The 57,170-nt window shown below is 56.0% G+C and carries 52 protein-coding genes and 1 pseudogene (2 of these 53 only partly in view); 28 read left to right on the top strand and 25 right to left on the bottom strand.

Features of this window, described 5'->3' with window-relative positions:
• The 5 genes in view from ABLV66_RS08370 to mhbT are tightly spaced (at most 17 nt apart) and all read right to left on the bottom strand, a layout consistent with a single transcriptional unit that may run on beyond the window.
• Nucleotides 1-1,151, bottom strand: the 5' portion of a protein-coding gene (locus ABLV66_RS08370; protein WP_348876017.1) for a 3-hydroxybenzoate 6-monooxygenase. It extends 43 nt beyond the left edge of the window; only the first 1,151 of its 1,194 coding nucleotides appear in the window; the start codon lies at nt 1,149-1,151; the stop codon falls past the left edge of the window.
• Between the two features lie 12 nt (nt 1,152-1,163).
• Entirely contained in the window at nt 1,164-1,808 is a 645-nt protein-coding gene (gene maiA / locus ABLV66_RS08365; protein ID WP_015706104.1) for a maleylacetoacetate isomerase, read from the bottom strand.
• An 8-nt stretch (nt 1,809-1,816) separates the two neighbouring features.
• Nucleotides 1,817-2,518, bottom strand: a complete 702-nt coding sequence (locus ABLV66_RS08360; RefSeq protein ID WP_047044903.1) for a fumarylacetoacetate hydrolase family protein — start codon at nt 2,516-2,518, stop codon at nt 1,817-1,819.
• A gap of 17 nt (nt 2,519-2,535) precedes the next feature.
• Nucleotides 2,536-3,573 carry a gentisate 1,2-dioxygenase gene (gene gtdA / locus ABLV66_RS08355; RefSeq protein ID WP_348876019.1) on the bottom strand — a complete coding sequence of 346 codons (1,038 nt, stop codon included), beginning with the start codon at nt 3,571-3,573 and terminating at the stop codon, nt 2,536-2,538.
• 11 nt (nt 3,574-3,584) lie between these two features.
• Nucleotides 3,585-4,943: a 3-hydroxybenzoate transporter MhbT gene (gene mhbT / locus ABLV66_RS08350; RefSeq protein WP_348876020.1), complete on the bottom strand. Its 1,359-nt coding sequence runs from the start codon at nt 4,941-4,943 to the stop codon at nt 3,585-3,587.
• A gap of 127 nt (nt 4,944-5,070) precedes the next feature.
• On the opposite strand from mhbT, the gene ABLV66_RS08345 reads away from it, so the two are divergent.
• The 5 genes from ABLV66_RS08345 (at nt 5,071) to sanA (ending at nt 9,077) form a co-directional block, all read left to right on the top strand.
• Nucleotides 5,071-5,976 (top strand): LysR substrate-binding domain-containing protein, encoded by a 906-nt coding sequence (locus ABLV66_RS08345; RefSeq protein WP_213797427.1) that lies wholly within the window; start codon nt 5,071-5,073, stop codon nt 5,974-5,976.
• A gap of 112 nt (nt 5,977-6,088) precedes the next feature.
• A complete protein-coding gene (locus ABLV66_RS08340) occupies nt 6,089-6,487 on the top strand; it encodes a CidA/LrgA family protein (RefSeq protein ID WP_045376759.1) in 399 nt (132 codons plus the stop codon).
• A complete protein-coding gene (locus tag ABLV66_RS08335) occupies nt 6,484-7,179 on the top strand; it encodes a CidB/LrgB family autolysis modulator (protein ID WP_015365717.1) in 696 nt (231 codons plus the stop codon). The genes ABLV66_RS08340 and ABLV66_RS08335 overlap by 4 nt, the downstream gene beginning before the upstream one ends.
• Nucleotides 7,180-7,306: 127 nt before the next feature.
• Entirely contained in the window at nt 7,307-8,191 is an 885-nt protein-coding gene (gene cdd, locus ABLV66_RS08330) for a cytidine deaminase (RefSeq protein WP_063415375.1), read from the top strand.
• Between the two features lie 169 nt (nt 8,192-8,360).
• Nucleotides 8,361-9,077: an outer membrane permeability protein SanA gene (sanA, locus tag ABLV66_RS08325; RefSeq protein ID WP_015365714.1), complete on the top strand. Its 717-nt coding sequence runs from the start codon at nt 8,361-8,363 to the stop codon at nt 9,075-9,077.
• 70 nt (nt 9,078-9,147) lie between these two features.
• Here sanA and mglC read toward each other — a convergent pair whose 3' ends face one another.
• The 6 genes from mglC to folE all read right to left on the bottom strand — a co-directional run bounded on the left by mglC (nt 9,148) and on the right by folE (nt 16,127).
• Nucleotides 9,148-10,158 (bottom strand): galactose/methyl galactoside ABC transporter permease MglC, encoded by a 1,011-nt coding sequence (mglC, locus tag ABLV66_RS08320; protein WP_015365713.1) that lies wholly within the window; start codon nt 10,156-10,158, stop codon nt 9,148-9,150.
• A gap of 15 nt (nt 10,159-10,173) precedes the next feature.
• Nucleotides 10,174-11,694, bottom strand: coding sequence for a galactose/methyl galactoside ABC transporter ATP-binding protein MglA (gene mglA, locus ABLV66_RS08315; RefSeq protein WP_015365712.1), 1,521 nt, complete (start codon nt 11,692-11,694; stop codon nt 10,174-10,176).
• Between the two features lie 116 nt (nt 11,695-11,810).
• A complete protein-coding gene (gene mglB / locus ABLV66_RS08310) occupies nt 11,811-12,809 on the bottom strand; it encodes a galactose/glucose ABC transporter substrate-binding protein MglB (protein ID WP_045391288.1) in 999 nt (332 codons plus the stop codon).
• Between the two features lie 298 nt (nt 12,810-13,107).
• The gene (gene galS, locus ABLV66_RS08305; RefSeq protein ID WP_047044918.1) at nt 13,108-14,130 is read right to left on the bottom strand and encodes an HTH-type transcriptional regulator GalS; all 1,023 of its coding nucleotides are present in this window, start codon (nt 14,128-14,130) and stop codon (nt 13,108-13,110) included.
• 155 nt (nt 14,131-14,285) lie between these two features.
• Nucleotides 14,286-15,443: a DUF418 domain-containing protein YeiB gene (yeiB, locus tag ABLV66_RS08300; RefSeq protein WP_047044922.1), complete on the bottom strand. Its 1,158-nt coding sequence runs from the start codon at nt 15,441-15,443 to the stop codon at nt 14,286-14,288.
• Nucleotides 15,444-15,458: 15 nt separating this feature from the next.
• The gene (gene folE, locus ABLV66_RS08295) at nt 15,459-16,127 is read right to left on the bottom strand and encodes a GTP cyclohydrolase I FolE (protein ID WP_015365708.1); all 669 of its coding nucleotides are present in this window, start codon (nt 16,125-16,127) and stop codon (nt 15,459-15,461) included.
• A gap of 343 nt (nt 16,128-16,470) precedes the next feature.
• On the opposite strand from folE, the gene fghA reads away from it, so the two are divergent.
• The 4 genes and pseudogenes from fghA to arsC all read left to right on the top strand — a co-directional run bounded on the left by fghA (nt 16,471) and on the right by arsC (nt 19,549).
• On the top strand, nt 16,471-17,307 hold the full coding sequence (fghA, locus tag ABLV66_RS08290) for an S-formylglutathione hydrolase (RefSeq protein WP_045391298.1): 837 nt from the start codon (nt 16,471-16,473) through the stop codon (nt 17,305-17,307).
• Between the two features lie 151 nt (nt 17,308-17,458).
• Entirely contained in the window at nt 17,459-17,779 is a 321-nt protein-coding gene (locus ABLV66_RS08285; RefSeq protein WP_047044926.1) for a metalloregulator ArsR/SmtB family transcription factor, read from the top strand.
• A gap of 34 nt (nt 17,780-17,813) precedes the next feature.
• Nucleotides 17,814-19,102 (top strand): annotated as a pseudogene (locus ABLV66_RS08280) (arsenic transporter).
• 12 nt (nt 19,103-19,114) lie between these two features.
• A complete protein-coding gene (arsC, locus tag ABLV66_RS08275; protein WP_020078288.1) occupies nt 19,115-19,549 on the top strand; it encodes a glutaredoxin-dependent arsenate reductase in 435 nt (144 codons plus the stop codon).
• A 69-nt stretch (nt 19,550-19,618) separates the two neighbouring features.
• On the opposite strand, the gene cirA is transcribed toward arsC, so the two are convergent.
• From cirA to yieE, 3 genes are all read right to left on the bottom strand, one after another.
• A complete protein-coding gene (cirA, locus tag ABLV66_RS08270; RefSeq protein ID WP_045391307.1) occupies nt 19,619-21,592 on the bottom strand; it encodes a catecholate siderophore receptor CirA in 1,974 nt (657 codons plus the stop codon).
• Nucleotides 21,593-21,894: 302 nt separating this feature from the next.
• A complete protein-coding gene (locus ABLV66_RS08265) occupies nt 21,895-23,364 on the bottom strand; it encodes an amino acid permease (protein WP_045376788.1) in 1,470 nt (489 codons plus the stop codon).
• Between the two features lie 177 nt (nt 23,365-23,541).
• Nucleotides 23,542-24,408 (bottom strand): DNA-binding transcriptional regulator YeiE, encoded by an 867-nt coding sequence (gene yieE, locus ABLV66_RS08260; protein ID WP_015365699.1) that lies wholly within the window; start codon nt 24,406-24,408, stop codon nt 23,542-23,544.
• Between the two features lie 179 nt (nt 24,409-24,587).
• Here yieE and ABLV66_RS08255 point away from each other — a divergent pair, with 179 nt between their 5' ends.
• Nucleotides 24,588-25,637 (top strand): YeiH family protein, encoded by a 1,050-nt coding sequence (locus tag ABLV66_RS08255; RefSeq protein WP_045391310.1) that lies wholly within the window; start codon nt 24,588-24,590, stop codon nt 25,635-25,637.
• Between the two features lie 96 nt (nt 25,638-25,733).
• Complete coding sequence (gene nfo, locus ABLV66_RS08250; protein WP_315711228.1) at nt 25,734-26,588, top strand: deoxyribonuclease IV; 855 nt, start codon at nt 25,734-25,736, stop codon at nt 26,586-26,588.
• Between the two features lie 53 nt (nt 26,589-26,641).
• Here the strand turns inward: nfo and fruA are convergent, their stop codons facing one another.
• From fruA to fruB, 3 genes are read right to left on the bottom strand one after another with little or no spacing between them, the layout of a single operon-like run.
• Nucleotides 26,642-28,336 carry a PTS fructose transporter subunit IIBC gene (fruA, locus tag ABLV66_RS08245; protein ID WP_045391316.1) on the bottom strand — a complete coding sequence of 565 codons (1,695 nt, stop codon included), beginning with the start codon at nt 28,334-28,336 and terminating at the stop codon, nt 26,642-26,644.
• Nucleotides 28,337-28,352: 16 nt separating this feature from the next.
• A complete protein-coding gene (gene fruK, locus ABLV66_RS08240; protein ID WP_063447980.1) occupies nt 28,353-29,291 on the bottom strand; it encodes a 1-phosphofructokinase in 939 nt (312 codons plus the stop codon).
• On the bottom strand, nt 29,292-30,422 hold the full coding sequence (gene fruB, locus ABLV66_RS08235) for a fused PTS fructose transporter subunit IIA/HPr protein (RefSeq protein WP_047044942.1): 1,131 nt from the start codon (nt 30,420-30,422) through the stop codon (nt 29,292-29,294). It lies immediately after the preceding gene.
• Nucleotides 30,423-30,752: 330 nt separating this feature from the next.
• Here fruB and setB point away from each other — a divergent pair, with 330 nt between their 5' ends.
• A complete protein-coding gene (gene setB / locus ABLV66_RS08230) occupies nt 30,753-31,934 on the top strand; it encodes a sugar efflux transporter SetB (RefSeq protein ID WP_348876022.1) in 1,182 nt (393 codons plus the stop codon).
• Here setB and ABLV66_RS08225 read toward each other — a convergent pair.
• Nucleotides 31,931-32,185 carry a YkgJ family cysteine cluster protein gene (locus ABLV66_RS08225; protein WP_348876023.1) on the bottom strand — a complete coding sequence of 85 codons (255 nt, stop codon included), beginning with the start codon at nt 32,183-32,185 and terminating at the stop codon, nt 31,931-31,933. The two genes, setB and ABLV66_RS08225, sit on opposite strands and share 4 nt — an antisense overlap.
• Before the next feature lie 205 nt (nt 32,186-32,390).
• Here ABLV66_RS08225 and yeiP point away from each other — a divergent pair, with 205 nt between their 5' ends.
• Nucleotides 32,391-32,963 (top strand): elongation factor P-like protein YeiP, encoded by a 573-nt coding sequence (gene yeiP, locus ABLV66_RS08220; RefSeq protein WP_015365690.1) that lies wholly within the window; start codon nt 32,391-32,393, stop codon nt 32,961-32,963.
• Between the two features lie 341 nt (nt 32,964-33,304).
• Here yeiP and uxuA read toward each other — a convergent pair whose 3' ends face one another.
• Entirely contained in the window at nt 33,305-34,495 is a 1,191-nt protein-coding gene (uxuA, locus tag ABLV66_RS08215; RefSeq protein ID WP_348876025.1) for a mannonate dehydratase, read from the bottom strand.
• A 206-nt stretch (nt 34,496-34,701) separates the two neighbouring features.
• On the opposite strand from uxuA, the gene ABLV66_RS08210 reads away from it, so the two are divergent.
• The 9 genes from ABLV66_RS08210 to yejF all read left to right on the top strand — a co-directional run bounded on the left by ABLV66_RS08210 (nt 34,702) and on the right by yejF (nt 46,362).
• Entirely contained in the window at nt 34,702-36,168 is a 1,467-nt protein-coding gene (locus tag ABLV66_RS08210; RefSeq protein ID WP_348876026.1) for a mannitol dehydrogenase family protein, read from the top strand.
• Nucleotides 36,169-36,289: 121 nt separating this feature from the next.
• Entirely contained in the window at nt 36,290-37,267 is a 978-nt protein-coding gene (locus tag ABLV66_RS08205; protein ID WP_047078280.1) for a CobW family GTP-binding protein, read from the top strand.
• Between the two features lie 42 nt (nt 37,268-37,309).
• Nucleotides 37,310-38,017, top strand: a complete 708-nt coding sequence (locus tag ABLV66_RS08200) for a phosphatase PAP2 family protein (RefSeq protein ID WP_047078281.1) — start codon at nt 37,310-37,312, stop codon at nt 38,015-38,017.
• Between the two features lie 426 nt (nt 38,018-38,443).
• Nucleotides 38,444-39,013 carry a bifunctional murein DD-endopeptidase/murein LD-carboxypeptidase gene (gene mepS, locus ABLV66_RS08195; protein WP_047043201.1) on the top strand — a complete coding sequence of 190 codons (570 nt, stop codon included), beginning with the start codon at nt 38,444-38,446 and terminating at the stop codon, nt 39,011-39,013.
• Nucleotides 39,014-39,216: 203 nt separating this feature from the next.
• Nucleotides 39,217-40,779, top strand: coding sequence for a cyclic di-3',5'-guanosine monophosphate phosphodiesterase PdeN (pdeN, locus tag ABLV66_RS08190; protein WP_047043203.1), 1,563 nt, complete (start codon nt 39,217-39,219; stop codon nt 40,777-40,779).
• Nucleotides 40,780-40,836: 57 nt separating this feature from the next.
• Nucleotides 40,837-42,642, top strand: a complete 1,806-nt coding sequence (locus tag ABLV66_RS08185) for an extracellular solute-binding protein (RefSeq protein ID WP_348876027.1) — start codon at nt 40,837-40,839, stop codon at nt 42,640-42,642.
• Between the two features lie 9 nt (nt 42,643-42,651).
• Nucleotides 42,652-43,746 carry a microcin C ABC transporter permease YejB gene (locus tag ABLV66_RS08180; protein ID WP_020078276.1) on the top strand — a complete coding sequence of 365 codons (1,095 nt, stop codon included), beginning with the start codon at nt 42,652-42,654 and terminating at the stop codon, nt 43,744-43,746.
• Nucleotides 43,746-44,771, top strand: coding sequence for a microcin C ABC transporter permease (locus tag ABLV66_RS08175; RefSeq protein ID WP_047078283.1), 1,026 nt, complete (start codon nt 43,746-43,748; stop codon nt 44,769-44,771). Before ABLV66_RS08180 ends, ABLV66_RS08175 begins: the two co-directional genes overlap by 1 nt.
• Before the next feature lies 1 nt (nt 44,772).
• A complete protein-coding gene (yejF, locus tag ABLV66_RS08170) occupies nt 44,773-46,362 on the top strand; it encodes a microcin C ABC transporter ATP-binding protein YejF (protein WP_348876028.1) in 1,590 nt (529 codons plus the stop codon).
• Nucleotides 46,363-46,365: 3 nt separating this feature from the next.
• Here the strand turns inward: yejF and ABLV66_RS08165 are convergent, their stop codons facing one another.
• The 3 genes from ABLV66_RS08165 to rsuA form a co-directional block, all read right to left on the bottom strand.
• On the bottom strand, nt 46,366-46,710 hold the full coding sequence (locus ABLV66_RS08165; protein WP_045391356.1) for a YejG family protein: 345 nt from the start codon (nt 46,708-46,710) through the stop codon (nt 46,366-46,368).
• A 331-nt stretch (nt 46,711-47,041) separates the two neighbouring features.
• On the bottom strand, nt 47,042-48,238 hold the full coding sequence (locus tag ABLV66_RS08160) for a Bcr/CflA family multidrug efflux MFS transporter (RefSeq protein ID WP_045391357.1): 1,197 nt from the start codon (nt 48,236-48,238) through the stop codon (nt 47,042-47,044).
• On the bottom strand, nt 48,235-48,954 hold the full coding sequence (gene rsuA, locus ABLV66_RS08155; RefSeq protein WP_047043216.1) for a 16S rRNA pseudouridine(516) synthase RsuA: 720 nt from the start codon (nt 48,952-48,954) through the stop codon (nt 48,235-48,237). Before rsuA ends, ABLV66_RS08160 begins: the two co-directional genes overlap by 4 nt.
• Nucleotides 48,955-49,101: 147 nt before the next feature.
• On the opposite strand from rsuA, the gene radD reads away from it, so the two are divergent.
• Complete coding sequence (gene radD, locus ABLV66_RS08150; RefSeq protein ID WP_348876030.1) at nt 49,102-50,859, top strand: DNA repair helicase RadD; 1,758 nt, start codon at nt 49,102-49,104, stop codon at nt 50,857-50,859.
• Between the two features lie 136 nt (nt 50,860-50,995).
• Nucleotides 50,996-51,280: a 50S ribosomal protein L25 gene (rplY, locus tag ABLV66_RS08145; protein ID WP_015365674.1), complete on the top strand. Its 285-nt coding sequence runs from the start codon at nt 50,996-50,998 to the stop codon at nt 51,278-51,280.
• Nucleotides 51,281-51,338: 58 nt separating this feature from the next.
• Here the strand turns inward: rplY and ABLV66_RS08140 are convergent, their stop codons facing one another.
• A complete protein-coding gene (locus ABLV66_RS08140; RefSeq protein ID WP_045391365.1) occupies nt 51,339-52,226 on the bottom strand; it encodes a LysR family transcriptional regulator in 888 nt (295 codons plus the stop codon).
• 103 nt (nt 52,227-52,329) lie between these two features.
• Between ABLV66_RS08140 and ABLV66_RS08135 the strand changes: the two genes are divergently transcribed.
• Nucleotides 52,330-53,616, top strand: a complete 1,287-nt coding sequence (locus ABLV66_RS08135; RefSeq protein ID WP_045391367.1) for a serine hydrolase domain-containing protein — start codon at nt 52,330-52,332, stop codon at nt 53,614-53,616.
• A gap of 20 nt (nt 53,617-53,636) precedes the next feature.
• Here the strand turns inward: ABLV66_RS08135 and ABLV66_RS08130 are convergent, their stop codons facing one another.
• Nucleotides 53,637-54,233, bottom strand: a complete 597-nt coding sequence (locus ABLV66_RS08130) for an NUDIX domain-containing protein (RefSeq protein WP_348876032.1) — start codon at nt 54,231-54,233, stop codon at nt 53,637-53,639.
• 81 nt (nt 54,234-54,314) lie between these two features.
• On the opposite strand from ABLV66_RS08130, the gene ABLV66_RS08125 reads away from it, so the two are divergent.
• Nucleotides 54,315-55,076: a DeoR/GlpR family DNA-binding transcription regulator gene (locus ABLV66_RS08125; RefSeq protein WP_348876116.1), complete on the top strand. Its 762-nt coding sequence runs from the start codon at nt 54,315-54,317 to the stop codon at nt 55,074-55,076.
• A gap of 39 nt (nt 55,077-55,115) precedes the next feature.
• Here the strand turns inward: ABLV66_RS08125 and yejK are convergent, their stop codons facing one another.
• Nucleotides 55,116-56,123 carry a nucleoid-associated protein YejK gene (gene yejK, locus ABLV66_RS08120; protein ID WP_015365669.1) on the bottom strand — a complete coding sequence of 336 codons (1,008 nt, stop codon included), beginning with the start codon at nt 56,121-56,123 and terminating at the stop codon, nt 55,116-55,118.
• A gap of 188 nt (nt 56,124-56,311) precedes the next feature.
• Between yejK and ABLV66_RS08115 the strand changes: the two genes are divergently transcribed.
• Both ABLV66_RS08115 and yejM read left to right on the top strand, forming a co-directional pair.
• The gene (locus ABLV66_RS08115) at nt 56,312-56,539 is read left to right on the top strand and encodes a YejL family protein (RefSeq protein WP_045377048.1); all 228 of its coding nucleotides are present in this window, start codon (nt 56,312-56,314) and stop codon (nt 56,537-56,539) included.
• Nucleotides 56,540-56,558: 19 nt separating this feature from the next.
• Nucleotides 56,559-57,170, top strand: partial view of an LPS biosynthesis-modulating metalloenzyme YejM gene (gene yejM, locus ABLV66_RS08110; protein ID WP_045391375.1) — the beginning only. Its footprint extends 1,149 nt past the window's final position; only the first 612 of its 1,761 coding nucleotides appear in the window; the start codon lies at nt 56,559-56,561; the stop codon falls past the right edge of the window.

The raw sequence follows: 57,170 nt of genomic DNA, 5'->3' as shown, positions 1-57,170 counted from the left end.
CACTCGATACCGCGGTAAAATTCATCCTGCGTTTTGCCCTTCCATAAAAGATTACGTACCTGCCGTTCGACCCCCGCCGCGTGATAAATCCGCCCCATTTCACGTGTTGACCAGACAATTCGCGCGGTACGCGGAATACGCACCGACTCGTACAGCGCGAAGGCGCGAGCGGCGTCGCCGTCGCACTGCTGCAGCGCTTTACCTATCGTTACCGCATCCTCCAGCGCCATGCAGGCGCCCTGCGCCATATACTGCGCCACCGGGTGGGCGGCATCGCCGACCAGGGTAATGCGATCGTTGCCCCACTTTGCAACCGGCTCGCGGTCGGCGGTAGACCAGCGGCGCCAGGACGTTGGTTTGTCGAGCATTTGCCGCGGGCGGGGATGAATCCCTTTAAAGTAAGAAAGCACCTCTTCTTTGCTTCCGTCGCGCACGCCCCACTCTTCGCTTTCGCGGCTATGGAAGGTGACCACCAGGTTGTACTGTTTGCCGCCGCGCAGCGGATAATGCACCAGATGACAATGCGGCCCGGCCCACAGCACCGGCGCGTTAATCCGCAGGTCTTCCGGCATGTCGGCCGCCTCGATCACCGCGCGGTACACCACGTGGCCGGTGACCCGCGGCGCATCGCCGAGCAGACTCTGGCGCACCACTGACTTCACGCCGTCGCAGCCCAGCAGAATATCGGCGGTCCAGCTATTGCCTTTGTCATCAAAGACCGTCACGTCATCGGCGGTCTGGCGGATATCCACCACCTGAGTTGAAGTCCGGTATTCCACGCCGGGATGGGTCAGCGCGGCTTCCCAGACGGTGGCGTGAATGTCCACCCGATGGATCACCGCATACGGGCCGTCGAAATGGTCACGGAAGGCCTGGTCGGTCTCGATACGCACCACCTCTTCCCCATTCACCGCATCCATCATCGTGATATGGTCGGTAAACACCGCGCGCTGGCGCGCCACTTCGCCGACGCCGAGGCTATCCAGCGCTGAAAACGCATTCGGCCCCAGTTGAATACCGGCGCCGATTTCACCGATTTCATGCGCCTTTTCCAGCAGCATTACTTTGATTCCCTGGCGCGCCAGAGAGAGCGCCGTCGCCGCGCCGCCAATGCCGCCGCCGACGATAATTGCTCGCGTCACTTTCGCCATGTTCCTTCCTCCCTAGGCCGGAATTTTGTCTTGTTGATTTTCCGGCGCGGCGGCAATAAACGCCGGTAGCCGGGTACAGGCGTCGTAAACCGCCTGGCAGCGCGGATAATGGCTCAGATCGCACCCCATTCGCTGCGCGTTGGCCCACTGCGGCACCAGGCAACAGTCGGCGAGCGTTGGTCTATCGCCGACGCAGAAAGCGCCGGATTTCGATTGTCGCAGCAGTTGCTCCAGCGCACTCAGCCCTTGCTGGATCCAGTGGGCATACCAGCGTTTTTTGTCCGCTTCGCTGACCTTCAGCTCGTCGCTAAGGTAGCGTAAAACCCGCATGTTATTAATCGGATGAATATCGCAGGCGATGGCGTAGACCATCTCCAGCACCCGCATCCGCGCCGGATCCTCCTGCGGCAGCAGCGGCATTTGTGGGTAGTGGCGGTCAAGCCAGTCAACTATCGCCAGCGACTGGCCCAGCGATTCACCGTCATCGGTGATAAGCGTCGGCACCAGCCCCACCGGATTGAGCCGCCGGTACTCCAACGCATTCTGCGCCCCGATGCGGATATTCACCCCCACGCTCTGATAGTCGATGCCCTTGAGGGCCAGCGCGATGCGCACCCGGTATGAGGCAGAGCTATTAAAAAAACTGTACAGCTTCATTGTTCACCTCACACCACGCGAACGGCGATAGGCGTCAGTCCGTCTACGTTGCCGGTAATCACATCGCCCTTCACCACCGCGCCGACACCTTCCGGCGTGCCGGTGAAAATCAGATCGCCGGGCTGCAGTTCAAAAAAGCCCGACAGATAGCTGATGGTTTCATTTACTGACCAGATGAGGTGGCGTATATCGCTACGCTGATGATCTTCACCATTCACCTGCAGCCAGATCCCGGCTTGATTCACCTCGCGCGCCTCGGCGGCTTTATGCAGCGGCGCGACAGGAGCGGAAAGATCGAATGCTTTACCTATTTCCCACGGGCGCCCCATCTGGCGCATCTCCATCTGGCGGTCGCGGCGGGTCATATCGAGTCCGGTGGCATAGCCCCAGATATATTCCTGCGCCTGCTCCAGCGGGATGTCGCGTCCCGCCTTGCCGATAGCGACCACCAGCTCAATCTCGTAGTGATAGTTGTCGGTCTGCGCCGGATACGGCAGATCCAGCGTTTCGCCAGCCGCCACCGGCACAACCGCATCCGCCGGTTTGCAAAAGAAGAACGGCGGTTCGCGATCCGGATCGAAGCCCATTTCACGGGCGTGGGCGGCATAGTTACGGCCTACACAGTACACGCGGCGCACCGGGAACTGCTCATCGCTGCCAACAACGGGGAGACTAATCGGCGCCTGGGGAGCAAAAACGTATTGAGTCATGATGGTTTTCCTTCTTATTAATAACGCGCTTCGCGGAACAGGCCTAAGGCCTCCTGTATCGGACGGTCCGAGAAGCTAAATAACACGCACTCTTCGCAGGCGTTGAACGATACGCCGTGCCAGGTTGGCGCCACGAAGATGTCTTTCGGCTGGAATGCGAAGGTTTGTTCGCCAATCGTCACCTGGCCGCTACCTTCCACTACGTGGTAGATGGTACTGTCGGTGGTTTTCGCCACCCGCGACCGGAACCCTTTCGGCAACAGTTGCAGGAAAGCGCCCATCGAGGGCATCGGATAGCCGCCGGTGACCGGGTTGACGTAGCGCATCTTGTAGCCATCCCATTCGTCGGCCTCGCCAAGATGGGTCAGGTCATGCAGCGCCTCGCGGCTACGGTCGTAGCGGTAGTTAAAAATCGGCGAGGAATTTCCCACCTGATGGCGCAGCGGCAGCATGTTGGCAGCGTAGCGCGGCAGGTAGTCGCCCTCTTTACGCGTCACCGGCTGCTGCTCCTGCGGATAATCTTCAGCAAAACCGCAGCCGAGATAGTTGACCAGCGGTAAATCGAGACCATCGAGCCAGACCACCGGTTCATCGCCAGGATTGCCGTGATCGTGCCAGCGCCACTGCGGAGTCAGAATAAAATCGCCGGGGCGCATTGGCGTGCGCTCGCCGTCGACGGCGGTAAACGCGCCGTGGCCTTCCACGATAAAGCGCAGCGCCGACTGATTGTGACGGTGGCTCGGCGCCACCTCGCCCGGCATGATGAGCTGCAGGCCGGCATACAGCGACGCGGTAATGGACGACTGGCCGCGCAGCTGCGGGTTCTCCAGCACCAGTACCCGACGCACCGCCTCTTTAGCGCCGATTAACTGCCCGCTTTCCAGCAGCAGCGGGCGAATTTCCTGATAGTTCCAGTACGCCGGGGCGCAGTTGGCATTCGGCGTTTGCGGCACCAGATGGTGCAACGATTCCCACAGCGGCGTCAGATTCTGTCCAGCGATATGCTGATAGAATTGCTGACGATTGCGGTTCGATTGCGGAGTAGATGGCGTCATTATTATTCTCCTCATTTATTCGCGATACCGGCAGAGGGCAGCGCGTCGGGTACAGTTCCAGGGCGGTGAACCGCCAGCATCAGCAGGATGAGCATCACCGCGCCGATCGCCGCCGGTACCGCTATAACGTAAAACAGCGTGTCGAAAGAGAGATTCATCGCCATCATCATGCCGCCGGAGAGCGAACCAACGATGGCGCCGCAGCGGCCGACGGCGTTGGACCAGCTGACACCGGTCGCGCGGCTCTGAGTAGGATAAAGCGTGGCAGTCAGCGCATTCAGGCCTACCTGCGAACCACTCACGCCGATTCCGGTGCCGAAAATCGCCAGCGCCATCAGCCACAAACCGTTTTCGCTTAAACCGATCATCACGATGCACAACGCGCCCAGGCAGTAACTCAGCGCCAGCACAAGGAAGGGATTGAAACGGTCCATCAGGATACCGAGCAACAGTGCGCCGAGCGTGCCGCCCACCTGAAACGCGGCGGTCACCCACGAAGCGTGCTGCAAATCGATACCACGATGGTTAAGCAGCGTCGGCATCCAGCTGGAGAGCAAATAGATAATCAGCAGGCTCATAAAGAACACCACCCAGAGCATCAAGGTGATTGTCAACTGGCGGCCGACAAACAGCTGGCTAATGCTGCCTTTCGGCCCGGCCGCCGGTTCATCCAGCCAGAAATGGGTTTCGGAATAGCGCTCGCCGGTGATGGCGCTAACGGTTTTGGCGATGGTCGCCTGCGGCAGTCCGCGGCGAACCTGCCAGCGCGGCGATTCCGGCAGCGCCCACAGCAGCGCGACGGCCAGCAGCAGCGGCAGGATGCCGCCTAAGGCCAGAATGCCGTGCCAGCCGATATGCGCCACCAGTTGGGCGCTCACCACGCCGCCCAGCGCCGAACCCAGCGTGAAGCCGCAGAACATCAAGGTTACTAACGCCCCGCGGCGGCGAGCCGGCAGATATTCCGAAGTCATGGTAATGGTGTTGGGCATCGCCCCGCCCAATCCCAGACCGGTGAGAAAACGCAGGATCACCAGCATTTCAAGATTCGTCGAGAACGCGGAGAGCAGGCTAAATAAGCCAAACAACGCGACACAGAACTCAATCACCCGTTTTCGGCCAAAGCGGTCAGAAAGCGGGCCGCAGAGCAGCGCCCCGGCGGTCAATCCCAATAGTCCGGCGCCAAACAGCGGCGCGAGGTCGCTGGCGCTCAGTTGCCAGTGAATGCGGATATCGGGGGCGATAAAACCAATGGCGGCGGTGTCAAAACCATCAAGCATCACCACCAGAAAACAGCAAATAATCACACGCCACTGCAGGGCGCCAACCGGCGCTGCGTTGAGTAACGTCTGTAGTTCACGTCGTTGAGCCATAATGATGCCTCAGTGCAGGTCAGGGTAGATGTTGTATTTATTTCTTTTATGTTGCGATTTTGTAACTATGGCGATGAAATGTACAATGGCTTTTCGGGCATAGACATAACCTGGAGGTTATCGGCTGATGGCGAACTGGACGCAAAAGTTGAAGCTGCAGCATTTGAAAATGCTGGTGGCGCTGGGTGAGCAAGGCAATCTCACGCAGGTCGCGAAAATGATGAATATTACCCAGCCCGCACTCTCTAAGTGGCTGACGCAATTTGAAGAAGAAGTCGGCATGCCGCTCTTTGAGCGCCACAGTAAGGGCCTGCGCCCTTCGGAAGGTGGCAAACTGCTGCTTCAGCACGCCCAGCGGCTAATCAACGACATGTCGCGCTCGCAGTACGAGATCGAGCGCTTTAAACAAGGCGGGCTGGTCGGCAGCCTGATAATCGGCTGCTCGCCGGTGGCGACAGACTGCGTGGCGCAGGCGATCCTCGCCCTGCTTAAAGAGATGCCGACCCTGCATCTGAATATCGAAGAAAAAGTGATGACGCCACTGCTGCACGACCTGCTCTCCGGCGTGGTCGATGTGGTCGTCGGACGTGTTGGGGGGCGCGCGCTGGAACTGCCGCTCAACTACCGTGTGCTCTATACCGAACCGGTATGCTTCGTCGCCCGTCCCGATCATCCGCTGGCCAGCAGGTCCCATCTGAGCTGGGCGGATCTTGCCGCCTGGCGCTGGATCGTCTGGCCTACCGGCACGCCCATTCGTCAGAGTATTGATAACGCGCTGGTCGATAACGGCGTCATGCTGCCGGAGAATACTATCGAGTCGGCCTCGATGAATGTCACCAGCAATTTGCTGCAAAGCAGCGATATGATCTCTATTCTTTCTTTGCGGCTGGCGCAGCATTACGCCGAACATGGGCAACTGGCGATTCTGAATTTGCCGCGTATTGAACAAAAAGGTAGCGTTGGGGTGTTCTGGCGCAAAAGCGAAGTGCCATCGCTGGCGCTCACTCGTTTTCTGCACTACCTCGCAGAATAAGGCCGCTGTTCCCATTTTCTATGCTGACGATGCGTAGAATTCATGATGTGATCGGTAGCACATTTCAGGGTTTAATTGTATGATGAATGGCAGTTCATCAAGGGTTATTACCATGAGTAAGTCGCTGAATATTATCTGGCAGTACGCGCGAGCTTTCGTCCTGATTTACGCCTGCTTGTATGCGGGCATTTTTATCGCCGGGCTACTGCCCATCACAATTCCCGGCAGCATTATCGGCATGCTGATTTTGTTCGTGCTGCTGGCGCTGCAAATTATGCCGCCGCAGTGGGTCAACCCCGGCTGTAACATCCTGATTCGCTACATGGCGCTGCTGTTCGTGCCTATCGGCGTCGGCGTAATGCAGTACTGGGATTTGCTGCGCGCGCAGCTGGGGCCGGTGGCGGTCTCCTGCGCCGTCAGTACCTTATTAGTCTTTTTGGTAGTGAGCTGGAGCTCGCATCTGGTCCACGGTGAACGCAAAATCATCGGGCAAAAAGGAAGTAAAAAATGATCCATGAAATGTGGTGGTCGCTCCCGTTAACGCTGATTGTCTTTTTCCTTGCCCGCAAGCTGGCGGCGCGGTTTAAATTTCCGCTGCTCAACCCGCTGCTGGTCGCCATGGTGGTCATTATTCCTTTCCTGCTGGTCACCGGCATTTCTTATGAACGCTATTTTGCCGGCAGCAAAATCCTTAACGATCTACTGCAGCCGGCGGTGGTCGCGCTGGCCTTTCCGCTGTATGAACAACTGCACCAGATCCGCGCGCGTTGGAAATCCATCATCACCATCTGCTTTATCGGTAGCTGCGTGGCAATGATCACCGGTACCACCGTCGCGCTGCTGATGGGCGCCACCCCGCAAATCGCCGCTTCCATCATGCCAAAATCCGTCACCACGCCGATTGCCATGGCGGTCAGCGGCAGTATTGGCGGTATTCCAGCGATTAGCGCCGTGTGCGTCATTTTCGTTGGCATCCTCGGCGCGGTGTTCGGCCATACGCTGCTTAACGCCATGCGTATTCATACTAAAGCATCCCGCGGCCTGTCGATGGGTACCGCCTCGCACGCCCTCGGCACCGCCCGTTGCGCCGAACTGGACTACCAGGAAGGGGCATTTAGCTCGCTGGCGCTGGTACTGTGCGGAATTATTACCTCGCTGGTCGCGCCTTTTCTGTTCCCGGTGATCGTCGCTGTTGTTGGATAAATGTGATGTACATCACACTTATAAATGCAACAAATTAGCGTTGCACAAACAATGAGACTTATGTCACATATAGGGCCCGTACGGGCCCGTACACTAGCTTCCCATTACATTGTTATGAGGCAACGCTATGCACTCTCGTTTTCAAGCTGCTTTGACTAATCTGGCGGCAGACCTGCAGGCGGCCATCGCCCCGATGCTCGCAGACCCGCACTTCCCGGCGCTGCTCGAAGCCGATCAGGTGGCGACGCTACAACAAGCAACAGGTTTGGATGAAGACGCGCTGGCCTTTGCGCTACTGCCGCTTGCCGCCGCCTGCGCCCGTGCCGATCTTTCTCACTTTAACGTTGGCGCTATCGCCCGCGGCGTGAGCGGTCGCTGGTATTTCGGCGGCAACATGGAATTCCTCGGCGCCACCATGCAGCAGACCGTCCACGCGGAACAGAGCGCCATCAGCCACGCCTGGCTGCGCGGCGAAAAATCCCTGCGCGCCATTACCGTCAACTACACGCCTTGCGGCCACTGTCGCCAGTTTATGAACGAACTGAACAGCGGTCTGGCGCTGCGCATTCATCTGCCGGGTCGCGAAGCGCACTCCTTGCAGCACTATCTGCCAGACGCCTTTGGTCCGAAAGATCTGGAGATTAAAACTCTGCTGATGGATGAGCAGGATCACGGCTTCCCCCTCAGCGGCGATGCGCTCACGCAGGCGGCTATTCAGGCGGCGAACCGCTGCCATACGCCGTACAGCAACTCCCCTTCCGGCGTGGCGCTGGAGCTGAAAGACGGCACCATTTTCTGCGGCAGCTACGCGGAAAACGCGGCGTTCAATCCGACGCTACCGCCGCTGCAGGGCGCGCTGAACCTGCTGAGCCTTAACGGTTACGACTATCCGGATATCCAGCGCGCGCTGTTAGCCGAGAAAGCCGACGCCGCGCTTATCCAGTGGGATGCGACCGTTGCAACCCTGAAAGCGTTGGGCTGTCAGAATATCGACCGCGTGCTGTTAGGTTAACTAGCCAGATAGCCTGAGCAGATTGCCGGATGCGCCTTTGGCTTATCCGGCCTGGATTCGGTAATCTGCCATATTGCTGAAAATCCCCGCAATTAAACGATGGTTTCTTGCGCTTACCCGGCGGGTAAAGTAGCCTGAAGCTTCCCTCGTCCACCATTGAGTCAAGTTCATGTTAAAGCGTGTGTTATACAGCCTGTTAGTCCTGCTCGGCCTGCTGCTGTTGACCGTGCTGGGTCTTGACCGCTGGATGAGCTGGAAAACCGCGCCCTATATTTACGATGAGCTGCAGGATCTCCCCTACCGCCAGGTTGGCGTGGTGTTGGGTACTGCCAAATATTATCGCACCGGCGTGATCAATCAGTATTATCGTTACCGAATCCAGGGCGCGCTCAACGCTTACAATAGCGGTAAGGTTAATTATCTGCTGTTAAGCGGTGACAACGCCCTGCAAAGCTATAACGAACCGATGACCATGCGCCGGGATCTGATCAAAGCCGGCGTCGATCCGGCGGATATCGTGCTGGACTACGCTGGTTTCCGCACCCTCGATTCGATCGTGCGCACCCGCAAAGTGTTCGATACCAACGATTTTATTATTATCACCCAGCGCTTCCACTGCGAGCGCGCGCTGTTTATCGCCTTGCATATGGGGATTCAGGCGCAGTGCTATGCGGTGCCTTCGCCGAAGGATATGTGGACCGTGCGTCTGCGCGAGTTTGGCGCCCGGTTTGGCGCACTGGCGGATCTCTATATCTTCAAACGCGAACCGCGTTTCCTCGGGCCGCTGATCCCCATCCCGGCGCAGCAGCATGAAGTTCCGGAGGATGCGCAATCCTACCCGGCGGTCACGCCTGAGCAGTTACTGGAACTACAGAAAGAAAAATAGCCGCCGTCGTTTCGTCGATTTGAGATATAAAAAAACCCGCGCCAGGCGCGGGTTTTGTATGGGTTCAATCTTATTTCTTACGCGCGTATTTCAGTGAATCCAGCGCCACGGCGAAGATGATAATCGCCCCTTTAATAATATACTGCCAGTATGGATTGACGCCGATGTAGGTCAGACCGTAGTTGATGACGGTAAAGATAATAACCCCGGTCACCACGCCGAAAACCGTACCCACGCCGCCGCTGAAGGAAACGCCCCCCACCACGCAGGCAGCAATCGCATCCAGTTCGTACATAAAGCCGAGGTTGTTGGTCGCCGAACCGATACGTCCGGCTTCCAGCAGCCCGCCGAAGGCGTAAAACACCCCGGATAGGGCATAAATCATCAGCAGGTTCAGCGCCACGTTAACGCCGGAGACACGCGCCGCTTCCGGGTTGCCGCCGATAGCGAAGATGTTTTTACCGAAACGGGTTTTATTCCACAGGATCCACACGAAGAAGATAGCGATCAGCGCGTAGAAAGTAATGTACGACAGGCGGAATGAACCTAAAGCGACAAAGCCCTGGGCAAACTGCGAGAAGTGGCTGTCGAAACCGGAAATCGGCGACGCGCCGACGAAGTCGTAGTACAGGGAGTTGATACCGTAAACGATAATCATCGTCCCCAGGGTAGTGATAAACGGCGTCACGTTGAGATAGGCAATGACGATACCGTTAATCAAGCCAATCACCGCGCCAATTGCGCAAACCAGCAGAATAACCAACGGGATCGGCATGGTCGCCATCTCCGGGAACACCTTGTTGGCGTTATCCACCGCCTGCAGCATGGTAGCCGCCACCACCGCCGCCAGCCCCACCTGACGTCCGGCGGAAAGGTCGGTCCCCTGAGTAACAATCAGCCCGGCGACGCCGAGCGCGATGATAATACGTACCGAGGATTGCGTCAGAATGTTACTTAAGTTCAGCAGACTTAAGAAGGTCGGGTCCTGGAAAATAATAATGGCCAGCAAGACCAAAAGTACAACGTAAATCCCACCCTCTTTCAGGTAAGTGAGGAAACTCTTTTTATTTAACGCACTCATGGAAAGCCCCTGATCTCAAAGGTGCAATGATGCAAGACGCAGAATTTCATTTTGCGTCGTGGTTTTGGTCTCAACAATTCCGGCAACCAGCCCGTTGCTCATAACCAGAATACGGTCGGTAATTCCCAGCAGCTCCGGCATTTCAGAAGAGATAATAATGATGCCCTTATCTTTTTTAGCCAGTTCGGCAATCAGCTGGTAAATTTCAAATTTCGCGCCGACGTCAATTCCGCGGGTCGGTTCATCAAGCATTAATATTTCCGGTTGGGTTAATAACCAACGGCCGATAATAACCTTCTGCTGATTCCCGCCGGAAAGCGAACCGATTTGCGTTTGATGACCTGGCGTTTTTACACGCATGGAATCGATAACCCATTGGGTATCGCTTTTCATCCGTGAATTGTCCAACAGGCCGACCTTGTTTTTATACTTCTTGATATTTGATATCAGCGAGTTAAAACCAATATCGAGATAAGCATAAATCCCCGTCGAACGACGCTCTTCGGTTACCAGCGCAAAGCCGTGGTTAATCGCTTCGTTAGCGCTATGGTTATTAATTTTTTTACCATGCAGGGTAATAGTGCCGCTGGCCTTTTCGCGGATGCCAAACAGCGTTTCAACGATATCGGTACGCTTCGCGCCTACCAGCCCGGCAATACCGAGAATTTCGCCCTTATGCAGATCGAACGAGACATCGCGAATCGACGGCTGGCGCAGCGAGGTCAGGTTACGAACTTCAAGGATTACTTCGCCCGGTTTGTTTTGTTTATCCGGAAAACGCTGGTTCAGCGAACGGCCAACCATCATCGCAATGATCTTATCCATATCCAGCCCTTCCAGCGGCTGGGTGGCAATCCACTGACCATCGCGCAGGATAGTAATCTCATCGCAGAGCTGGAATATCTCCTCCATTTTATGGGAGATATAAACAATGCCGCAGCCACGCTCTTTCAGCTTGCGGATTATTTTAAACAGGTGATTGACCTCTTTTTCGGTCAGCGATGAGGTAGGCTCATCCATAATGACTATTTTGGCGTCATAGGAGAACGCCTTCGCAATTTCAATCATCTGCATCTGCGATACCGATAACGTCCCCACGCGAGCGCGCGGGTCAATATCAATATCCAGTTCATCAAATATCGCTTTGGTATCGCGATACATTTTATCCTGATCGACAAACATACCTTTGGTGGGGTAACGCCCCAGCCACATGTTGTCCATGACCGAACGTTGTAGAACCAGGTTTAACTCCTGGTGCACCATTGAAATACCGTTCTCCAGGGCTTCTTTCGCCGAATGGAAATCGATCTCTTTTCCCTGAAAAAGAATACTGCCGGAATCTTTTTGATAGATCCCAAATAAGCATTTTAATAATGTCGATTTACCCGCGCCATTCTCCCCCATTAATGCATGGATTGAGTGCGGACGAACCTTCAGGTTGACATTATCAAGAGCTTTCACGCCGGGGAAAGATTTGTTGATGTCGCTCATTTCCAACAAATATTCGCCCGACTGTACGCTATTATTGCTGACCATAGTTATACCTGGCTGCGTTCGTGCCGATCCGCGACGATAAGTTATATCGCAGCAAAATCGGCTTCGGTATCAGGAATAATCGGGCGCGCTGAACGCGCCCGCAATGCATGTAAAAATTATTTACCGATAAACTGGCTGAGGTTGTCTTTATCGACGCCTACGTATGGTACGCGGACAATCTTATTCTCAATTTTCCAGTTGGTGCCAGCAGCAGGCTCTTTGCCGTCAGCCAGGTTCTTCGCCAGATCGAAAGTCGCTTTCGCCTGGTTGTTGGCGTCGTTCAGCACGGTACCGGCCATCGCGCCGGATTTCACCAGCGCCAGCGCTTCAGGCAGAGCATCGACGCCGAACACCGGAATGCTGCTCTTGTTATGCGCTTTCAGCGCTTCTACCGCGCCCATCGCCATCGCATCGTTGTTAGCGATCACCACTTCGATTTTGTTGGCGTTCGGGCCGGAGAGCCAGGCGTCCATTTTATCTTTCGCTTGCGCGGTATCCCACATGGCGGTATCTAACGCCAGCTGCTGAGTTTTAAGACCTTTTTCATTCAGCTCTTTGATAACGTAGGAAGTACGCGCTTCGGCATCCGGGTGGCCCGGCTCGCCTTTCAACAGAACAAACTGAATCTGACCATCTTTATTCAGATCCCAGTTAGGGTTCGCTTTCCAGTGTTTGGCGATAAGATCGCCCTGGATAATCCCGGATTCTTTAGAGTCGGTACCTACATAGTAGGCTTTATCGTAGCTATCCAGCGCCTTGCGCGATGGCTCTTTGTTAAAGAACACCACCGGCACATTTTGCCCGCGCGCTTTGTCGATAACCGTACCCGCCGCCGCCGGGTCAACCAGGTTGATCGCCAGCGCCTTCACCCCTTTCGCCAGCAGCACGTCGATCTGATCGTTCTGTTTGGACTGATCGTTCTGCGAGTCATTCATCAGCAGTTTCACGTCCGGCGCAGATTTGCCGTCTTTTTCGATAGCTTTACGCACGACGGACATAAAGTTGTCGTCATACTTGTAGATCGTAACGCCGATACGGGTATCCGCGGCATGCGCTGCGGCGCCGAAAAGCATACCAGCCATGACGGCGGACAGAGCTAAGACCTTCTTATTCATGGAATCTCCGGTTTTATTATTTTGCATCGTTTTTTTTGGCGTGAAGATAGCTGGCGGGAGTTGTTACATTAGGGTTACCGCACAACGATATTCACAACGTTAATTCTGTCTTCCGTGTAGGGTAACGCTCCAGAAAAACGGCTTCATCAAGTGCCTAACCTATTGTTTAAGATGATGTTTAAACGCATCATTAGCACAGCCTGGTTCGGACTGGTCAACGCTGCCATCATAAACAGCGTAATGTTAATATACTGTGAATTTACTCACAGATTGAAAGCGGTTACATCGATGGATAGATTCAGTTAGTGATCGGCCCCACACTTTGCTTCTGCGTCACAGAATGGCGGCGCACCAGCGTGGGCATAAAACAGTGGCTGGCCTCACTATCGAGTTTTCCTGCCGCCCCTTGTAGCGCCAGTTCGGTAGCCAATTTGGCCATCGACATAATGGGATAGCGCACCGTGGTCAGCTGCGGATCGGTGTAACGGGAAATGGGAATGTCATCAAAGCCAATCAGCGAAAGATGCTGCGGCACAGCAATGCCGTTATCCTTGAGGGTGGTGAGCGCGCCGGCGGCCATACTGTCGTTATAGGCAAACACCGCCGTCAGGCCTAAATTACGCCCAAGCAGTTCCACCATCGCCGCTTCGCCGCCCTGCATATCCGGCGATCCCGAGCCAATCCAACTTTCCGGGGCGATAATACCCTGCTCCTGCAGCGCCTTACCCCACCCTTCGCGGCGCAGTTCATCATCCTCAATGCCGTGGTTGGAAGAGAGATAGCCAATCCGCTGATGGCCGTGATTGAGCAGCATCCGCGTAGCCATGAGCGCGCCGCTGACGTTATCGAGACCCACACAGCGGTGCGCGAAGCCGGGTACAATGCGGTTAATCAGCACCATGCCCGGAATATGCTGCATAAAATCGCCGAGTTCGGCATCGCTTAACGCTTTCGAATGCACAATAAGCGCCGAACAGCGCTGGCGAATCAGCACCTCAATGGCGTTACGCTCTTTTTCAGCTTCATGATAACTGTTGCCGATCAGGACATATTTCTGGTGCTGCTGCGCGACGGTATCCACCGCTTTCACCAGCGCGCCGAAAAAGGCGTCCGACACATCCATCACCACCACGCCGATGGTATCGCTAACCTGGGTCGCCAGCGCCTGGGCATTGGCATTGGGTCGATAGCCCAGCTGCGCGACCGCCTTCATCACCGCTTCCCGCGTATCCGGGCTCACCAGCGCGCTGTTGTTCAGCACCCGTGAGACCGTCGCTACGGAGACCCCCGCCTGACGGGCGACATCACGAATGGTGATCATGGAGACCCACCTTAATAGCATTACAATACGTCACACCCACCTCCTGTGTTCAGCAAGGTGGCTATTCTGGCAGTGACGCGCGCCGCGCTACGTGAGTGAGGTCACACCGCTGGAAACGGTTACATCCATTTTGTTAATGATTGTGATCGAGATCGTTATACGGATGTATCTCTTGTTGTTGTCCCTGAGGCTCTCAGGGTTAACTGACGCCATAGCCACTCAACGGGCCCCTGGCGGAAATGACGCAGCCAAAACTGCGAGAAGAGGAGATTAACGGCCCACACCGCCGGCACAAAGGCCAACAGCTGAAAACGGTCAAATTTCATAAACAGGCCGAGATGATAGAACAGCGTGGTGCAGATCAGGGTTTGCAGTAAATAGTTACTGAGCGCCATCCGCCCAACGCAGGCAATCGCGCCGACCAGACGGAAGCGGCATAATTGCGGCCAGAATCCCCACGCCAGCGCGGCATAGCCGATGGTTTGAAGCGGCGCGCCAAGTTCACGCGGCGCCTGCAGCAGAAAACCGCACCAGCGGTAGTCCCATTGCAAGTACCACTGCGCGGCGATGGCCGGCACATTCACCGCCATCCCGGCAATAATCAGCACCAACCCGACGCGGCGGTAGTGACTAAGGCTAAACTGCCCTTTCAACCAGCCGCAGCGCATTAGCGCCGCGCCCATTAGCATCATCCCCGCCAGCTGCCAGCCGTACTGCACGCCCAGCGCCACCAGGTTATCGGACAGCATATCCGCGCGATTGCTCACCGCCTCCATACCGCCTTTAAGCTTCCAGAACTGTTCATACTGCACATTCGCGGCATCGGGCACCCATGACCGGCTGGCGCCGTTGGCGGAAATCAATCCCAGCAATACCAGCACCGCAATACCGATGAGATATAGCACTACGCCGGTATTAAATAGCGATTTAACGTGTTGGGCATCGCGTACCATGCGCCAGGCAATCAGCCCCACCAGCGCATAGGCCAGCAGAATATCGCCATCCCAGAAAAAGAGGCCGTGAATAAAACCAAGTAGGGCAAGCAGCGTTAGCCGTGACTGGATCCAGCGTTTACCGCGTACCAGCAGCATTTGTAATCCGGCGCCGAACAGCAGAGCAAACAGGGTGAGGAATTTCACCTGCGCAAACAGGTCGAGGATTGCCCAGCTCCATGCGTCGCTCAGCGAAATACTCCCGGCCCAGGCCGGATTAAGATAGGCCGCCTTCGGCAAGCCGAAGGCGGTGATATTCAGTAGCAGAATGCCGAGGATGGCGACGCCGCGAACGAAGTCCAGCGTGACGTTTCTCTCCATGCACCCTGCTCCGAATTAATTGTGGTGACGTACGGCGCGCAGGAACTCCTGGCGGGTATTCTGGCTGGATTTAAACAGACCGCCAAGCGAAGTGGTGGTCGTGGCGCTGGTCGCATCGCGGATGCCGCGCGCTTTCACACAGTAATGCACCGCGTCAATGGATACCGCGACGTTACTGGTACCGAGCAGGGTCTGCAACGCAGTGAGGATCTGCTGCGTCAGGCGCTCCTGCACCTGCGGACGCTGGGCAAAGAACTGCACGATGCGGTTAATTTTCGACAGGCCGATTACCGAATCTTTCGGGATATAAGCTACGGTCGCTTTGCCGTCAATCGTCACAAAGTGATGTTCACAGGTACTGGTCAGCGTGATATCGCGAACCGTCACCATCTCGTCAACTTTCATTTTGTTTTCAATAACGGTGATTTTCGGGAATCTGGCATAATCCAGACCGGAGAAAATCTCATCAACGTACATTTTTGCGATGCGATGCGGAGTCTCCATCAGGCTGTCGTCACTGAGATCAAGATTCAGCAGCTGCATAATCTCAGTCATGTGCCCGGCGATCAGACGCTTGCGCGTTTCATTATCAATTTCTTGTACTGGCGGACGCAGCGGCGTCTCCAGCCCACGAGCGACCAGCGCTTCATGAACGAGTATGGCTTCTTTACTCAATGATGACATTTAGGTTCTCCTGCAGGTGTGGCGCTCTTTGCTCTTCTGAGGGCAAAGTTTGCACTCATTGTGCGTGAGGTGGCGCACATAATCCAGTAGCCGTCACGATAATTATTGAAATTGGCGCAACCTTTCATTTTTACCGCTGCGGTTGGACGTTGTCGATGCGCCACGCCAGCGAGCCCCGCCGCTACCGCGCGCAATCATAAGTACTGTAGATGTTCTGAGATGTTCTTTATAACTCGTATTAATGATGCAATAGCTTTGCGCGACGGGAAAGTGAAAGTTGCTCACCGGTTAATGAAATATCTGTATTATTAAGCATTACACATAGATACCCGAGGAGCCCTGCATGGAACTGCTTGAAGAGCATCGCTGTTACGAGGGTCGACAGCAACGCTGGCGTCATCACTCCAGTACCCTGAACTGCGCCATGACGTTTAGCATCTTTTTACCGCCGGCGACGGAAACCGCCCCGCCGCCGGTGCTGTACTGGCTATCCGGTTTGACCTGCAATGACGAAAACTTTACCACTAAGGCCGGCGCTCAGCGGATAGCCGCCGAACTTGGCATTGCGCTGGTGATGCCCGACACCAGCCCGCGCGGCGATGACGTCGCCGATGATGCCGGTTACGATCTCGGTAAAGGCGCAGGTTTTTACCTCAACGCCACTCAGGCGCCGTGGGCGGCGCATTTTCGCATGTACGACTACCTGCGCGATGAGCTGCCGCAGTTAATTAACAACCAGTTTCAGGTCGCCGACCGTTGCGCCATCAGCGGCCACTCGATGGGCGGCCACGGCGCGCTCATCGTGGCGCTGAAAAACCCAGGGCGCTTTACCAGCGTCTCGGCCTTCGCGCCGATCGTCAACCCATGCAAAGTTCCGTGGGGACAAAAAGCGTTCAGCGCCTATCTCGGCGATGATGAGGCGACCTGGCAGGAGTGGGACAGCTGCGCGCTGATGCAGGCAAGCCAGGCCGGGGATGCCATTCCGACTTTAATTGATCAGGGTGACGCCGACCAGTTTCTCGGTACCCAGCTGCAGCCCGCGGTCCTTGCAGAGGTGGCGCGACAGAAACAGTGGCCGCTGAGCCTGCGTATCCAGCCCGGCTACGACCACAGCTACTATTTCATTGCCACCTTTATAGAAGATCATCTGCGCTTCCACGCGAAGCATCTGTTTAAATAGTCCCCCTTCCCCGCCTCGCCGGGCATCCTCCGCTTGCCCGGTTTTTTATCATCGTCAGGAACTACCTTGTCGCTACGGGCGATAATTTGTTATTTAAAACACAATACATATGATTTAGCATATATGTACTCCGATGATAATCTGGTCAACTATGATAAAACCTATCCAGCTGTTTAAAATTCTGGCGGATGAAACCCGTCTAGCCATCATCATGTTGCTACGTGAGTCCGGCGAACTGTGCGTCTGCGATCTGTGTGCCGCCACCGGGCAATCCCAGCCGAAAATATCGCGTCATATGGCGATATTACGTGAGTCCGGACTGGTGCTCGACCGTCGGCAAGGGAAATGGGTCCACTATCGCCTCTCGCCCCATATGCCGGCTTGGGCGGCGGAGATCATTGCCGCATCCTGGCAGAGCATGAGAGAAGATATTGACGAATGGCGCACGAAATCAGCGTGTAGCACCTGTTGATACATATATATAAACGCATATATTGGAGTAGTGAATGTTGTTGGCAGGTAGTCTCTTTTTATTCACGCTGGTGTTGGTAATCTGGCAGCCCCGGGGCCTCAGCATCGGCTGGAGCGCGAGTATTGGCGCAGTGCTGGCGCTGGTCAGCGGCGTTATTCATCCCAGTGATATTCCTGTGGTCTGGAATATCGTCTGGAACGCAACTGCGACTTTTATCGCGGTAATTATCATCAGCCTGCTGCTCGATGAATCGGGCTTTTTTGAATGGGCCGCGCTGCATGTCTCCCGCTGGGGCAACGGGCGCGGTCGTCTGCTGTTTAGCTGGATTATCCTGTTAGGCGCGACCGTTGCGGCGCTGTTTGCTAACGATGGCGCAGCGCTCATTCTGACTCCCATCGTCATTGCCATGCTGCTCGCTCTGGGGTTCAGCAAAAGGACAACATTGGCCTTTGTCATGGCAGCCGGGTTTATTGCCGATACCGCCAGCCTGCCGCTTATCGTTTCTAATCTGGTAAACATTGTCTCTGCTGACTTCTTCCGGCTTGGTTTTACGCAATACGCCTCTGTAATGGTTCCTGTTGATATTGCTGCCATCGCGGCCACGCTGGGCATGCTGCATCTGTTTTTCCGCCGGGATATTCCGGCAACCTACAACGTCACTTTGCTGAAAACGCCTGCCAGCGCGATTAAAGATCCCGCAACCTTCAAAGCTGGCTGGGTTGTTCTGCTTTTGTTGCTGGTTGGTTTCTTTGTTCTTGAACCGCTGGGACTGCCCGTTAGCGCCATCGCCGCTGTCGGAGCCGCTGTTCTGTTTGCCGTTGCGAAAAAAGTCACGCCATCAATACCGGTAAAGTATTGCGCGGCGCGCCCTGGCAGATCGTTATTTTCTCGCTGGGTATGTACCTGGTGGTCTACGGTCTGCGCAATGCGGGCTTAACGGAATATCTGTCGGGTGTTCTGAATATGCTGGCGGATAAGGGACTGCTGGCGGCAACGTTTGGCACGGGCTTCCTGACCGCTTTCCTGTCGTCGGTAATGAACAATATGCCAACGGTCCTGGTGGGCGCGCTGTCGATTGAAGGAAGCACCGCTTCTGGCGTTATCAAAGAAGCGATGATCTACGCCAACGTGATTGGGTGCGATTTAGGCCCCAAAATCACGCCAATAGGCAGTCTGGCGACCCTGCTGTGGCTGCACGTACTGTCGCAGAAAAGCATGACCATCAGTTGGGGATATTACTTCCGCACCGGCATCATCATGACGCTACCCGTGCTGTTTGTCACTCTGGCCGCGCTGGCGCTGCGGCTCTCTCTCACTCTATAACGAGACACTTATATGAGTAATATCACCATCTATCACAACCCGGCCTGCGGCACGTCACGTAATACGCTGGAGATGATCCGTAACAGCGGTAATGAACCCACCGTTATTCACTACCTTGAAACCCCGCCAACTCACGATGAGCTGGTTAAACTTATCGCAGAGATGGGGATCGCGGTGCGTACTCTGCTACGCGAGAATGTTGAACCTTATGCCCAGTTGGGACTCGCGGAGGACAAGTTCACCGACGAACAGTTAATAGAATTTATGCTCGCTCATCCCATCCTGATTAATCGCCCTATTGTGGTCACTGAACGGGGAACCCGCTTATGTCGGCCTTCTGAAGTGGTACTGGATATCCTGCCCGATCCGCAGCAAGGCGCTTTTAGCAAAGAGGATGGAGAAAAGGTGGTGGATGAAAGAGGCAAGCGGCTGATACCTGGCGGATAGCGGCGTACACGTTTTATCGGGGCTGCCGCCACTGAAGTTACTTCAGCGGCGGCAGACAGTTTATCGCTATCAGAAGCGGTAATCGACGGCCATAAAGTAGCGACGGCCATCTTCGGTGTAGCTGTAATCGTCGCGGTTCAGATCTTTGTCGCCAACGTTAAGCACGCCGGAGCGCAGTTTCACGTTTTTACTGACCTGCCACGCGGCGCCGATATCGAACATGGTATAACCGCCTGGGGTTTTACCCGTCGCGCTTACCGCACGCTGCTCGCCGGTATAGTTGGCCGTGACGTAGAAAGACCAATCCTCCAGCGGTTTCCAGTCGAGGGTACCGTTAGCGGTATGGAACGGCAGCGTCTGCAGCGGTTTATTGCCGCCGTTGCTCAGATCGCGACCATCGTTATAGGTATAGTTGACCGTCAGTTTCCACTCTTCGCCGAACGGAACCTTCACTTCGGTCTCCACGCCTTTAATCCGCGCTTTGTTGACGTTGAAGTAGCGGAATACCGGCACGCGCTTACCGTTCACGGTCTTCCAGCCGACGAAGTTCGGGTAACCCGGCGCCTCGCTGGCGCTGGAGGTGCGCAGGATGTCGATCATATCGTCAACGTTGTTCTGGAAGGCGGTCACGCTGCCTTCAACACCTTCCAGCCAGCCCTCTTCACCGCTGTAATACAGACCAAGCTCAAAGCTTTCGCTGGTTTCCGGCTTCAGATTCGGGTTACCGATAATGCTGCAGCTACCGCGACAGGAGTTGGTGGTCCAGTCCGGGTTCAATTGCAGCAGCGACGGCGCTTTAAAGGCCGTAGCCCAACCGCCTTTCACGGTCACGGTATCGGTGGCGTTATAGACCAGGTACGCACGCGGGCTCCAGTGATCGCCGTAGGTTTGGTGATCGTCCATACGAATGCCGGTGGTCAGCGCCAGCGGTTCAAAGATCCGCCACTCATCTTCGAGGAACAGCGCGTACTGGCTGGCGGAAGTCGATTTGCCGCCGCTGCTCAGGTTTACCGGATCTTTGAGTTTATCGTGGCGCCATTCACCGCCGAGGGTCACGATCTGGTTGATCATACCCAGCGGCATCACATATTTACCATCGACCGCATTACTCTCAGAAGTAATAGTGCCCGCCTGCCCTGGATTTTTGTTATCCACTTTCTCGCCGTAGAATTTCACTTCGCTATTGCCGACATCCCAGCGCCCGTTATGGGTCAAAGAGTAGTTCTGACGTTCGAGGCGGTTTTTGTCGAGCGAGTCTGAATCGCGATCCTGGCGATCGAAACCGTAGCCGGCGGTAATGTCCTGGTTCTCCGTTGGCGTCCAGGCGAACTCAACGTTGCCGTCGCGGCTGGTAAAACCTTCAATGCGCGGCGTTTCGCCCGCGGCGTTGCTGGAAGATTGCTGATCGTCTTTACTGCGTTTCGCCAGGCTACCGTAGGCTTTCATCCCCAGCACGCCGTCAATCAGCGGGCCGCTGGTGAAGAACTGACCGTTATAAGTGTCACCGCGATCGCGGTGTTCCTGAATGGTGGCATCGCTGCTGAGAGTACCGGTCCATTTCTGGCCGATTTTTTTGGTAATGATGTTGACCACGCCGCCGAGCGCGTCGGAACCGTACAGGGAAGACATCGGGCCGCGCACTACTTCAATCCGCTCGATGGAGTCCACCGGGATCCAGTTAAGATCGAAATCGTTATGGCGGAAGACAGCATTACGCGAGTTCACCCGTTTGCCATCGATCAGGATCAGCGTATAGCTGCTACTCAGGCCGCGAATACTCACGCCCTTACGGTTATCCCCTTCGTTGGTGAGCTGAACGCCAGGCACATCGCGCAGCACGTCCTTCAGGTTCTGCACCGGCTTACGCTGCAAGTCCTGTTGGGTGATCACGCTGATACTGGCGGGGGCATCTTTGACGCTCTGTTCAGTCGCCGCGGCGGTGACAACCAGCGTTTCGTCATCATTTGCGGCCAGCGCCGGAAATGCCAATGCTACGACGGACGCGCACAGTCCCGCCCGGGCAAAAGGGTTTAACCTGAACATACCAAATCTCCATGAGGTCAACTACAAATCAAACAAAGGGTGCTGCTTGCACATCCTGTCGACACGCGGCTCTGGCGGCTGCGCGCAAATTTTTACAGTCGATGTGGCTGGTCGCCCCTTGCCTTTCATGGTTGAGCGGCAAGATATGGAGATTGGCTTCATCCTGAATTTGCCGAAATGATAAGGATAATGATTACAATTATCAATACAATTATGAAGAAGTGTGTCCGTTTGTAAGTCTTGCAGGCATAAAAAAAGCCCTCTTTAAAAGAGGGCTTTATCGAAAGCGGCAGTGTATGAAGTTAGCCTTTAAAGCGTTCCGGGAACTTCATCTCGCTGTAGCGCACGAAGCGGGTACCTTTCACCAGCTTGTAACCAAACCAGATAACCAGGAACAGCGGAATGCCGATGTAGGTCGCCGCCACGCCGCCCCAATCAATGGTGTCCTTGAGGAAGGCTTCGTAGTTCTGGCCCAGCGTGATGATAAGGCACAGTACGAAAGCGAAGATCGGCCCCAGCGGGAAGAACCCGGAACGGTACGGCAGGTTATTAATATCGTTACCCTGCAACACGTAGCCACGACGGAAACGGTAGTGGCTGATCGCAATCCCCAACCAGGCGATAAAGCCGGTCATCCCGGAGGTGTTCAGCAGCCACAGGTAGACCGTCTGGTTGCCGAACATCGAGGTCAGGAAGCACAGCGCCGCAATCACGGTCGTCGCATACAGCGCATTGCGCGGTACGCCGCCTCTCGACAGCTTCGAGAAAATGCGCGGCGCTTTGCCGTCGCACGCCAGGGTATACAACATACGCGTAGAGGCGTACATCCCGGAGTTACCCGCCGACAGCACCGCCGTCAGGATAACCGCGTTCATGATAGCCGCCGCAGAGAGCAGACCGGCGTGCTCGAACACCAGGGTGAACGGGCTAACGGAAATATCTTTAACGTCGTTACGCAGCAGGCTCGGATCGGTATACGGGATGATCAGGCTGATAATCAAAATCGCGAAGACATAGAACAGCAGGATACGCCAGAACACCTGACGCACCGCGCGCGGAATGTTCTTCTCCGGATTTTCCGATTCGCCCGCGGCAATACCGATGAGCTCGGTGCCCTGGAAGGAGAAACCGACAATCATCGCCACGCCGATCATCGCCGCAAAGCCGCCGGCAAACGGCGCGTCATCAATGCCCCAGTTGCTCCAGCCCGCCGGCGTCGTGCCTTCGAAAATGCCAAAAATCATCATGATGCCGACGATGATAAAGATAATCACGGTGGCAACTTTAATCAGCGAGAACCAGTACTCCGCTTCGCCGAAGCCGCGTACCGAGATCCAGTTCAACAGGAACATGATACCAAGGAACAGCGCGCTCCAGATCCAGCCGGGGGTATCCGGGAACCAGTAGCTCATCACCAGCTGCGAGGCAACGAGGTCAACGGCGATAGTCACCGCCCAGTTGTACCAGTAGTTCCAGCCCAGCGCGAAACCAAAGCCTTCTTCTACGTAGTTCTGACCGTAGGTCGCAAAGGAGCCTGAAACCGGCATAAACGCCGCCAGCTCGCCGAGACTGGTCATCAGGAAATACACCATCAGACCGATCAGAATGTAGGAAAGCAGCGCGCCACCGGGGCCTGCCTGTGAAATTGTTGCGCCAGAGGCAACGAAAAGACCTGTACCGATGGAACCGCCAATAGCGATCATGGTCAAGTGGCGCGCTTTTAGCTCGCGGCGGAGCGTGGGCGCTTCTGTGGTTTTAGTTTCCGAAACCATGTGAAAATGCTATCCATCCAAAAAATGAGGCGCGATTGTAGCAGACGATCGTCCGTCCATCCGGTACAAATGCAAAGTTATAAGAGAGCTTCATGATCTGACACAAATTATTAGTAAAGCAGTAATCCTGCATTGGCGCATAAAAAAACAGACAAAAAATCGTGGCTTACGCCAGCGCTATACCTCGCAGTAACGGATAAAGCGCTGCAGCGCCTTGGAAACGTGCTTTTGCCGGTGACGAATACGCCACAACGTGCGCGTCAGGCGCGGTAACGGCAGCTTGAGCTCCACCAGCGTTCCGGCTTCCAGCTGTTCGGCAATCACCCGCCGTGACAGGCAGCTGATGCCTAACCCATGACGGACCGCATGTTTAATCGCCTCCGAGTTGCCAAGCTCCATGCCCAGTTGAAATGCGGGCAGATGCGACAACAGCACGTAGTCGACGATTTCCCGCGTGCCGGAGCCATGCTCGCGCAGGATCCACTGCGCTTCCGCCAGCCGTTGCAGCGTCAATTCGCCCTCTAAGAACGGCGAGTCAGGGGCGGCGAACACCACCAGTTCATCTTCAATCCACGGCTCGGCGATAATATCCGCCGCGTGGCACGGCCCTTCTATCAGACCAATATCGACGCGCAGATCGCTGACCGCATTAATCACGTCCTGGCTGTTGCCGACGCTCAGCTCCAGCGGTAGTTCGGGGAAATCGCGGCGGTAGCGGGCGATGATTTCCGGCAGAATATAGTTGCCAATGGTGCTACTGGCATAAACGCGGATAGCGCCATTATCGCCGCGAAACAGCTGTTCTATCTCTCCGGCGCGCTCCAGCAGGGCCAGCGCGCGCGGATAGAGCAAGCGGCCGTGCTCGTTGACCACCAGCCGTTTGCCAACGCGGTCAAAAAGCTGAACGCCGAGTTGCCCCTCCAGGTCGGTCAGCGCCGCGCTCACCGCCGACTGCGACAGCGCCAGCATCTGTGACGCCTGAGTCGTCGACCCGCTTTTCAAAACCTCAGCAAAAACTTCCAGTTGCCGTAGCGTGATATGCATAACTCACCTTTGTATTAGCCCAAGCTGGATAACCGTCAACGCTATGTTGACATAAATCAGCAGGGCTGTGGCCTGAAGGATGAAGGGTTTATCACTTATTCCGATAGATTATAAATATATAATCAATTTTATTTTTAAACCAGCCAGTCGTATTCTTTGCCCAGACAAAGGAGAAGGTTATGACAGCACTCACTTTACCCACTAAACATCGCACCCTGTGGCATTTCGTCCCAGGCCTGGCGCTGACCGCCGCGTTGACCGGCGCCGCCCTGTGGGCAGGCAGTTTTCCTGCTATCGCCGGCGCGGGCTTCAGCGCGCTGACGCTGGCTATCTTGTTCGGCATGGTGGTCGGTAACACCGTTTATCCAAAGATTTGGCAGTCCTGCGATGGCGGGGTGATTTTCGCCAAGCAGCATCTGCTGCGCCTGGGGATCATTCTGTACGGTTTTCGTTTGACGTTCGCCCAGATTGCTGACGTCGGCGTCAGCGGGATCCTGATTGACGTACTGACGCTTTCCAGCACCTTCTTTATCGCCTGTTTCCTCGGGCAGAAGGTCTTCGGTCTCGATAAACACACCAGTTGGCTTATCGGCGCCGGTAGCAGCATCTGCGGCGCCGCGGCGGTTCTGGCCACCGAACCGGTCGTCAAAGCTGAAGCCAGTAAAGTGACGGTCGCCGTGGCGACAGTGGTTATCTTTGGTACCATCGCCATCTTCCTCTACCCGGCGATGTATCCGCTGCTGGCGCACTGGTTCACTCCGGAAACCTATGGCATCTATATGGGCTCCACCATGCATGAAGTCGCGCAGGTGGTTGCCGCCGGTCACGCGGTTAGCCCGGACGCCGAAAATGCCGCGGTTATCGCCAAAATGCTGCGCGTGATGATGCTGGCTCCGTTCCTGCTGTTCATCGCCGCTCGTGTGAAACAGCTGGCGCCAGCCGGTAACGGCGAAAAGAGCAAAATCACCATTCCGTGGTTTGCCATCCTGTTTATTCTGGTGGCGGTGTTTAACTCCTTCCACCTGCTGCCGAAAGCCGTCGTCGATATGCTGGTCACGCTTGATACCGTACTGCTGGCAATGGCAATGGCCGCGCTGGGCTTAACAACCCACGTCAGCGCGCTGAAAAAAGCCGGCGCTAAGCCGTTGCTGATGGCGCTGGTGCTGTTCGTCTGGCTGATTGTTGGCGGCGGCGCGATTAACTTCGCTATCCACCACCTGATTGGCTAAGCAGTAAGTTTCTCGTCGATATTCATTCATTGCTGTAACTCTCCGGTTAAGCCGCTATCATTACCCTCCCCCCAGCGGCTTAACTGGAGTTTTTTTATGAAATACATTGGAGCGCACGTAAGCGCCTCCGGCGGGCTGGCCAATGCCGCCATCCGCGCCGCCGAAATCGAAGCGACCGCCTTCGCCCTGTTCACCAAAAATCAGCGTCAATGGCGCGCCGCGCCGCTCACCAATGACGCGATTGCCGAATTCAAAGCCGCCTGCGAAAAATATCACTTCGGCCCGGGGCAGATCCTGCCGCACGACAGCTACCTGATTAACCTCGGTCATCCGGTCGAAGAAGCGCTGGAGAAATCCCGCGAGGCGTTTATCGATGAATTAACCCGCTGCCAGCAGTTGGGATTAACGCTGCTCAACTTCCATCCGGGCAGCCACCTGCAGCAGATCCCGGAAGATGAATGCCTGGCGCGTATCGCTGAATCCATCAACATCGCGCTGGCGAAAACCGAAGGCGTGACCGCGGTTATCGAAAATACCGCCGGTCAGGGCAGCAATCTTGGTTTTAAATTTGAACATCTGGCCGCCATCATTGACGGCGTTGAAGACAAATCCCGCGTTGGCGTCTGCATTGATACCTGCCACGCTTTCGCCGCCGGTTATGACCTACGCAGCGCGGAGGAGTGTGAAAAGACCTTTGCCGAATTCGAACGGATCGTCGGCTTCCAGTATCTGCGCGGCATGCACCTCAATGATGCCAAAAGCACTTTTGGCAGCCGCGTCGACCGTCACCATAGCCTCGGTGAAGGCAATATCGGCCATGATGCTTTTCGTTGGATCATGCAGGATAACCGTTTCGATGGTATCCCGCTGATTCTGGAAACCATTAACCCGGATATCTGGGCGGAAGAAATTGCCTGGCTGCGGGCGCAGCAGACCGCCGAAGTGGCCTGAATTCAGGAACAAAAAAAGGGCCGATGAATCGGCCCTTTTCTATTGCGCTGATATTACGCCGCTTTTTCAACTTCCGCTGCCGGCGCTTCCGGGCGCTTCAGCACCGCGTAAGAGAGACCCGCGACCAGCGTACCGGCAATAATCGCCAGCAGATAACCCAGCACCGGAGTGATGGCGCCAGGGATCAGCAGGACGAACAGACCGCCGTGCGGCGCCATCAGTTTCGCGCCTACCGCCATCGAGATAGCGCCGGTCACCGCGCCGCCAACGATACAGCAAGGCAGTACGCGCATCGGGTCACGTGCGGCGAATGGAATCGCCCCTTCGGTGATAAAGCACAGCCCCAGAACCAGCGCCGCTTTACCGCCTTCACGCTGCGATTTATCGAACTTGTTACGAGCAATCAGCGTTGCCAGGCCAAGCGCCAGCGGTGGCACCATACCGGCCGCCATGATCGCCGCCATCGGCGCATAGGTTTGGGTACTCAACAGACCCACACCGAAAGCATAAGCCGCTTTGTTCACCGGCCCGCCCATATCGGTACACATCATACCGCCGAGGATCGCGCCCAGCAGCACCGCGTTCGCCGTCCCCATGGTTTGCAGCCAATGGGTCAGCCAGGCCAGGATACCCGCCACCGGTTTGCCAATCAGGTAGATCATTGCCAGGCCGACAATCAGGCTGGAAATCAGCGGAATGATCAGAATCGGCTTCAACGCTTCCATACTCTGCGGCAGCTTCAGCTTGGTGCTGATTAACTTCGCCACATAACCGGCAAGGAAACCGGCGATAATACCGCCGATAAAGCCGGAGCCGCCGCTGACGGCCAGCATACCGCCGATAAGACCAGGCGTCAGACCCGGACGGTCAGCGATGGAGAAAGCGATAAAGCCCGCCAGTACCGGCACCATCAGCGCAAAGGCTGAACCGCCGCCGATTTGCATCAACGCCGCCGCCATGGTGTCTTTCACTTCAAACGCTTTAATACCAAACGCGAACGACAGCGCGATACACAGCCCGCCCGCGACCACCATCGGCAGCATGTAGGATACGCCGGTCAGCAGGTGACGATAGGCGCCAGCCGACTCTTTTTTACCTTCACCGGACGCCTGCGGTTTGCCGGATGGCTGGTACGGCTTCGCTTCCGCAACGGCTTTATCCAGCTCCTGCGCGGTTTTCTTCAGCGCCAGGCCGGTGGTGGTGCGATACATCGGTTTACCGGCGAACTTCGCCAAATCGACTTCGATGTCGGCGGCGACGATGACCAGATCCGCCTGCTCCACCTCTTCCGGAGTAATGGCATTACCCGCCCCCACGGAGCCACGGGTTTCCACTTTCACCCACCAGCCGCGTTTTTTGGCTTCGGTTTCGATGGCTTCCGCCGCCATAAAGGTATGAGCAACGCCGGTCGGACAAGCGGTAACGGCGACAATACGTTTCTGCCCCTGAGCGGCGGCCGGAACGGCTACCGCCGCTGGCGCAACGTACGGCTTAGCGTGGTCTTTCGCTTCGCCGAGGAACAATTCCGGATGAGCGACTGCACGGTTAATATCGCCCAGATAGACGTTTTTACCGTTCAGCGCGCTGTCAGCCGGCAGCGCGGTTCCCAGCACGATGGCCAGTTCAGCATCGTTCGGGTTATCAATCAACTCAAGGTGCGCTTTCTGCGCCGCGGCGCTGAGCAGGGTCTTCGCCATGTAGGCGCGAGCCTGTCCAAGCCCGGCATCAATAATCAGCAGCGTTTTCATTATGCCTCTCCTGCTGTCAATTAAAGGGTTGTAAGTCGACGCGCGCCATCATTGCGGCCAACTGGGTACGATCGGTAATGCCAACGTTGCTCTGGCTGACGGCCAGGGCGGCGACGGCGGTCGCCAGACGCAGGGTATGCTCGCTGGATTCACGCATCAGCAGGCCGTAAATCAGGCCGCCGACCATCGAATCACCGGCGCCTACGGTGCTGACGACCTCGACTGAAGGCGGTTTAGCAATCCATTCGCCGGAGGCGTTGACCCACAGCGCGCCCTCTTCGCCCAGCGAAATCACCACGTGGGCGATACCTTGCTCGCGTAGCGCATGAGCGGCGTCGATGACATCTTTCATCTCCGGCAGCTTGTGGCCAGCCCAGATTTCCAGCTCGCGGCGGTTTGGTTTTACCAGCCACGGCGCGGCTTTCAGTCCGGCGACCAGCGCTTCGCGGCTGCTATCGAAAATAATGCACGGACACTGGCTGCGCAGGCGCGTCATCCAGTCGGTGAAGGCCTCCGGACTTACGCCGGACGGCAGGCTGCCGCTGACGCAAACCATATCGAACTGCCCCAGCCAGCTCAGAGAATCATTAACGAAACGCTCCCAGTCCGCCGGGGTTACTTCAAAACCGGAGAAGTTGAAATCGGTCACTTCGCCGTCTTTTTCCGTCAGCTTGACGTTAATACGGGTACGCCCCTGCACCACCTGGAAGCGGTTGGCGATGCCCAGCTCGCTGAACAGCTGCTGGAAGCCATCCTGGTTATCTTTTCCGAGGAAGCCGCCGACGGTGACGTCGATGCCGAGATCTTTCAGCACTTTCGCCACGTTAATACCTTTACCTGCCGCATGCAGGCCGGTGGTGCGCACGAGGTTCACTTCGCCACGTTCGATTTCCGGGGTGAAGCCCACCAGGTCGTATGCCGGATTTAAAGTAATCGTTGCTACACGTCTGCTCATTTATGCGCCCTCCCCAAGGCCTGCGGCGATCGCTTCGCCAATCGCATCCAGCGCTTGTTGCGCATCTTCACCCTGCGCGGTAAAACGCAGACGGTGACCTTTTTTCACACCCAGCGCCACGACCTTCATCAGGCTGCGGCCATTGGCCGGCTTGCCGGAACCGTCGAGGTTGGTGACGGTAATGTCGCTGGAGAATTGTTTAATCGTATTGACCAACATCGTGCCCGGACGCGCGTGCAGCCCGTGCTCGTTGCGTACTACAAATTCAGCATTCAGCACGTCTTCAGCAATGGCGTCGTCGCTGGTCAGCAGCGCCAGCAGCGTGGCGGCGTCGGCTTTCAGCAGATGCTCCGCTTTTTTATCAATGAGCAGATTGCTCAGGCGATTAAGCACCGCGGTCGGCTGCTCATCGGCCATCGCGACGGTGATCAGCAGCGCCACCGGCTGCCCGTCAGCGGTAAACACGTTGGCGGCGCGACTCACGGCGATAGCGCTACGCAAGTTGCCTTCCGCACAGTCGTTCAACCAGATCCCCTGACCCAGGTTGAGCGGCGCATCGTTAATGGTGCGGCTGACGAAATCGGCGTTTACCGCGCCCGCCTCTTTCAGCCGCGCGGCGTTCAGCGCCTGCAGCGTCAGCAGATCGTTGGCGACCACGTCCAGGCTCAAGGTTTCGTTGTCGAGCTTCAGCGCTTCGCTTTGCTTTTCGCCCATCAGCAGAGCGCGCAGTTCTTCTGCCGTAGTGGCGGTTCTCAGCTGTTCAGCCACCGAGTCGTCGCTCAGAACGTGCGTCAACTGACGCAGCAGACCAAGGTGCTCGTCGGAGCTGGCGGCAATGCCGATCGCCACATAAGCGGTTTGTCCTTCTCCCCAGGTCACGCCCTGCGGGAACTGATACACCTGTACACCCGTTTTCAGAACCTGGTCGCGGGTATCGGTGGTGCCGTGCGGGATGGCGATGCCATTGCCGAGGAAAGTGGAGGTCTGCTGCTCGCGGGCAAGCATACCGTTAACGTAGCCGTCAGCCACATTACCCGCGCTAACCAGCGCGCCAGCAATCTGACGTATTGCCTCTTCTTTATTCGCGGCCTGCTGGCCGGGATGAATATCCTGAACAGATAACTGGAACATAGTTCTCCTCTCCGCTGAAGTGAATCGTTTCAGCTAACATGAGAAAAAATACGCCACCCGATGATTGGATAATACTCTGATGACGCTGAAACGTTTCAATGAGTCTGTACCTTTATTGTGCACTGCGCAAGTAAACTCCGAAGGCTGATAACAGAATTTAGAGATACCGCACATTTTTGCTGAAGCTAATGGTGAAATCCGCCATTGGCTTCAGCATTTTGCTGAACGACATAATTTGAAACGCCTTTTTAATTTTTCGTGCCATACCACTATTTATTTTATGGGTGTCGGCGTAAACTTCGCCTCTTCTGAAACCAACGATATTCCAGCATGCAAAACAGTAGCGCCGCCCTTCCCCGCCGCGGGTTCGACTTAACCTCCTCCGCTTTTCTTATCGTCGCCTTTCTGACGGGGATCGCCGGGGCCTTACAAACCCCGACCCTGAGCCTGTTTTTGACCAATGAGGTGCACGTGCGCCCGGCAATGGTCGGCTCCTTTTTTACCGGCAGCGCGGTCATCGGTATTCTGGTAAGCCAGTTTCTTGCCGGGCGTTCCGATCGTAAAGGCGATCGCAAGCAGCTGATTGTCGCCTGCTGCCTGCTGGGGGTGCTGGCCTGCGTGCTGTTCGCCTGGAACCGCAACTACTTTATTCTGCTGTTCGTCGGCGTCTTTCTCAGTAGTTTTGGCTCTACCGCCAACCCGCAAATGTTCGCCCTCGCTCGCGAACACGCGGACAAAACCGGGCGCGAGGCGGTGATGTTCAGCTCCATTCTGCGCGCGCAGGTCTCGCTGGCGTGGGTAATCGGCCCACCGCTGGCCTACGCGCTGGCGATGGGTTTTGGTTTTACCGTGATGTATCTCAGCGCCGCCGTGGCGTTTATTATCTGCGCGCTGATGGTCTGGTTTTTCCTGCCCAGCATGCGTAAAGAGAGCAAAACCGCTGTTGGTCATCTTGAAGCGCCGCGCACCAACCGCCGCGACGCGCTGCTGCTGTTCAGCATCTGTACGTTAATGTGGGGCACCAACAGCCTCTATATCATTAATATGCCGCTGTTTATCATTAATGAACTACATCTGCCGGAGAAACTGGCCGGGCTGATGATGGGGACCGCCGCCGGGCTGGAAATCCCCACCATGCTGATTGCCGGTTATTACGCGAAACGTTTTGGAAAGCGCTTGCTGATGCGCATTGCCGCGCTTGCCGGGCTGCTGTTTTATGTCGGTATGCTGACCGTCCATACCCCGGCCCTGCTGCTGGGGATGCAGGCGCTGAACGCGATTTACATCGGGATCCTCGCCGGTATCGGTATGCTCTATTTTCAGGATCTGATGCCGGGCCAGGCGGGCGCGGCGACGACGCTCTATACCAATACCACGCGCGTCGGCTGGATCATCGCCGGCTCGCTAGCGGGCGTCGTTGCGGAAATCTGGAGCTATCACGCGGTGTTCTGGATTGCGCTAGTGATGGGAATTATCGCCCAGGTCTGCCTGTGGCGTATTAAAGACGTTTAGGGCGCGGTCAGCGCTTCGAGATGAATGAGATAAGCCATCGCCTGCTGACGCGTGCTGCCGCACATTTCCGCCATCGGTTGTAAACCCGCGCAGACTTTAGGGCGCAGCGGCGAGGCAAAAATCTTGCAACGCAGATGTTCATCCAGCTGCACGCACGGTGTATTTGCCGGCTTGCCGTCAGGCATTCCGGGAATGGGGCTTGAGATGGACGGCGCGGTGCAACAGGCTCCGCAGTCCGGGCGACATTCCATACCTGACTCCTTAATGAGTGGGAGGCGGACAGTAGCAAAATATCGGCTATCAGGAAAGCTGAAGCTGGCGAAACGGCTTTTTCAGCAGCGCCGATCGAAGATTTGCCAGGAGATAGCAAAAGTCGCGAATTCCGCTTGCCTGAAAGGCCCGGCGCGAGTAGTTTTACGCGATATTTTTGACCCTTTAAGTGACAGGATTACTGCAATGCCAAGAGCGAATGAAATTAAAAAAGGTATGGTGCTGAATTACAACGGCAAACTGCTGATTGTTAAAAATATTGATATTCAGTCGCCAAGCGCCCGTGGCGCAGCAACGCTGTATAAAATGCGTTTTTCCGACGTGCGTACCGGCCTGAAAGTAGAAGAGCGTTTTAAGGGCGACGATATTGTTGATACCGTCACCCTGACCCGTCGTTTCGTTGACTTCTCCTACGTCGATGGCAACGAATATGTATTCATGGATAAAGAAGACTATACCCCGTATACCTTCACCAAAGAGCAGATCGAAGAAGAGCTACAGTTTATCCCGGAAGGCGGGATGCCGGATATGCAGGTTCTGACCTGGGATGGCCAGCTGTTGGCGCTGGAGCTGCCGCAGACCGTTGACCTGGAAATCGTAGAAACCGCACCGGGTATCAAAGGCGCTTCCGCCAGCTCGCGCACCAAACCGGCCACTATGAGCACCGGGCTGGTCATTCAGGTTCCGGAATACCTGACCAGCGGTGAGAAAATCCGCATTCATATCGAAGAGTGCCGCTATATGGGCCGCGCGGACTAACCCCCCTCCTCTGACGGTTGCCCGGCCCCGCGTCGCGCAGGCCGGGTCTGTTCCCGGATGGCGGCGCTGCGCGCCTTATCCGGGCTACAGTTCGTGCCATTGTGAGCTTAAGATCTCTATTTTGTACCCATGGTTACTGAAACTGCCGGTGTTGGTGGCCTCAAAATCGCTGAGACGTTCCCGGAAGGCCGGGGCAGTTCGGTAGCCCGGCTAAGCGTAGCACAGGCCGGGGAATGTCCCGGATGGCGGCGCTGCGCTCCTTATCCAGGCTACTCGCTGCCGATATCAGGCACAAAAAAGGACAGCCGTTGGCTGTCCTTTTGCTTTCCCTCACGCCATGATTACAGCAGCTCAGGGTATTTGGTCATCTTCAGCGCCAGCTCAACCCCGCGCACTTCCGCCATGCCTTTCAGACGGCCAATCGCCGAATAACCGGGGTTGGTTTTCTTACGCAGATCGTCAAGCATCTGATGGCCGTGATCCGGACGGAACGGGATCGGGCGCAGATCGCCGGCTTTCTTACGACGCAGCTCTTCGCTCAGGATAGCATTGACCACCGCCACCATATTGACGTCGCCGTTCAGGTGCGCCGCCTCGTGGAAGGTTTTTGGATTTTCTTCACGGCAGGTAGAGCGCAAATGGGTAAAGTGGATACGATCGCCGAAGGTTTCCACCATCTTCACCAGATCGTTATCGGCGCGCACGCCGTAGGATCCGGTACACATGGTAAAGCCGTTATAAATGCTGTCTACCGTCTCTTTCAAGCACTGCATATCGTCGATCGTCGACACGATACGCGGCAGGCCGAGGATCGGACGCGGCGGATCGTCCGGGTGAACCGCCAGGCGCACGCCGACTTCTTCGCACACCGGCACAATCGCCCGCAGGAAGTAGGCCATGTTCTCACGCAGCTGCGCTTTATCGATGTGGTCATACTCCGCCAGCCGCGCGCGGAACTGATCGAGGGTATAGCCCTCTTCCGCTCCCGGCAGACCGGCAATGATATTGCGGGTCAGCTTGTCGATATCCGCCGCGCTCATCGCTTTGAAGTAAACTTCAGCCTGCTGCTGCTCTTCAGCGCTGTAGTCAGCTTCGGCGCCCGGGCGTTTAAGGATGTGCAGTTCAAAAGCGGCGAAAGCAATCTGGTCAAAACGCAGCGCTTTGGAGCCATCGGCCAGCTGATATTCCAGATCGGTACGCGTCCAGTCCAGAATCGGCATGAAGTTATAGCACACGGTATCGATACCGCAGGCCGCCAGATTGCGGATGCTCTGCTGGTAGTTGGCAATCCACTTATCATATTGTCCGCTGTGGGTTTTGATATCCTCATGCACCGGGATACTTTCGACCACCGACCAGCTCAGGCCTTTTTTCGCCAGTAGCGCTAAACGCTGTTTAATCTCGTCTACCGGCCAGACCTGACCATTCGGAATATGATGCAACGCCGTCACGACACCCGTGGCGCCCGCCTGGCGCACATCATCAAGCGATACCGGATCGTTCGGTCCATACCAACGCCAGGTTTGCTCCATCGCAATGCCCTCTTTAAGTTGTTATACCAATAGTGTGAAACATCATGACGACTACCATACATGCTTCTGCTGAATGGTCAATTTCGCCCGTAGCATTGATTGATCCAGCTCACACTAAGCGGATAAATTCGGCTTACCAATTTAAATTGCTGTCATATAACTTTACACTGCGTGATGTTAATCATTGGTTAATCAGGTGTATAAAAATGACAACTATCGCTACCGCCGCGCTGCCAGCAGGCGTGCAACTTCCGCAGTACGATCGCCGCCAATTGCGCTCGCGTATCGTGCACCTTGGTTTTGGCGCGTTTCACCGCGCGCATCAGGCGCTGCTAACCGACCGGGTGCTTAACGCCGGCGGTGGCGACTGGGGAATTTGTGAAATCAGCCTGTTCAGCGGCGATAAGCTGATGAGCCAACTGCGTGCGCAGGACCACCTGTTTACGGTGCTGGAAAAAGGCGCTGAGGGTAACCAGTCGATCGTGGTTGGCGCAGTGCATGAATGCCTGAACGCCAGACTGGATTCGCTGGCGGCGATTATCGAGAAATTCTGCGAACCGCAGGTGGCTATCGTTTCGCTGACGATCACTGAGAAAGGTTACTGTATCGATCCGGCGACCGGTAAACTGGATCCAACCCAGCCGCGTATCGTTCACGATCTGGAAAACCCGACGCTGCCGCAGTCGGCTCCCGGTATTTTAGTTGAAGCGCTCAATCGTCGCCGCGAACGCGGACTCGCTCCCTTCACCGTACTCTCCTGCGACAATATTCCCGACAATGGTCACATCGTGAAAAACGCCGTTCTCGGCATGGCTGAGAAACGTAGTCAGGAGCTGGCCGACTGGATTGCTGAACATGTCAGCTTCCCCGGCACTATGGTTGACCGCATCGTACCGGCCGCCACCGAAGAATCTCTGGCGGAGATTGCCTCCGTGCTGGGCGTTGAAGATCCCTGCGCCATCAGCTGCGAACCGTTTATTCAATGGGTGGTGGAAGATAACTTTGTCGCCGGGCGCCCGACCTGGGAAACGGCGGGCGTACAGATGACCCGCGACGTCCTGCCGTGGGAACAAATGAAACTGCGGATGCTCAACGGTAGCCACTCTTTCCTCGCCTGGCTGGGCTATCTGGCCGGGCACGCGCATGTGAGCGACTGTATGCAGGATGATGTTTTCCGCCATGCCGCCCGCCGCCTGATGCTTGATGAACAAGCGCCAACGCTATCGATTACCGGCGTGGATTTAGTTGCCTATGCTGACAGCCTGATAACGCGCTTCGCCAATCCGGCGTTAAAGCATCGTACCTGGCAAATCGCCATGGACGGCAGCCAAAAGCTGCCGCAGCGCATGCTCGATAGTATTCGCGTTCACCTGGCAAACGGCAGCCGCTGGCCGCTGCTGGCGCTGGGCGTGGCTGGCTGGATGCGTTATGTAAGCGGCGTCGACGACGCCGGGCAAGCCATTGATGTGCGCGACCCGCTGGTCGACAAAATCAAACAGTTGGTTGGCGCCAGCCAGCAAGAAGAGCGCGTCAGCGCCCTGCTCAGTCTGGAAGAGATATTTGGCAAGGATCTGCCGGGCAATCCGCAGTTTGTTGCCGACGTCACTGCAGCCTGGCATCAGTTGGTTGAATCAGGCGCCCGCGAAGCCGTGGCTAAGGCGCTACGCAGTTAACAATTTCTGCTGTTTAGCGGACAGAATGCATTTCTGTCCGCAGTATCCCTTCTCTTTTTCCCCTTTTTTCGTCAGGATAGTCGCAACTGTTACAACATTACATTTCTGTGCTGGAGAAATTGTGACCAAAACTAACCTGATCACGGGCTTTCTCGGCAGCGGCAAGACGACCTCAATTCTTCATCTACTGGCTAATAAACCTGCGGATGAAAAATGGGCCGTGCTGGTCAACGAGTTTGGCGAAGTCGGCATCGACGGCGCCCTGCTGGCGGAAAGCGGCGCGTTGCTAAAAGAGATCCCCGGCGGCTGCATGTGCTGCGTCAACGGTCTGCCGATGCAGGTTGGGCTCAATACGCTGTTGCGCCAGGGAAAACCTGACCGTCTGTTGATTGAGCCTACCGGGCTGGGCCATCCGAAGCAAATTCTCGATATCCTCACCGCCGCCGTCTATGAACCGTGGATCGATCTGCGCGCGACGCTGTGCATTCTCGATCCGCGCCAGCTGTTGGAGGAAAAGATCGTGGCCAATGATAATTTCCGCGATCAGCTGGCCGCAGCCGATATCATCGTCGCCAATAAAAGCGATCGGGCGACGCCGGAAAGCGATGCCGCTTTTGCCAACTGGTGGCGGCAGTACGCCGGGGAGCGCCTGCAGGTAAACGCCACCCAGGGGAATATCGAGCTCGCGCTGCTGGATCTCCCGCGCCGTAACACCGCCCCGCTGCCGGCAAGCCCGGACCACGTGCATAGTCACGGGCAAAAGCAGGGTCTGGCGGCGTTGAATCTACCGGCGCATCAACGCTGGCGTCGCAGTGTTAACAGCGGCCAGGGATACCATGCCTGCGGCTGGATTTTTGATGCTGATACCCAATTTGACACCGTTGGGTTGCTGGAATGGGCGCGCCTGGCGCCGGTTGGCCGGGTGAAAGGCGTGATGCGTATTGCTGAAGGATTGGTGCGGATCAACCGTCAGGGGCTCGATCTGCACATCGAAACCCAAAACGCGCCGCCGCCGGATAGCCGCATCGAACTGATTTCCGAGTCAGAAGTTGACTGGAATGCCCTGCAGTCCTCGCTGTTGAAGCTTCGTTTAAGTTAATGCGGCTATGTTTGGCCGCTGTTTAAAAAAATCGCATCTGTTATGACTAAAAACCGTATCCCCTTTATCTTGCTGCTGAACGTCGCGGGCGTAGCCTTATTTTGTTCCTGGTATCTACCGGCAAATCACGGTTTCTGGTTCCCGCTTGACTCGGCTATTTTTCACTTCTTTAACCAGGGCGTCAGCACCAACCGCGCGTATGCCTGGCTGTTAGCCATTATCAACAATCGCGCGTTCGACGCCTGCTCGCTGCTGGCGATGGGCTGTCTGATGCTCAGTTTCTGGATCAAAGCGCAGAGCGCTGAACGCCGTCGCATTATCCTTATGGGGCTGGTGATGTTGCTCGCGGCGGTGATTATCAATCAACTTGCCCAGCATCTGATGCCGGTACAGCGCGCCAGCCCTTCGTTGTTCTTTACGGATATTACGAAAGTCAGCGACGTGGTCTCACTGCCAACCAAAGACGCTTCAAAAGATAGCTTCCCGGGCGACCACGGCATGATGTTGCTCATTTTCGCCTCGTTTATGTGGCGATATTTCGGCCGCCGGGCATTTATCATTGCGCTGGTTATTTTTGTGGTTTTTGCTTTCCCGCGAGTGATGATCGGCGCCCATTGGTTCACCGATATTGCCGTAGGGTCGCTCAGCGCGGTGCTGATAGGCGCGCCTTGGGTATTAATGACCTCGCTTTCCGATAAGTTGATCGCCTGGTTTGACCGTTCGCTTCCGGGTGGAATAGCAAAAAAATAAGATCATTTTTACATTTTATTAATATTATCCATAAGGGGTCGTTCTGACCCCTTTTTTTATATTTGCTGATGATTTATTCGCGACATCATCTTCCTGTCACATTAATCATCATTGAAATGAAGATATTGCATATTTTTCAGCCAAAAAAGGCGCTATTTTTCCCTTTGCCGATGATTCACTTTTTGTCGCAAAAATACTTATAAGAAATCGCGCAAAACCGCTCGCCATCCCACGTTTGATAGGGTAATCTCTTTCTCGTTTTGCCCTTCCAGGCAACACAATTCATCATTTGAATAAATTTGTGCGGTACTCCACATTTTTAGGCTTAAGGAATTGTCTCATTGCTTTCTGGAATCTAGGCTCTACCACGTTTGGCATTTTTTATAACGACATTGTCGTTAAGGACAACAAGGGAAAATAAACATAATGGTCAAATCTCAGCCGATTTTGAGATATATCTTGCGGGTCGTCCCCGCGATTGCAGTTGCGGTTCTGCTTTCCGCGTGTAGTTCAACAAGTACCGCCAAGAATATGCATTCTGAGACGCATGCTGTGGGTAGTGGAGATTTATCATCACTGCAAGCCTCTCAGGATGAATTTGAAAAAATGGTCAGCAACCTGGACGTTAAGTCCCGCTTGATGGACCAGTATGCTAGCTGGAAAGGCGTGCGTTACCGCCTTGGCGGCAGCACCCGGAAAGGGATCGATTGCTCGGCGTTCGTGCAGCGTACTTTCCGTGAACAATTTGGTCTGGAGCTGCCGCGCTCAACTTCCGAGCAGCAGGATTCCGGCAAATCGATTTCGCGCACTCAACTGCGTACCGGTGATTTAGTACTGTTCCGTGCGGGCTCTACGGGCCGTCATGTCGGTATCTACATCGGCAACAACCAGTTTGTACATGCCTCTACCAGCAGCGGCGTCACCATCTCAAGCCTGGATGAGCCATACTGGAAAAAGCGCTATAACGAAGCGCGTCGCGTTCTGAGTCGTTCCTGATACCTCTTCTTACCATCGGTTATCCCTTGGCTGACGGTAAGAAATGAAAAAAACACTGCCCCGGCAGTGTTTTTTTGCTTTTCCGCCGATGATCTCCGCAAAATAAGCTATGTCTTTACAAGCTATGCCTTTTAAAGGAAATGGAACCATACTCTTCTGGCACCCCATTGGCATGATTCAATTATACGGACAGATTCTGGCCTATGCTAACCCGCTACTTTTCACCCCGACGTAAAATCTGGCTCACCAGTATTTGCATTGGCGTTGCCGTCGCGCTACTGGCCGGCAGCATCCAGTTTATGGTTATCTACCACAACCGCTCTGAACGTTTCGATCAGATAATCAATAACGTCAGTCACTACCTTAATAGTTATTTCGCCGATTTAAGCGAAACCATCGATGGCCTGCAACCTCTGCTCGATCAGCCCTGTGAGCATATTGACTCCGGCCTGGCTGCCAGCGCCGCCTTCAGTCCGAACGTACGCGCCTTCCTGCTGGTGAAAAACGGTAAAGCGTTCTGTTCATCCGCCACCGGCGCAATGAACACACCGTTTAAACAATTGATACCGCAGCTTGATATCAATAAACCCCTGGATATGGCCATCCTCCAGGGCACACCGATGATGCCGGACACCGCCGCGTTGGCAATGTGGGTGCAACACCCCGGCGATCGAGATAGCGGCATTTTTGTATCCATCAATGCTAATCTGACGCCTTACATCCTCTATACCGCACGGCAGAATGACTTCAACGGTATTGCGCTGGCCATCGGCCATACTGCGATTTCGACCTTCAGCAGCAAAATTATCGATCCGCTATCATTGCCCAATGAGCCGATACGCCAGATTCAGGTTCCGGGGCTACCGCTAAAAGTGTATCTCTTTTCCAACAGCTGGTTTGGCGAGAATACCCAGTTCGCCCTGCTGCTCGGCGTGGTATGCGGCATGCTTGCCGGCTTACTCAGCTACTACATCCTGACGATCAAATCCGATCCGCGGAAATCGATCCAACTGGGGATCAAAAACAACCAGTTCTACGTGGTCTACCAGCCGGTGGTAAAGGCCGATACCCTGCAGATTAGCGGCGTTGAAGTGCTGATGCGCTGGCGGCATCCGGTGGTGGGTGAAATCCCGCCAGACGTCTTTATTAATCTGGCGGAAACGCAGCAGATGATCGTGCCGCTCACCCATCACCTGTTAATGTTGATTGCCCGCGATGCGCCGACTCTGCAGCGCATTTTGCCGCGCGGCACCAAGCTTGGCCTGAATATCTCCCCTGCCCACCTGCATGCCGCCGAATTTCAGCAAGATATGCGACGTTTTGCTGCCGCGTTACCCGCAAACTACTTCGACGTCGTGCTGGAAATAACCGAGCGCTCGATGATCGATAAAAACCGGTCGATGGCTATTTTTGAGTGGCTGCACCAACAGGGCTTCGAAATTGCTATTGATGATTTTGGTACCGGCCATAGCGCGCTAATTTATCTTGAGCGCTATAACTTTGATTATCTGAAGATCGATCGTGGTTTTGTGCAGGCGATCGGTACCGAAACCGTCACCTCTCCCGTCCTGGATGCGGTATTAACGCTAAGCCGCCGCCTGCAGCTGAAAACCGTGGCAGAAGGCGTAGAAACACCGGAGCAGGCGGAATGGCTGCGCGCTCACGGCGTGAAATATCTGCAAGGTTACTGCTTCAGCCGCCCGCTGCCGCTGGAGAAACTGGTTGCCGCTCATGATGAACCGGCAAATTATTTCACAAGCCGCTGAGGGTCGCTTATGATGCGAAACCATCGGGGTTAATGGTCAGAGGATGATATTCCAACTATGTTTGCGCGCATCGGCCTGCTGCTGCTGGCTTTATTTAGCCTTAGTAGCCAGGCGCAAACCATAAAAGAGAGCGAGGCGTTCGCTATTATCGGCGAGCCAAAGTATGCCGTTGACTTTCATCACTTCGATTACGTCAATCCGGATGCGCCAAAAGGCGGTGGTATTACGCTTGCCGCCATTGGCACCTTCGACAATTTCAATCGCTACGCCCTGCGCGGTAATCCCGGCGTACGCACCGATGCGCTGTATGACACTCTGTTTACCACCTCGGACGATGAACCGGGCAGCTACTACCCGCTGATTGCCGATCGCGCGCGCTTTACCGATGATTTCTCGTGGATGGAAATTACCATCAACCCGCGGGCCCGCTTTCATGACGGTAGCCCGATTACCGCCAGCGACGTTGCTTTCACCTTTCAAAAATTTATGACCGAAGGGGTCCCGCAGTTCCGTCTTATTTATAAAGGGACGACCGTCAAAGCTATCGCCCCGCTGACGGTGCGCATCGAACTGGCCAAGCCGGGCAAAGAGAATATGCTCAGCCTGCTGTCCCTGCCGATAATGCCCGCGTCATTCTGGCGCCATCATAAGCTGAGCGACCCCCTTTCAACGCCGCCGCTCGCCAGTGGCCCCTATCGCATCAGCAGTTGGCGGATGGGGCAATATATTGTCTATTCGCGAGTCGAGAACTACTGGGCCGCCGACCTGCCGGTGAACCGCGGGCGCTGGAACTTCGACACGATTCGCTACGACTACTATCTCGACGATAACGTCGCTTTCGAAGCCTTCAAAGCCGGAGCGGTAGATATGCGCGAGGAGAGTTCGACAAAAAACTGGGCGACGCGCTATATCGGGCGCAACTTTAGCAACGGTTATATAGTGAAAGACGATCGCACGACTACCTCGGCAAAGGATACCCGCTGGCTGGCTTTTAATACTCAGCGCCCGGTCTTTGCCGACCGCCAGGTGCGTGAAGCCATCACCCTTGCATTTGATTTCGAATGGATGAATAAGGCGCTGTTTTACGGCGCCTACAGTCGGCCAAACAGTTACTTTCAGAATACAGAATATGCCGCTCGTGATTACCCGAAGGCCGATGAACTCACTTTGCTGGCGCCGTTGAAAAAAGATTTGCCGCCAGAGGTCTTTACCCGGATTTATCAGCCGCCCGTTTCCAACGGCGATGGGTTTGATCGCGCCAATTTACTTAAAGCAGATGCCCTGTTGAACCAGGCGGGATGGGTGCTAAAAAACCGTCAGCGGGTAAACCGTAAAACCGGCAAACCGCTGCGCTTTGAGCTGCTGCTCGCTTCCGGCGGCAACGTCAGTTGGGTACTACCGTTCCAGCATAATTTACAGCGTTTAGGCGTGACGATGGATATCCGTCAGGTGGATAACTCCCAGGCCACCAGCCGACTGCGGAGCCGCGATTACGACATGATGCCTTCGCTGTGGCGCACCACCGCCTGGCCAGATACGGGTTTACAGGTTTCGTGGGCCTCGGACTATATTAACTCCAGCTATAACGCGCCGGGAGTGCAGAACCCGGCAGTCGACGCGCTGATTGCGCAGATCGTTCGCTGGCAGGGCAACAAACAGAAACTCCTGCCGCTGGGCCGCGCGCTCGACCGGGTGCTGACCTGGAACTATTACATGCTGCCGATGTGGTATATGGCGCAGGACAGGACGGCTTACTGGAATAAATTTTCCTTCCCGCAAACACGCCCGGCCTACTCCTCCGGTTTTGATGGCTGGTGGTACGATGTTAACAAAGCCGCCAGGCTTCCCGCAGACCGACGTTAAGGATTAAAGATGGGCGCCTACCTGCTCCGCCGACTATTACTGGTGATCCCGACGCTTTGGGCCATCATCACCATCAATTTTTTTATCGTGCAGATTGCGCCAGGCGGTCCGGTCGATCAGGCGATCGCCGCCGTGGAGTTCGGCGACCGCAGCGGGTTGCCCGGCGCAGGAGATAGCGGTATGGGCGCCAGTCATGCGCGTACCGGCGTTGGCAATATCAGTGAAGGTCATTATCGCGGCGGGCGTGGGCTCGATCCGGAAGTGATTGCCGAAATCACCCACCGCTACGGCTTCGATAAACCGATTCACGAACGCTACTTTAAGATGCTCGGCGACTATCTGCGCTTTGATTTTGGCGATAGCCTGTTTCGCAGCGCTTCGGTGCTGCAGTTGATTAAAGACAGCCTGCCGGTGTCTATTACCCTCGGCCTGTGGAGCACGCTGATTATCTACCTGGTGTCGATACCGCTGGGGATCCGTAAAGCCGTCAGTAACGGCAGCCATTTCGACGTCTGGAGCAGCACATTTATCATCATCGGTTACGCCATCCCGGCATTTCTGTTCGCGATATTACTGATCGTGATTTTCGCCGGCGGCAGCTATTTCGATCTTTTTCCGCTGCGCGGCCTGGTCTCCGCTAATTTTGATAGCCTGCCGTGGTATCAGAAGATCGCCGACTATCTCTGGCATATCACCTTACCGGTGCTGGCGACGGTGATCGGCGGTTTCGCCGCCCTGACGATGCTGACTAAAAACAGTTTCCTTGATGAGATCCGCAAACAGTATGTGGTGACGGCCCGCGCCAAAGGCGTCGGGGAAAAACAGATCCTGTGGAAACACGTTTTTCGCAACGCCATGCTGCTGGTGATTGCCGGTTTTCCCGCCACCTTCATTAGCATGTTCTTTACCGGTTCGCTGCTGATTGAGGTGATGTTCTCGCTCAATGGTCTTGGGCTGCTCGGCTACGAAGCCACCGTGTCGCGCGATTACCCGGTGATGTTCGGCACTCTGTATATCTTCACGTTAATCGGCCTGCTATTAAACATTGTCAGCGACATCAGCTATACGCTGGTCGATCCGCGTATCGATTTCGAGGGCCGCTAATGTCATTTCTCTCCCCCGTTAATCAGGCCCGCTGGGCGCGTTTTCGCCACAACCGCCGCGGCTACTGGTCGCTATGGATCTTCCTGGCGCTGTTTATTTGCAGCCTGTGCGCCGAGCTTATCGCCAACGATAAGCCACTGCTGGTGCAGTATCGCGGTAGTTTGTACGTACCGGCGCTGAAAACCTATAGCGAAACGACCTTCGGCGGTGATTTTGCCACCGCCGCCGACTATCAGGATCCCTGGCTGCAAAAACGGCTGGAGGAAAACGGTTGGGTGCTGTGGGCCCCGGTGCGTTTCGGCGCCACCAGCATCAATTTCGCCACCGACAGCCCCTTCCCTTCGCCGCCGTCCAGGCACAACTGGCTGGGTACCGACGCTAACGGCGGCGATGTATTCGCACGGATCCTCTATGGCGCGCGGATTTCATTATTATTCGGTCTGCTGCTGACGTTCTTCTCCAGCCTGCTTGGCGTGCTTGCCGGGGCGCTGCAGGGCTACTACGGCGGTAAGCTCGACCTGTGGGGGCAGCGTTTTATCGAAGTATGGTCCGGAATGCCGACGCTATTTTTAATTATTCTGCTCTCAAGCGTAGTGCAACCTGATTTCTGGTGGCTGCTGGCAATCACCGTTTTATTTGGCTGGATGACGCTGGTCGGGGTGGTTCGCGCCGAATTCCTGCGCACCCGTAACTACGATTATATTCGCGCCGCACAGGCGCTGGGGGTCAGCGATCGCCATATTATCCTGCGCCATATGCTGCCGAATGCGATGGTCGCCACCCTCACCTTCCTGCCGTTTATTTTGTGCAGTTCGATAACCACCCTGACCTCGCTCGATTTTCTCGGCTTTGGCCTGCCGCTAGGCTCGCCGTCGCTGGGCGAACTGCTACTGCAGGGGAAAAATAACCTGCAGGCGCCGTGGCTGGGGATGGCGGCATTTTTGTCGGTGGCGGTGCTGCTGACGCTGCTGATTTTCATTGGCGAAGCGGTCCGCGACGCCTTCGATCCGAGTAAGGCGGTATAACATGAGCCAGCCGTTATTAGACATTGACGACCTCTCTATCGCCTTCCGCCAGCAAGGGGCAAGCCAAACGGTAGTCAGCAACCTGACGCTGCAGATTGCCGCGGGTGAAACGCTGGCGTTGGTCGGCGAATCCGGCTCCGGCAAGAGCGTCTCCGCGCTGTCGGTACTGCGCCTTCTGCCCTCGCCGCCGGTTAGCTATCCCAGCGGCGATATCCGCTTTCACGGGCAGTCGCTGCTGCACGCCGATGAGCGTACCCTGCGCGGGATCCGCGGCAACCGCATCGCGATGATTTTCCAGGAGCCGATGGTCTCGCTCAATCCGCTGCATACGCTGGAGAAACAGCTGTACGAGGTGCTCTCGCTGCACCGCGGCATGCGCAAAGAGGCGGCGCGCGGCGAAATCCTCGACTGTCTGGATCGGGTTGGCATCCGTAACGCTTCACGGCGGCTTGCCGACTATCCGCACCAGCTTTCCGGCGGCGAACGCCAACGGGTGATGATCGCCATGGCGCTGCTGACGCGCCCGGAGCTGCTCATCGCCGATGAACCAACCACCGCGCTGGACGTCTCGGTGCAGGCGCAAATTCTGCAACTGCTGCGCGAACTGAAGCATGAGCTCAACATGGGGATGTTGTTCATCACCCACAATCTGAGCATTGTCCGCCAGCTTGCCGACCGGGTGGCGGTGATGCAAAACGGCCGCTGCGTCGAAGAAAACGGCTGCCGGGAGCTGTTTCAGGCGCCCGCGCATCCGTATACCCGCCGCCTGCTGGATAGCGAACCGACCGGCAAACCGGTGCCGCTATCCGCCGATGCGCCCATCCTGCTGCAGGCCCGCGATCTCAACGTCGCCTTCCCAATCCGCAAAGGGGTCCTGCGCCGGGTGGTCGATCACAATCGGGTGGTCAACCATCTGACTTTTACCCTGCGGGCCGGAGAAACGCTGGGGCTGGTGGGAGAATCCGGCTCTGGCAAAAGCACCACCGGGCTGGCGCTGCTGCGGCTGATTAACTCCAGCGGAGAAATGCAGTTTGCCGGCGAGTCGATCCAGGGGCGAAATCGCCGCCAGATGCTGCCGCTGCGCCGACGCATTCAGGTCGTTTTTCAGGATCCGAATTCATCGCTCAACCCGCGCCTGAGCGTCCTGCAGATTATCGAGGAAGGATTACGCGTTCATCAGCCAACGCTGACGCCCGCGGAACGTGAACAGGCGGTGATTCAGGTGATGCAGGAAGTGGGGCTCGACCCCGCGACGCGACAGCGCTATCCGGCGGAATTCTCCGGCGGCCAGCGCCAGCGTATCGCCATTGCCCGGGCGCTGATCGTCAAACCGCAGCTGATTGTGTTAGATGAACCGACTTCATCACTGGATAAAACCGTGCAGGCGCAGATCCTGGCGCTGCTGAAGACGCTACAGCAAAAGCATCAGCTGGCCTATCTGTTTATCAGCCACGATTTACGTGTTGTACGGACGCTCTGTCATCAGGTGATAGTGCTGCGGCAGGGAGAAGTCGTCGAGCAGGGTGAATGCGAGCGCGTATTTACGGCACCGCTTCAGGAGTACACCCGCCAGCTGCTGGCGTTAAGCTGACGGTCAGAAGGGGTTGTTGCCAGAGAAAGGCTCGGCAATGGCCACGCCGAAATTTTTCAGTCGGCAGGTAGCGGCAAACTCATCCTGCATATTAACGAACAGGCACGGCTCGCCTTCACACTCAAGAATGGAACAATCCACTTCAATGTCGCTCAGCGCCTGGCTCAGCGTACGCATCACCGGCCACGCTTTCTCGCCGTCCGGGCTGAGCAGTTTTAATGCCACCAGGCTATTTTCGCCCTGCGCGCCGTTTTGCGGAATCGGTTCAACTCTTGAACCCGCAAAACCGGCCAGCCAGCGATAGCTCTGCGGCAGTCGGTGTACGATAGAGAGTTGCTGTGTATTCACTTGGTTTCCCCGGAAGCAAAAGGCTTCACAATAAATTTACATCAATATTAACACATTGTTGACAAATAGCCCTGCAACAGCTTAGAAAACGCTTACACCCGCATCGGGCCAGGGCTAACAGCTTATTATCCAGAACTTTATAGTTGCCTTGCGGAAACAGTTCGCGGCTATATGTACCCGTTTCTGTGATCCAAAACAACTTTTTTATCGCAACATTGCGACTTTTTACACTAATTGATTTTACATAAAAGAAACAAATAGCTAAACAGGGAAGCCGATTTCGGTTGATATGTATCAAAAAAGGGGCGGAAATCGCCCCTGAAAATGTGACTTAATGTGCGACTTTTCGTCGCCGGCTGGCGTACAGATAGAAGAGAATGGAGCTCGCGGCGCAAAAAGCGATAGAAATCAGCATCGGCCAGGCGGTGGTAAAGGTGGCCATCGACAGCAACGCGCCGATAATCGCGCCAATCCCAAAACGAAATGTTCCGGCCAGCGACGATGCGGTTCCCGCCATATGCGGAAACTCGTCGAGGATCACCGCCATGGCGTTAGAGGAGACCATTGATACGCAGCCGACGAACGCCGCCACGCCCACCACCAGCGACCAGAAACCAACATCAAGCAGCGCGCAAACCACCATCCACACCGCCATCGCCAGCTGGATCCACAGCCCGGCGCGGAACATATTCAATGCGCCGACCCGGCGAACAAAGCGGCTATTAATGATGGTCATGATGAACAGGAACACGATATTCAGCGCAAAATAGTAGCCAAAGTGCTGCGGCGACACGTGATTAATGTTGATGTAGACGAATGGACCCGCGCTGAGAAATGAAAACATGCCGGCAAAACTAAAGCCGCTGGCCAACATATAGCTGAGTACCCGCTTGTGGCGGAACAAGGTGGCGAAGTTGCCAAGCGTGGTGCGAATATGAAATTTCTGCCGTCTTTCAACCGGCAGCGTCTCGCTAATAAAGAAAGCGATCATCGCCGACGCCAGCAGCGCCGCCAGCGCCAGGATCCAGAAAATCGCGTGCCAGCTGAACCACACCAGCACCGCGCCGCCGACCATCGGCGCCACCAGCGGCGCAATGGTGGTGACCAGCATGACAAATGACATCATGCGCGAGAACTCTTCTTTCGGGTAAATATCGCGCATCAGGGCGTTGATCACCACGCTGGCCGCCGCGGCCGCCAGGCCGTGGAAGAAACGCATAGTAATCAGCATCTCGATGGTCTGCGATAACGCGCAGGCCACCGCCGCCGCGGCGAAAATCAGCGTCCCGCCGAGGATCACCGGTTTACGGCCAATGCTGTCGGCCATCGGCCCGTACAGCAGCTGGCCCAGCGCAAAGCCCAGAATATAGGTGCTGAGCGTCATTTGCGCGCTGCCGTCCGGCACGTTGAACTGCGACGAGATAACCGGTAGCGCCGGCAGATACATATCAATCGACAGCGGCATTAACATGGCCAACAGGCCAAGAATAAACACAATCCCCAATGAAGAATTCTGCTTTGTCGTCACGTTTTACTCCGTGCTTGTGGGGCGCCAACGCTGGCGATTTCGTCAGCCGTCAGCGGGCGGTATTCGCCGGGCTCCAGCGACGCATCAAGGGTAATATCGCCGATACGTTCGCGATGTAATCCCACGACGTGGTTACCCACCGCCGCGAACATGCGTTTTACCTGGTGGTAGCGGCCTTCGCTGATGGTCAGGCGCACTTCTGTCGGAGTAATAACTTCGAGGACAGCAGGTTTGGTGAGATCTTTTTCATTATGCAGCTGCACGCCTTTGGCAAACTGCTCGGCGACGCCCTCTTCCAGCGGATTTTCCAGCTCCACCAGATAGGTTTTTTCGCAGTGATGGCGCGGCGAAGTAATGCGGTGCGACCACTGCCCATCATCGGTCATCAGTACCAGACCGGTGGTGTCGATATCCAGACGCCCGGCGGCGTGCAGCTTATGGGCAACCGGCTCATCGAGAAAATAAAGCACCGTTGGATGATCGGGATCGTCTGTTGAACAGACATAACCCTGCGGCTTGTTGAGCATAAAGTAACGGGGGCCGTGCTGCTGGGTCAGCGTATTGCCGTCATATTCCACCTCGTGCTCCGGCTGGAGCTTAAAGGAGGCATCTTTCACAATGTCGCCGTCCACGGTAACGCGGCTGCCGCGGATTTCACGCCCGGCAATAGCACGGCTGACGCCAAGCTGCTGAGCGATAAACTTATCAAGTCGCATGAGATTTTTTAGCCTGTAATAATGCTGGAGCGGGCATCTCGCCCGAAAAAGAAGAATTCCATTGGTTAGTATAACGGGGTCTTAACACCACTCAAGGGAAAAGATTCATGGCATACTATTTGCGAGTTAATTAACCCCCGAGAATTGATGACTTTTACACTACGTCCCTACCAAAAAGAGGCGGTCGACGCCACGCTCGCCTGGTTCCGCCGTCACCATGAGCCGGCCGCCATCGTGCTGCCGACCGGCGCCGGCAAAAGCCTGGTGATCGCCGAACTTGCGCGGCTGGCGCGCGGACGCGTATTGGTTCTGGCCCACGTTAAAGAACTGGTGGCGCAGAATCACAGTAAATACTGTGCGCTTGGCCTGGAAGCCGATATTTTCGCCGCCGGTCTGCAGCGTAAAGAGAGCCAGGGCAAAGTGGTCTTCGGCAGCGTGCAGTCGGTGGCGCGCAATCTTGAGCAGTTTCAGAGCGAATTCTCCTTACTGATCGTCGATGAGTGCCACCGTATCAGCGACGATGACGACAGCCAGTATCAGCAAATCATCAGCCACCTGCGGCAGGTGAATCCACAGCTCAGGCTGCTTGGCCTGACCGCGACCCCCTTCCGTCTCGGCAAGGGGTGGATCTATCAGTTCCACTATCACGGTATGGTGCGCGGAGACGAGAAAGCGCTGTTCCGCGACTGCATCTACGAGCTGCCGCTGCGTTATATGATTAAGCACGGCTACCTGACGCCGCCTGAGCGCCTCGATATGCCGGTGGTACAATACGATTTCAGCCGCCTGCAGGCGCAGAGCAATGGCCTGTTCAGCGAAACCGACCTTAACCATGAGCTGAAAAAACAGCAGCGCATCACGCCGCATATCGTCAGCCAAATCGTTGAGTTTGCCGAAAGCCGTCAAGGCGTGATGATTTTCGCTGCGACCGTCGAACATGCGCGGGAAATTACCGGCCTGCTGCCGCCCGCGCAGGCGGCGCTGATTACCGGCGAAACGCCGGGGCCGGAGCGCGATCGCATCATCGAAGCTTTTAAAGCGCAGCAGTATCGCTATCTGGTGAACGTCGCGGTACTGACCACCGGCTTTGACGCGCCGCACGTCGATCTTATCGCGATTCTTCGGCCAACAGAGTCGGTAAGCCTTTACCAACAAATTGTTGGCCGCGGCCTGCGTCTGGCGCCGGGCAAAACCGACTGCCTGATCCTCGACTATGCCGGCAACCCTCACGACCTGTATGCGCCGGAAGTCGGCACGCCAAAAGGCAAAAGCGATAATGTCCCGGTACAGGTTTTCTGCCCGGCCTGCGGTTTCGCCAATACTTTTTGGGGGAAAACCACCGCCGACGGCACGTTGATTGAGCATTTTGGCCGTCGCTGCCAGGGCTGGTTCGAAGATGATGACGGCCATCGCGAACAGTGCGACTTCCGCTTTCGTTTTAAAAACTGTCCGCAGTGCAACGCCGAGAATGACATTGCCGCCCGCCGCTGTCGCGAGTGCGATTCTATTCTGGTCGACCCGGACGACATGCTGAAGGCGGCGCTGAAGCTTAAAGACGCGCTGGTGTTGCGCTGCAGCGGCATGGCGCTGCAGCATGGCAGCGATGAAAAAGGCCCGTGGCTGAAAATCACCTATTACGATGAGGACGGCGCCGATGTGAGTGAGCGCTTCCGTTTACAAACACCCGCGCAGCGTACCGCCTTTGAGCAGTTGTTTATCCGCCCGCATACCCGTACTCCGGGCGTGCCGCTACGCTGGATAACTCCGGCAGACATCATTGCCCAGCAGGCGCTGCTGCGCCATCCGGACTTTGTCGTCGCCCGGATGAAGGGGCAATACTGGCAGGTGCGGGAAAAAGTGTTCGATTATCAGGGCCGTTTCCGTCGCGCCAATGAGCTGCGTTAATCCGCCAAAAACTGAGGTTTTGATTGCCGCTGTGCCGATAGGCGGCTATAATGCCGCCCGCTTTTGCATTCGCAAAGCAGATAATCTGCCTGCTGCTGGGTCGCCTGTTGCAGGCTTTATATATAGAGAGACATCAATGTTTACTATCAACGCAGAAGTACGTAAAGAGCAGGGTAAGGGTGCGAGCCGCCGCCTGCGCGCAGCTAACAAGTTCCCGGCAATCATCTACGGTGGCGAAGCTGCTCCGGTTGCTATCGAACTGGACCACGACAAACTGTGGAACATGCAGGACAAAGCTGAGTTCTACGGCGAAGTTCTGACCCTGGTTGTCGATGGCAAAGAAGAGAAAGTTAAAGTTCAGGCTGTTCAGCGTCACGCGTTCAAGCCGAAACTGACCCACATCGACTTCGTTCGCGCTTAATCGCCGATAGCAAGTTGTATGGCAAACGCCCTGGTGTCTTCTGACCCGGGGCGTTTTGTTATCTGCGCCGCCATAACCCTGGCGCGTCGTCAACAATCTCTCCCAGCGCGCGGTGTTTATTCATTCCCGGCAGCCACAGCATCACCATGGTAACGTTAAGCCCCTGATTACCGACCTCGGTGGCTATTTCAGCAACCCCCTGCCACTCGTCGGGCCGTAAATGGTCGGGTAAAAAACCCCAGCCCTGCCCCTGCTCCATTGCGTGGCGCAACATGGTGATTTCATTCATATACAGCGTATGGCCGGATATCTGCAACCGGCGGGCGATTTGATCGTCGCTGCGCCGGTGCATGACTAACTGCGGGGTGAGCGATAAATTCAGCAACGTCAGCGGCCTTGCGGCATCAGCGAACAACCGCTGCGCGGCGTAAAAGCGTAAATCAACGGTACCCAGCGCCCGCCACTCCATTTCGCTACCCAGCGTACGATTGTTAGCCTGGCAAATGGCCATATCCGCGACGTCATCGCTCAACGCCTGCTCGGCTTCGCGACGCGAAGCGCTCCAGCAGCTTAAACGGATCTGCCGCCGGGCAAGCGTATCGGCCAGCAAACAGAGAAATTCACGCGGCACGAACGGATCGTACACCAGGCGTAACTCCTGCCAGGCCGTTTGCGGCAGCGTTTGCGCAAAAGACTCGAAAGCCTGCGCCTGTCGCAACAACAGGTGCGCCTGGCGAAAAAGCTGCTCTCCCTCGGCCGTTAAAGTCAGGCTACGCCCTTCACGGCTGAATAGCCGGTAGCCCAACGCATCTTCCAGGTAATCCAGCAGATCGCGAAGCGTCGTACGGTCTTTCCCTAAACGGATCGCCGCCCGCGACAGGCTGCCGGTCTCAGCAATCGTCGCGAAGGCTTCAATCTGTGCAAATGAATACTGCAGGGTTTTCATCCTTCTCTCCCTTTCGGGGGAAAATCCCCCATAGAGTGATTTTAGCCGCCGCGCGCCGGTTTATATACTGCGATGCGAATCTATGGCAAACAAGGAAATTAAAATGATAAGAAAACCACTGGCTCTGGCGTTAATTTTGGCGGCGCTGCCGGCGGCGGCAATGGCGCAAAACTGCGGCGGCCTGACGCTGGATGTCTGCCCCACGCCTTACGATCAAACGCTACCCGCGGCCAAAGACATGCTCACCTGGGATCAGGCGTCACGCGTCGTTGGCTTTCGTAATGACTATCGCAACTATGCTGGCGATGTTTTCCGTCACGGCGACTCGGTCCCGCTGGAGCGCGCTAAAAAGCAGCTGACCGATGCCCGCTACACGCTCAACGGCCACACCTGGAATTTGCAAGATTACCTGAAGCGCGAAAACGTCAGCGGTATGCTGGTGCTGAAAGATGGCAAAGTCGCCTGGAAATATCTCGCCGAAGGTAATACCGACACCACGCTGTGGACCTCGCGCTCGGTGGGTAAATCGGTCGTCTCGACGCTGGTCGGTATCGCTATTCAACAGGGTAAAATCCACTCCCTTGATGACCTGATTACCGTTTATGAACCCGAACTGAAAGGCACCGCCTGGGATGGCGTGACGCTCAAGCAGCTCATTCAACATACCAGCGGCGTGGAATGGAATGAAGATTACACCAATCCACAGTCGCACTTCGCCCGCCTGACCCAGTGTGAAGCGCAGCCCGGCGCCTATGATTGCGTGCGTAAAATTGTGTCGACGCTGTCGCGCAAACACCCGGCAGGCGAGCAGTGGTCCTACTCTTCCGGCGGCGCCTGGCTGCTGGGCGATGTGCTGGAACGCGCAACCGGTATGTCGCTGGCCGCCTGGCTTGAACAATCACTGTGGCAGCCTGCGGGCATGGCCCACGATGGCGTGTGGCACGCCTACAAAAAAGGACAACATGATGTCGGCGCCCACGGCTTTAACGCCACCCTCGAAGACTGGGGACGCTTTGGCGAGTTTGTCGCCCGCGATGGCCGCCTGAGCAACGGTGAACAGCTGGTGCCCGCAGGCTGGTTCGATCAAGCCGCAAGCTGGACAAAAGCGCTGAACTCGGTTTCAGCAGCGCATCCGGAAGGTATCTACGGCTATCAATGGTGGAATAACGCCATTCCGGCCAATGCGCAAAACGTGCAGCCGACGCCGCAGGAAGGGCTGAAAGGCTCGCTGTGGGCGCTGGGGATTTACGGCCAGGTGATAATGGTCAACCGTGCGGAACATCTGGTGATCGTGCAGTGGTCAACCTGGCCACAGGCGGAACCGTCCTTTAACGCGCAACCGCTGGAAGCGGCGCTGATGTACAGCGCCATTGCCCGCGAATTGCGCTAATCTTGCCGGCTCCTTGCCGCTTAACCGGCAAGGAGCGTGTCGGCATTTAACGCCAGGTGCTGCAGCAGCATAATGGTTTTCGCATCCACGATTTCGCCCTCGCGAATGGCCCGTAACGCCCGCGCCAGCGGCCACTCCAGCACTTCAATATCCTCTCCCTCCGCCGCCAGCCCGCCGCCATCGCCACGGCGATCGTCAGCGGAGTATTCAGCAATAAAGAAGTACAGCTTCTCGGTCACCGACCCCGGGCTCATAAACGCGGTGAATACCGGTTCAATACGGGTGACGCGAAAACCGGTCTCCTCTTCCGCTTCGGCGATAATGCGCTCTTCCGGCGAGGCGTTATCCAGTAACCCCGCGGCAGCCTCGATCAGAAAGCCGTCGTGACCGTTGATCCACACCGGAAAACGAAACTGGCGGATGAGCACCACGCTCTGCTTGTGGCGATTGTAGAGCAGAATAACCGCGCCGTTGCCGCGGTCGTAGGCTTCCCGGCTCTGCTCCTGCCAGCGTCCATCACGACGCAGCAGTTCGAAGGTATATTTTTTCAGCGTGTACCAGTTATCTGACAAGAGCGTTTCGCGAACGTGGCGAACGCGCGGTGCGTTTGCATGCATGTTTTTCCCCTTCTAAGGTGACAGCGGGCAACATAACATGCATAATCGTGCACAAACAAGATCAATCGTGAAGTGAACAACATGCTCGCCAGCCAGAGAAAACAGCACATCCTGCAGATCCTTGCCGCAGAAAAACAGGTGATGTCGGGAGAGTTAAGCCAGCGCTTTAAAGTCTCCGAAGACTCCATTCGTCGCGATCTGCGCGAGCTGGCGGCGGAAGGTAAACTGCAACGGGTCCACGGCGGCGCGCTGCCGGTATCCGCCGCTATCGCGCCAATCGAAAGCAGAAAAAACGTGCAGATGGCTTCCAAACAGGCAATAGCCCGCCGGGCGGCGGCGCTTATCCAGCCAGGACAGGTGGTCATCGTCGACGGCGGCACCACCACCACGGCGATGATCGCCGCACTACCCGCCGACCTTGCTTGTACCGTGGTGACGCACAGTCCAGGGATCGCCGTGGCGCTGGTCGAGCATCCGCTGATCGACGTGATCCTGCTCGGCGGCACAATGTTTAAACATTCGGTAGTCACGGTCGGCGCCGAGACGCTGGCGGCGATGGCGCGGATTAATGCCGATCTGTTCTTTATGGGAGTCACGGGTGTGCACCCGCGGGTGGGCTTTACCACCGGTGATTATGAAGAGGCGGGCATCAAGCGCGCGCTGGCGGCCAGAGCCGCAGAAACCGTGGTGATGGCCTCTGCCGAGAAAATCAACTCCGCCTCCGCATTTGCCATCGGCGAGCTTAATCTTGCCAGCACAGTGGTTATCGACAGCGAACTGGATGACACGTTACGCCAGAAGCTTAAACAAAGCGGCGTCGGGATTATTCAGGTAGAAGGTTAACCCGGCGGCATCATGTTCCGCCGGGATAAGCAGCAGGGATTAATTACCGCCAGAAGTACGGCGCTGCAGCTGATCGCGCAGGTTCGGCGGCGTACCTTTGATGGTCAGCGTATCCGTTGCCGGATCCCAGAATACGCGCTCGCCTAACAGCATCGCATCAAAGTTAATGGTCAAACCGCCGCCGCTACCGGCAAATTTGGTCAGCTGGCGCAGCGTACTGCGGTCCGCCGGGAAGCTCTCTTCCAGCTCATAACCCTGTTCAGCGGTAAACTCCTGGAAACTCTTTTCGCTGACGCCGGAGAGCTCTTTAGACAGTGACTCCAGCTCGATCTCTTCGCCCGCCTGCAGCTGTTCGTTACAGTAGGCGTACACCTGCTGGCGCACGTTCTGGCGCTCGGATTTATCCAGCTGCGCGTCAGCGGCGAAATCATCCACCGCCTGCAGCAGACCGCGGTTCTGCGCTTTGGCGTTGAGCCCTTCGCTGGCGCCGAGGAAGTCCATGAAGAAATCAGCGACTTTACGCCCCACCCGCCCTTTCAGGAAGGTCAGGTAACGGGTCGATTCGGGATTGGTTTCCCACTCGGTCAGATCGATACGCGCCACGATGTCGGCATGGTTGATATCGAGGTAATGCGTGGAACTAATATCCAGCTCTTCGTTAACGCGCATGCTGCTCAGATTATTGAGCACCGCCACCAGCAGATACTCGACCGCCAGATAACGATACTGACAGAACAGCACAATGCCGCCTTCGGCAAACGGATACTTCGCCAGCTCATCGCGCAGGCGACCGGTTGCCGCACGGCTGAAAGGAAGAAATTCTTCTTCACCCTGACGCTGTAAACGCAACGCTTGCGCCAGCTCGCTCTCTTCATTAAAGAGGCCATAGGCTTTGCTTTTTGCGCTGTAGACACGATGCAGTTCAGCCATCATTTCCACGACAGTGGCATTTGGTTCCAGCAGCGACTCGCGCAGCACCAGTTCCAGATTCTGTTCATCACGTTTGATCAACTGATGCAGGGCAATCTGGTCGATATCCAGACTCATGTTAAACTCTCCTTTTAGACCGGGCGGTATTCAACCACCACCGGGACGATGACGCAACCGGCAGATGTCTGTTTCACGCTTGAGACTCGCGTTGCTGGGCGCTTTTACGCCGTGGCGAAAAAATGCGGAAAAAATGCTGCTGCTACGGTAATATGTTGCCCTTTCACGAACAAACAGATTTTGAGTTTATGCCACAAATATCCCGCTATAGCGATGAACAGGTCGAGCAGCTGCTCAGCGAGCTGACGAACGTCCTGGAAACACACAAAGCGCCGGTTGACCTGTCACTGATGGTGCTGGGCAATATGGTGACCAACCTGATTAACAGTAGCGTCGCGCCGGCGCAGCGTCAGGCAATCGCCCGTTCTTTCGCCCAGGCGCTGCAATCGTCCATTAACGACGATCCCGCGCACTAAGGATAACGAACAACAGTATATGGTGACTCTACGTCAGCCCTACCGAGAAAAAGTCTCCCAGATGGTCAGTTGGGGACACTGGTTTGCCCTGTTCAACATGTTGTTGGCCATGGCGCTCGGCAGCCGCTATCTTTTTGTCGCCGACTGGCCAACGACGCTTGCCGGGCGGGTTTTCTCGTATGTCAGCCTCGTTGGTCATTTCAGTTTTCTGGTGTTCACCAGCTATGTACTGATTCTCTTCCCGCTGACCTTTATCGTCGGCTCGCAGCGGCTTATGCGCTTCCTGTCGGTCATCTTCGCCACCGCAGGGATGACGCTGCTGCTGATCGATAGCGAAGTCTTCACTCGCTTCCACCTGCACTTAAACCCTGTCGTCTGGGAACTGGTGATTAACCCCGACCAGAACGAGATGGCTCGCGACTGGCAGCTGATGTTTATCAGCGTACCGATCATCTTCCTGATTGAGATGCTCTTCGCCACCTGGAGCTGGCAAAAGCTGCGCAGCCTGACGCGCCGCCGTCACTACGCGCGCCCCGTCGCCTGGTTTTTCTTTATTTCGTTTATCAGCAGCCACCTGATTTATATCTGGGCGGATGCTAACTTCTATCGCCCGATCACCATGCAGCGGGCC

Source organism: Klebsiella sp. CN_Kp073, assembly GCF_040065495.2.
Lineage (GTDB): Bacteria > Pseudomonadota > Gammaproteobacteria > Enterobacterales > Enterobacteriaceae > Klebsiella > Klebsiella aerogenes.
The sequence above is the reverse complement of the archived record's forward strand: the minus strand, read 5'-3'. Positions and strand labels throughout refer to the sequence as shown.

Bases quoted from the DNA above. Each gene is read 5' to 3' on its own strand.
- maiA (WP_015706104.1), bottom strand. From the start codon at position 1,808: ATGAAGCTGTACAGTTTTTTTAATAGCTCTGCCTCATACCGGGTGCGC.
- ABLV66_RS08360 (WP_047044903.1), bottom strand. From the start codon at position 2,518: ATGACTCAATACGTTTTTGCTCCCCAGGCGCCGATTAGTCTCCCCGTT.
- gtdA (WP_348876019.1), bottom strand. From the start codon at position 3,573: ATGACGCCATCTACTCCGCAATCGAACCGCAATCGTCAGCAATTCTAT.
- mhbT (WP_348876020.1), bottom strand. From the start codon at position 4,943: ATGGCTCAACGACGTGAACTACAGACGTTACTCAACGCAGCGCCGGTT.
- ABLV66_RS08345 (WP_213797427.1), top strand. From the start codon at position 5,071: ATGGCGAACTGGACGCAAAAGTTGAAGCTGCAGCATTTGAAAATGCTG.
- ABLV66_RS08340 (WP_045376759.1), top strand. From the start codon at position 6,089: ATGAGTAAGTCGCTGAATATTATCTGGCAGTACGCGCGAGCTTTCGTC.
- ABLV66_RS08335 (WP_015365717.1), top strand. From the start codon at position 6,484: ATGATCCATGAAATGTGGTGGTCGCTCCCGTTAACGCTGATTGTCTTT.
- cdd (WP_063415375.1), top strand. From the start codon at position 7,307: ATGCACTCTCGTTTTCAAGCTGCTTTGACTAATCTGGCGGCAGACCTG.
- sanA (WP_015365714.1), top strand. From the start codon at position 8,361: ATGTTAAAGCGTGTGTTATACAGCCTGTTAGTCCTGCTCGGCCTGCTG.
- mglC (WP_015365713.1), bottom strand. From the start codon at position 10,158: ATGAGTGCGTTAAATAAAAAGAGTTTCCTCACTTACCTGAAAGAGGGT.
- mglA (WP_015365712.1), bottom strand. From the start codon at position 11,694: ATGGTCAGCAATAATAGCGTACAGTCGGGCGAATATTTGTTGGAAATG.
- mglB (WP_045391288.1), bottom strand. From the start codon at position 12,809: ATGAATAAGAAGGTCTTAGCTCTGTCCGCCGTCATGGCTGGTATGCTT.
- galS (WP_047044918.1), bottom strand. From the start codon at position 14,130: ATGATCACCATTCGTGATGTCGCCCGTCAGGCGGGGGTCTCCGTAGCG.
- yeiB (WP_047044922.1), bottom strand. From the start codon at position 15,443: ATGGAGAGAAACGTCACGCTGGACTTCGTTCGCGGCGTCGCCATCCTC.
- folE (WP_015365708.1), bottom strand. From the start codon at position 16,127: ATGTCATCATTGAGTAAAGAAGCCATACTCGTTCATGAAGCGCTGGTC.
- fghA (WP_045391298.1), top strand. From the start codon at position 16,471: ATGGAACTGCTTGAAGAGCATCGCTGTTACGAGGGTCGACAGCAACGC.
- ABLV66_RS08285 (WP_047044926.1), top strand. From the start codon at position 17,459: ATGATAAAACCTATCCAGCTGTTTAAAATTCTGGCGGATGAAACCCGT.
- arsC (WP_020078288.1), top strand. From the start codon at position 19,115: ATGAGTAATATCACCATCTATCACAACCCGGCCTGCGGCACGTCACGT.
- cirA (WP_045391307.1), bottom strand. From the start codon at position 21,592: ATGTTCAGGTTAAACCCTTTTGCCCGGGCGGGACTGTGCGCGTCCGTC.
- ABLV66_RS08265 (WP_045376788.1), bottom strand. From the start codon at position 23,364: ATGGTTTCGGAAACTAAAACCACAGAAGCGCCCACGCTCCGCCGCGAG.
- yieE (WP_015365699.1), bottom strand. From the start codon at position 24,408: ATGCATATCACGCTACGGCAACTGGAAGTTTTTGCTGAGGTTTTGAAA.
- ABLV66_RS08255 (WP_045391310.1), top strand. From the start codon at position 24,588: ATGACAGCACTCACTTTACCCACTAAACATCGCACCCTGTGGCATTTC.
- nfo (WP_315711228.1), top strand. From the start codon at position 25,734: ATGAAATACATTGGAGCGCACGTAAGCGCCTCCGGCGGGCTGGCCAAT.
- fruA (WP_045391316.1), bottom strand. From the start codon at position 28,336: ATGAAAACGCTGCTGATTATTGATGCCGGGCTTGGACAGGCTCGCGCC.
- fruK (WP_063447980.1), bottom strand. From the start codon at position 29,291: ATGAGCAGACGTGTAGCAACGATTACTTTAAATCCGGCATACGACCTG.
- fruB (WP_047044942.1), bottom strand. From the start codon at position 30,422: ATGTTCCAGTTATCTGTTCAGGATATTCATCCCGGCCAGCAGGCCGCG.
- setB (WP_348876022.1), top strand. From the start codon at position 30,753: ATGCAAAACAGTAGCGCCGCCCTTCCCCGCCGCGGGTTCGACTTAACC.
- ABLV66_RS08225 (WP_348876023.1), bottom strand. From the start codon at position 32,185: ATGGAATGTCGCCCGGACTGCGGAGCCTGTTGCACCGCGCCGTCCATC.
- yeiP (WP_015365690.1), top strand. From the start codon at position 32,391: ATGCCAAGAGCGAATGAAATTAAAAAAGGTATGGTGCTGAATTACAAC.
- uxuA (WP_348876025.1), bottom strand. From the start codon at position 34,495: ATGGAGCAAACCTGGCGTTGGTATGGACCGAACGATCCGGTATCGCTT.
- ABLV66_RS08210 (WP_348876026.1), top strand. From the start codon at position 34,702: ATGACAACTATCGCTACCGCCGCGCTGCCAGCAGGCGTGCAACTTCCG.
- ABLV66_RS08200 (WP_047078281.1), top strand. From the start codon at position 37,310: ATGACTAAAAACCGTATCCCCTTTATCTTGCTGCTGAACGTCGCGGGC.
- mepS (WP_047043201.1), top strand. From the start codon at position 38,444: ATGGTCAAATCTCAGCCGATTTTGAGATATATCTTGCGGGTCGTCCCC.
- pdeN (WP_047043203.1), top strand. From the start codon at position 39,217: ATGCTAACCCGCTACTTTTCACCCCGACGTAAAATCTGGCTCACCAGT.
- ABLV66_RS08185 (WP_348876027.1), top strand. From the start codon at position 40,837: ATGTTTGCGCGCATCGGCCTGCTGCTGCTGGCTTTATTTAGCCTTAGT.
- ABLV66_RS08180 (WP_020078276.1), top strand. From the start codon at position 42,652: ATGGGCGCCTACCTGCTCCGCCGACTATTACTGGTGATCCCGACGCTT.
- ABLV66_RS08175 (WP_047078283.1), top strand. From the start codon at position 43,746: ATGTCATTTCTCTCCCCCGTTAATCAGGCCCGCTGGGCGCGTTTTCGC.
- yejF (WP_348876028.1), top strand. From the start codon at position 44,773: ATGAGCCAGCCGTTATTAGACATTGACGACCTCTCTATCGCCTTCCGC.
- rsuA (WP_047043216.1), bottom strand. From the start codon at position 48,954: ATGCGACTTGATAAGTTTATCGCTCAGCAGCTTGGCGTCAGCCGTGCT.
- radD (WP_348876030.1), top strand. From the start codon at position 49,102: ATGACTTTTACACTACGTCCCTACCAAAAAGAGGCGGTCGACGCCACG.
- rplY (WP_015365674.1), top strand. From the start codon at position 50,996: ATGTTTACTATCAACGCAGAAGTACGTAAAGAGCAGGGTAAGGGTGCG.
- ABLV66_RS08140 (WP_045391365.1), bottom strand. From the start codon at position 52,226: ATGAAAACCCTGCAGTATTCATTTGCACAGATTGAAGCCTTCGCGACG.
- ABLV66_RS08135 (WP_045391367.1), top strand. From the start codon at position 52,330: ATGATAAGAAAACCACTGGCTCTGGCGTTAATTTTGGCGGCGCTGCCG.
- ABLV66_RS08130 (WP_348876032.1), bottom strand. From the start codon at position 54,233: ATGCATGCAAACGCACCGCGCGTTCGCCACGTTCGCGAAACGCTCTTG.
- ABLV66_RS08125 (WP_348876116.1), top strand. From the start codon at position 54,315: ATGCTCGCCAGCCAGAGAAAACAGCACATCCTGCAGATCCTTGCCGCA.
- yejK (WP_015365669.1), bottom strand. From the start codon at position 56,123: ATGAGTCTGGATATCGACCAGATTGCCCTGCATCAGTTGATCAAACGT.
- ABLV66_RS08115 (WP_045377048.1), top strand. From the start codon at position 56,312: ATGCCACAAATATCCCGCTATAGCGATGAACAGGTCGAGCAGCTGCTC.